The organism is Evansella sp. AB-rgal1, assembly GCF_041820985.1.
In the GTDB taxonomy this organism is placed as follows: domain Bacteria; phylum Bacillota; class Bacilli; order Bacillales; family Salisediminibacteriaceae; genus Evansella.
The window spans coordinates 1-57,671 of sequence record NZ_JBGUAU010000022.1; the positions used below are offsets into that span (position 1 = coordinate 1).

At 35.7% G+C, this 57,671-nt stretch carries 51 protein-coding genes, 2 other RNA genes, 1 pseudogene and 2 riboswitches (1 of these 56 running past the window's edge); of the genes and pseudogenes, 39 read left to right on the forward strand and 15 right to left on the reverse strand.

What is annotated here, in order from left to right; all coding sequences use genetic code 11:
• Positions 1 to 448 precede the first annotated feature (448 nt).
• Complete coding sequence (locus ACERII_RS17555) at positions 449 to 946, forward strand: P-loop nucleotide/nucleoside kinase family protein (RefSeq protein ID WP_373644060.1); 498 nt, start codon at positions 449 to 451, stop codon at positions 944 to 946.
• A 357-nt stretch (positions 947 to 1,303) separates the two neighbouring features.
• Here the strand turns inward: ACERII_RS17555 and ACERII_RS17560 are convergent, their stop codons facing one another.
• From ACERII_RS17560 to ACERII_RS17580, 5 genes and pseudogenes are all read right to left on the reverse strand, one after another.
• Positions 1,304 to 3,505 carry a DNA topoisomerase III gene (locus tag ACERII_RS17560; protein ID WP_373644061.1) on the reverse strand — a complete coding sequence of 734 codons (2,202 nt, stop codon included), beginning with the start codon at positions 3,503 to 3,505 and terminating at the stop codon, positions 1,304 to 1,306.
• 117 nt (positions 3,506 to 3,622) lie between these two features.
• Positions 3,623 to 4,201, reverse strand: a pseudogene (locus ACERII_RS17565) (peptide-methionine (S)-S-oxide reductase); the annotation flags it as partial.
• A 71-nt stretch (positions 4,202 to 4,272) separates the two neighbouring features.
• Positions 4,273 to 5,244 (reverse strand): peptide-methionine (R)-S-oxide reductase MsrB, encoded by a 972-nt coding sequence (msrB, locus tag ACERII_RS17570; RefSeq protein ID WP_373644062.1) that lies wholly within the window; start codon positions 5,242 to 5,244, stop codon positions 4,273 to 4,275.
• Between the two features lie 369 nt (positions 5,245 to 5,613).
• The gene (gene chrA, locus ACERII_RS17575) at positions 5,614 to 6,819 is read right to left on the reverse strand and encodes a chromate efflux transporter (protein ID WP_373644063.1); all 1,206 of its coding nucleotides are present in this window, start codon (positions 6,817 to 6,819) and stop codon (positions 5,614 to 5,616) included.
• 296 nt (positions 6,820 to 7,115) lie between these two features.
• A complete protein-coding gene (locus ACERII_RS17580; RefSeq protein WP_373644064.1) occupies positions 7,116 to 8,015 on the reverse strand; it encodes a LysR family transcriptional regulator in 900 nt (299 codons plus the stop codon).
• A 152-nt stretch (positions 8,016 to 8,167) separates the two neighbouring features.
• Here ACERII_RS17580 and ACERII_RS17585 point away from each other — a divergent pair, with 152 nt between their 5' ends.
• From ACERII_RS17585 to ffs, 4 genes are all read left to right on the forward strand, one after another.
• Positions 8,168 to 8,761 (forward strand): class I SAM-dependent methyltransferase, encoded by a 594-nt coding sequence (locus ACERII_RS17585; RefSeq protein ID WP_373644066.1) that lies wholly within the window; start codon positions 8,168 to 8,170, stop codon positions 8,759 to 8,761.
• Between the two features lie 127 nt (positions 8,762 to 8,888).
• Positions 8,889 to 9,554, forward strand: coding sequence for a ribonuclease H family protein (locus tag ACERII_RS17590; protein WP_373644068.1), 666 nt, complete (start codon positions 8,889 to 8,891; stop codon positions 9,552 to 9,554).
• A gap of 232 nt (positions 9,555 to 9,786) precedes the next feature.
• Positions 9,787 to 9,964: non-coding RNA, 6S RNA (ssrS, locus tag ACERII_RS17595), on the forward strand.
• Between the two features lie 10 nt (positions 9,965 to 9,974).
• Positions 9,975 to 10,240, forward strand: an RNA gene (gene ffs, locus ACERII_RS17600) — signal recognition particle sRNA large type.
• Between the two features lie 46 nt (positions 10,241 to 10,286).
• Here the strand turns inward: ffs and ACERII_RS17605 are convergent.
• The gene (locus ACERII_RS17605) at positions 10,287 to 11,033 is read right to left on the reverse strand and encodes a DUF421 domain-containing protein (RefSeq protein WP_373644070.1); all 747 of its coding nucleotides are present in this window, start codon (positions 11,031 to 11,033) and stop codon (positions 10,287 to 10,289) included.
• A gap of 318 nt (positions 11,034 to 11,351) precedes the next feature.
• On the opposite strand from ACERII_RS17605, the gene ACERII_RS17610 reads away from it, so the two are divergent.
• The 6 genes from ACERII_RS17610 (at position 11,352) to ACERII_RS17635 (ending at position 19,446) form a co-directional block, all read left to right on the forward strand.
• Positions 11,352 to 12,653 carry a protoglobin domain-containing protein gene (locus ACERII_RS17610; RefSeq protein WP_373644071.1) on the forward strand — a complete coding sequence of 434 codons (1,302 nt, stop codon included), beginning with the start codon at positions 11,352 to 11,354 and terminating at the stop codon, positions 12,651 to 12,653.
• Between the two features lie 167 nt (positions 12,654 to 12,820).
• Positions 12,821 to 12,988: riboswitch (M-box (ykoK) riboswitch) on the forward strand.
• A 312-nt stretch (positions 12,989 to 13,300) separates the two neighbouring features.
• Positions 13,301 to 14,671, forward strand: coding sequence for a magnesium transporter (gene mgtE / locus ACERII_RS17615; protein ID WP_373644072.1), 1,371 nt, complete (start codon positions 13,301 to 13,303; stop codon positions 14,669 to 14,671).
• 196 nt (positions 14,672 to 14,867) lie between these two features.
• Positions 14,868 to 15,542 (forward strand): magnesium transporter MgtE N-terminal domain-containing protein, encoded by a 675-nt coding sequence (locus tag ACERII_RS17620; protein WP_373644073.1) that lies wholly within the window; start codon positions 14,868 to 14,870, stop codon positions 15,540 to 15,542.
• Positions 15,543 to 15,831: 289 nt separating this feature from the next.
• Entirely contained in the window at positions 15,832 to 16,743 is a 912-nt protein-coding gene (locus ACERII_RS17625) for a metal ABC transporter substrate-binding protein (RefSeq protein WP_373644074.1), read from the forward strand.
• 769 nt (positions 16,744 to 17,512) lie between these two features.
• Positions 17,513 to 17,836, forward strand: coding sequence for an MATE family efflux transporter (locus ACERII_RS17630; RefSeq protein ID WP_373644076.1), 324 nt, complete (start codon positions 17,513 to 17,515; stop codon positions 17,834 to 17,836).
• Positions 17,837 to 18,567: 731 nt separating this feature from the next.
• Positions 18,568 to 19,446 carry an SMP-30/gluconolactonase/LRE family protein gene (locus tag ACERII_RS17635; RefSeq protein ID WP_373644077.1) on the forward strand — a complete coding sequence of 293 codons (879 nt, stop codon included), beginning with the start codon at positions 18,568 to 18,570 and terminating at the stop codon, positions 19,444 to 19,446.
• 63 nt (positions 19,447 to 19,509) lie between these two features.
• Here ACERII_RS17635 and ACERII_RS17640 read toward each other — a convergent pair whose 3' ends face one another.
• Positions 19,510 to 19,665, reverse strand: coding sequence for a hypothetical protein (locus ACERII_RS17640; protein WP_373644078.1), 156 nt, complete (start codon positions 19,663 to 19,665; stop codon positions 19,510 to 19,512).
• Between the two features lie 286 nt (positions 19,666 to 19,951).
• Complete coding sequence (locus tag ACERII_RS17645) at positions 19,952 to 21,502, reverse strand: glycine betaine uptake BCCT transporter (RefSeq protein WP_373644079.1); 1,551 nt, start codon at positions 21,500 to 21,502, stop codon at positions 19,952 to 19,954.
• Between the two features lie 287 nt (positions 21,503 to 21,789).
• Between ACERII_RS17645 and ACERII_RS17650 the strand changes: the two genes are divergently transcribed.
• A complete protein-coding gene (locus ACERII_RS17650; RefSeq protein WP_373644080.1) occupies positions 21,790 to 22,977 on the forward strand; it encodes a PcsB-like coiled-coil domain-containing protein in 1,188 nt (395 codons plus the stop codon).
• A gap of 102 nt (positions 22,978 to 23,079) precedes the next feature.
• On the opposite strand, the gene ACERII_RS17655 is transcribed toward ACERII_RS17650, so the two are convergent.
• Positions 23,080 to 23,628: a GNAT family N-acetyltransferase gene (locus tag ACERII_RS17655; RefSeq protein ID WP_373644082.1), complete on the reverse strand. Its 549-nt coding sequence runs from the start codon at positions 23,626 to 23,628 to the stop codon at positions 23,080 to 23,082.
• Positions 23,629 to 23,796: 168 nt separating this feature from the next.
• Here ACERII_RS17655 and ACERII_RS17660 point away from each other — a divergent pair, with 168 nt between their 5' ends.
• On the forward strand, positions 23,797 to 23,946 hold the full coding sequence (locus tag ACERII_RS17660; protein WP_373644083.1) for a hypothetical protein: 150 nt from the start codon (positions 23,797 to 23,799) through the stop codon (positions 23,944 to 23,946).
• 168 nt (positions 23,947 to 24,114) lie between these two features.
• Positions 24,115 to 24,750: an FMN-dependent NADH-azoreductase gene (locus tag ACERII_RS17665; RefSeq protein ID WP_373644084.1), complete on the forward strand. Its 636-nt coding sequence runs from the start codon at positions 24,115 to 24,117 to the stop codon at positions 24,748 to 24,750.
• Positions 24,751 to 25,232: 482 nt separating this feature from the next.
• On the opposite strand, the gene ACERII_RS17670 is transcribed toward ACERII_RS17665, so the two are convergent.
• Together ACERII_RS17670 and ACERII_RS17675 are read right to left on the reverse strand one after the other, a co-directional pair.
• Positions 25,233 to 25,505, reverse strand: a complete 273-nt coding sequence (locus ACERII_RS17670; RefSeq protein ID WP_373644085.1) for a DUF1292 domain-containing protein — start codon at positions 25,503 to 25,505, stop codon at positions 25,233 to 25,235.
• A gap of 1,175 nt (positions 25,506 to 26,680) precedes the next feature.
• Positions 26,681 to 27,895, reverse strand: coding sequence for an EAL domain-containing protein (locus tag ACERII_RS17675; protein WP_373644086.1), 1,215 nt, complete (start codon positions 27,893 to 27,895; stop codon positions 26,681 to 26,683).
• Between the two features lie 238 nt (positions 27,896 to 28,133).
• Here ACERII_RS17675 and ACERII_RS17680 point away from each other — a divergent pair, with 238 nt between their 5' ends.
• Positions 28,134 to 28,952 (forward strand): ion transporter, encoded by an 819-nt coding sequence (locus ACERII_RS17680; RefSeq protein WP_373644087.1) that lies wholly within the window; start codon positions 28,134 to 28,136, stop codon positions 28,950 to 28,952.
• Positions 28,953 to 29,285: 333 nt separating this feature from the next.
• Here ACERII_RS17680 and ACERII_RS17685 read toward each other — a convergent pair whose 3' ends face one another.
• The gene (locus ACERII_RS17685; RefSeq protein ID WP_373644088.1) at positions 29,286 to 29,429 is read right to left on the reverse strand and encodes a hypothetical protein; all 144 of its coding nucleotides are present in this window, start codon (positions 29,427 to 29,429) and stop codon (positions 29,286 to 29,288) included.
• Positions 29,430 to 29,637: 208 nt separating this feature from the next.
• On the opposite strand from ACERII_RS17685, the gene ACERII_RS17690 reads away from it, so the two are divergent.
• A complete protein-coding gene (locus ACERII_RS17690; RefSeq protein WP_373644089.1) occupies positions 29,638 to 30,621 on the forward strand; it encodes a Gfo/Idh/MocA family protein in 984 nt (327 codons plus the stop codon).
• Between the two features lie 95 nt (positions 30,622 to 30,716).
• On the opposite strand, the gene hprK is transcribed toward ACERII_RS17690, so the two are convergent.
• Complete coding sequence (gene hprK, locus ACERII_RS17695; protein WP_373644090.1) at positions 30,717 to 31,658, reverse strand: HPr(Ser) kinase/phosphatase; 942 nt, start codon at positions 31,656 to 31,658, stop codon at positions 30,717 to 30,719.
• Positions 31,659 to 31,974: 316 nt separating this feature from the next.
• On the opposite strand from hprK, the gene ACERII_RS17700 reads away from it, so the two are divergent.
• A complete protein-coding gene (locus tag ACERII_RS17700; RefSeq protein ID WP_373644091.1) occupies positions 31,975 to 32,205 on the forward strand; it encodes a hypothetical protein in 231 nt (76 codons plus the stop codon).
• 110 nt (positions 32,206 to 32,315) lie between these two features.
• Positions 32,316 to 32,879 carry a DUF4334 domain-containing protein gene (locus ACERII_RS17705; protein WP_373644092.1) on the forward strand — a complete coding sequence of 188 codons (564 nt, stop codon included), beginning with the start codon at positions 32,316 to 32,318 and terminating at the stop codon, positions 32,877 to 32,879.
• An 81-nt stretch (positions 32,880 to 32,960) separates the two neighbouring features.
• Here the strand turns inward: ACERII_RS17705 and ACERII_RS17710 are convergent, their stop codons facing one another.
• On the reverse strand, positions 32,961 to 33,161 hold the full coding sequence (locus ACERII_RS17710) for a hypothetical protein (protein ID WP_373644093.1): 201 nt from the start codon (positions 33,159 to 33,161) through the stop codon (positions 32,961 to 32,963).
• A 175-nt stretch (positions 33,162 to 33,336) separates the two neighbouring features.
• Here ACERII_RS17710 and ACERII_RS17715 point away from each other — a divergent pair, with 175 nt between their 5' ends.
• The 10 genes from ACERII_RS17715 (at position 33,337) to ACERII_RS17760 (ending at position 45,752) form a co-directional block, all read left to right on the forward strand.
• A complete protein-coding gene (locus ACERII_RS17715; RefSeq protein WP_373644094.1) occupies positions 33,337 to 34,095 on the forward strand; it encodes an exodeoxyribonuclease III in 759 nt (252 codons plus the stop codon).
• A 17-nt stretch (positions 34,096 to 34,112) separates the two neighbouring features.
• The gene (gene queC, locus ACERII_RS17720; protein ID WP_373644095.1) at positions 34,113 to 34,763 is read left to right on the forward strand and encodes a 7-cyano-7-deazaguanine synthase QueC; all 651 of its coding nucleotides are present in this window, start codon (positions 34,113 to 34,115) and stop codon (positions 34,761 to 34,763) included.
• Positions 34,764 to 35,474: 711 nt separating this feature from the next.
• Positions 35,475 to 36,674 (forward strand): Gmad2 immunoglobulin-like domain-containing protein, encoded by a 1,200-nt coding sequence (locus ACERII_RS17725; protein ID WP_373644097.1) that lies wholly within the window; start codon positions 35,475 to 35,477, stop codon positions 36,672 to 36,674.
• A 282-nt stretch (positions 36,675 to 36,956) separates the two neighbouring features.
• Complete coding sequence (gene yjcZ / locus ACERII_RS17730; RefSeq protein WP_373644098.1) at positions 36,957 to 37,082, forward strand: sporulation protein YjcZ; 126 nt, start codon at positions 36,957 to 36,959, stop codon at positions 37,080 to 37,082.
• A 28-nt stretch (positions 37,083 to 37,110) separates the two neighbouring features.
• Entirely contained in the window at positions 37,111 to 37,248 is a 138-nt protein-coding gene (locus tag ACERII_RS17735; RefSeq protein WP_373644099.1) for a hypothetical protein, read from the forward strand.
• A gap of 173 nt (positions 37,249 to 37,421) precedes the next feature.
• On the forward strand, positions 37,422 to 37,580 hold the full coding sequence (locus ACERII_RS17740; RefSeq protein ID WP_373644100.1) for a hypothetical protein: 159 nt from the start codon (positions 37,422 to 37,424) through the stop codon (positions 37,578 to 37,580).
• A 58-nt stretch (positions 37,581 to 37,638) separates the two neighbouring features.
• Positions 37,639 to 37,752 carry a DUF6254 family protein gene (locus ACERII_RS17745; RefSeq protein WP_373644101.1) on the forward strand — a complete coding sequence of 38 codons (114 nt, stop codon included), beginning with the start codon at positions 37,639 to 37,641 and terminating at the stop codon, positions 37,750 to 37,752.
• 1,269 nt (positions 37,753 to 39,021) lie between these two features.
• Positions 39,022 to 39,570, forward strand: coding sequence for a DJ-1/PfpI family protein (locus ACERII_RS17750; protein ID WP_373644102.1), 549 nt, complete (start codon positions 39,022 to 39,024; stop codon positions 39,568 to 39,570).
• A 792-nt stretch (positions 39,571 to 40,362) separates the two neighbouring features.
• Entirely contained in the window at positions 40,363 to 42,978 is a 2,616-nt protein-coding gene (locus ACERII_RS17755; RefSeq protein ID WP_373644103.1) for a hypothetical protein, read from the forward strand.
• A 146-nt stretch (positions 42,979 to 43,124) separates the two neighbouring features.
• Positions 43,125 to 45,752: a fibronectin type III domain-containing protein gene (locus ACERII_RS17760; protein ID WP_373644104.1), complete on the forward strand. Its 2,628-nt coding sequence runs from the start codon at positions 43,125 to 43,127 to the stop codon at positions 45,750 to 45,752.
• Between the two features lie 623 nt (positions 45,753 to 46,375).
• On the opposite strand, the gene ACERII_RS17765 is transcribed toward ACERII_RS17760, so the two are convergent.
• Complete coding sequence (locus ACERII_RS17765) at positions 46,376 to 46,753, reverse strand: DUF1761 domain-containing protein (RefSeq protein WP_373644105.1); 378 nt, start codon at positions 46,751 to 46,753, stop codon at positions 46,376 to 46,378.
• Between the two features lie 235 nt (positions 46,754 to 46,988).
• Positions 46,989 to 47,137: riboswitch (cyclic di-AMP (ydaO/yuaA leader) on the forward strand.
• A 229-nt stretch (positions 47,138 to 47,366) separates the two neighbouring features.
• Between ACERII_RS17765 and ACERII_RS17770 the strand changes: the two genes are divergently transcribed.
• From ACERII_RS17770 to ACERII_RS17820, 11 genes are all read left to right on the forward strand, one after another.
• Positions 47,367 to 48,608: a dicarboxylate/amino acid:cation symporter gene (locus tag ACERII_RS17770; RefSeq protein WP_373644106.1), complete on the forward strand. Its 1,242-nt coding sequence runs from the start codon at positions 47,367 to 47,369 to the stop codon at positions 48,606 to 48,608.
• Between the two features lie 265 nt (positions 48,609 to 48,873).
• Positions 48,874 to 49,365, forward strand: a complete 492-nt coding sequence (locus ACERII_RS17775; protein ID WP_373644108.1) for a flavodoxin domain-containing protein — start codon at positions 48,874 to 48,876, stop codon at positions 49,363 to 49,365.
• 729 nt (positions 49,366 to 50,094) lie between these two features.
• Positions 50,095 to 50,241, forward strand: coding sequence for a hypothetical protein (locus ACERII_RS17780; RefSeq protein ID WP_373644109.1), 147 nt, complete (start codon positions 50,095 to 50,097; stop codon positions 50,239 to 50,241).
• A gap of 185 nt (positions 50,242 to 50,426) precedes the next feature.
• The gene (locus ACERII_RS17785; RefSeq protein WP_373644110.1) at positions 50,427 to 51,146 is read left to right on the forward strand and encodes a GNAT family N-acetyltransferase; all 720 of its coding nucleotides are present in this window, start codon (positions 50,427 to 50,429) and stop codon (positions 51,144 to 51,146) included.
• Positions 51,147 to 51,223: 77 nt separating this feature from the next.
• Positions 51,224 to 52,402, forward strand: a complete 1,179-nt coding sequence (locus ACERII_RS17790; RefSeq protein WP_373644111.1) for an RNA-guided endonuclease TnpB family protein — start codon at positions 51,224 to 51,226, stop codon at positions 52,400 to 52,402.
• 180 nt (positions 52,403 to 52,582) lie between these two features.
• Positions 52,583 to 53,401 carry a glycine betaine ABC transporter substrate-binding protein gene (locus ACERII_RS17795; protein WP_373644112.1) on the forward strand — a complete coding sequence of 273 codons (819 nt, stop codon included), beginning with the start codon at positions 52,583 to 52,585 and terminating at the stop codon, positions 53,399 to 53,401.
• Positions 53,402 to 53,664: 263 nt separating this feature from the next.
• The gene (locus ACERII_RS17800) at positions 53,665 to 54,843 is read left to right on the forward strand and encodes a DUF4317 domain-containing protein (RefSeq protein WP_373644113.1); all 1,179 of its coding nucleotides are present in this window, start codon (positions 53,665 to 53,667) and stop codon (positions 54,841 to 54,843) included.
• A gap of 303 nt (positions 54,844 to 55,146) precedes the next feature.
• The gene (locus ACERII_RS17805; RefSeq protein WP_373644114.1) at positions 55,147 to 55,359 is read left to right on the forward strand and encodes a helix-turn-helix transcriptional regulator; all 213 of its coding nucleotides are present in this window, start codon (positions 55,147 to 55,149) and stop codon (positions 55,357 to 55,359) included.
• Positions 55,352 to 56,098 carry a hypothetical protein gene (locus ACERII_RS17810; RefSeq protein ID WP_373644115.1) on the forward strand — a complete coding sequence of 249 codons (747 nt, stop codon included), beginning with the start codon at positions 55,352 to 55,354 and terminating at the stop codon, positions 56,096 to 56,098. Before ACERII_RS17805 ends, ACERII_RS17810 begins: the two co-directional genes overlap by 8 nt.
• A gap of 88 nt (positions 56,099 to 56,186) precedes the next feature.
• Positions 56,187 to 56,630: a GNAT family N-acetyltransferase gene (locus ACERII_RS17815; RefSeq protein WP_373644116.1), complete on the forward strand. Its 444-nt coding sequence runs from the start codon at positions 56,187 to 56,189 to the stop codon at positions 56,628 to 56,630.
• Positions 56,631 to 57,366: 736 nt separating this feature from the next.
• On the forward strand, positions 57,367 to 57,671 hold the beginning of the coding sequence (locus ACERII_RS17820; RefSeq protein WP_373644117.1) for an ABC transporter permease. Its footprint extends 928 nt past the window's final position; only the first 305 of its 1,233 coding nucleotides appear in the window; the start codon lies at positions 57,367 to 57,369; its stop codon lies off the right edge, out of view.

Genomic DNA, 57,671 nt, shown 5'->3' on the forward strand with positions numbered 1-57,671 from the left:
GCTCAAGGCTAAGAAATCCGAATGGAAAAATTATACATAATAGTAACGAAAAGTAATCTCAATATCCTCTTGTGGATACTTTTGCAATACTAGTGGTTCAGTTGCCTATGAAACTTAATATGACTAGCAAATTGTAACCGATTTGTTAGTCTTTTTTTGTTGTCATATAAAGGTTTTATAGAATTTTTGATTCTAATTTGTATGGTTATTTGCTGAAAAAATGTTCGTTTACAATTGCAATTGTTAGTATGTAAAATCAGTTACATAGTTGAATGCAGATAAATGTAAAAAAAAGGAATTCTGATTAGGTATTTATGTTAGAATTAACATATAAAAATAAGGACTTTGTGAAGGGAAGTATTTTAAAAAAACGGGAAACCTTTGTTAAAGAAGGAATAGAAATCAAATTGGTAGAGTAAGTAAAAATTAGTGCGAGGGGTTAAAAAATATGAAACAATTGGGAACGCTATACTTTTTCTGTGGAAAAATGGGTGCTGGGAAATCGACTAAATCAAAACAATTGGCGATTGATAAGCATGCTGTACTGTTGTCTGAAGATGAATGGCTTTCATCTCTTTATCCTAATCAGATTACATCATTTGAGGACTATTTAAAATTTTCAGCGCAGCTCAAGCCGTTGGTAGAAAAGCATGTCCAAAACATATTAGGTGTCGGTACAGATGTAGTGATGGATTATCCAGCAAACACTAAACAACTGCGAAAGTGGTTTTTGGACATGGCGTCAGAGGTCAATGCAAGCCATCACCTAATTTTCCTTAATCTAACTAACGAGCAATGCTTACGTCATATTGCACGAAGGCGTAAAGAACAACCCGAGAGAGCAGCTTTTGACACGGAAGAGGTGTTTATTCATGTTACTAAATTTTTTGAAGCACCAGAGGCATCCGAAGGTTTAAATATTTTAGAACTTAGCGGAAAAGAATAACAAGGAGTTCAATGATTCGTGTGTAAAGAGTATCTTAAGTTCTTGGAGGTGCTCTATAAAATATAACATGAAATGTGAGTAAAAAAAGTTTCAATGTATATGTTAAAAGTAATGTAACTTTGTGAAGTGGTAAACTTAAATTAGTACGTTAGTTATATAAGAAAAATTACCTACTTAATTAAAAGGCTCGGTTAACAGATGTGAAAACCAAGCCTTTTCATATTTAATTGCCACAAATAAAGCTATAAATAGAGGTGCATATTAGCATACATTTTCAATTGTAATTTACAATTTTGCGATAGGATACGGAACTCTTTAGTGTCTGAAACCAATTTATGGAACTCGACACAACTTTTTTTACTTTAATTTCAGTTTTGCCAATGCATCAGCTAATGCTGGGTTAAATGGTTCATCATCTTGTTTGCTTTGTTTCTTCATAAATTGATTTACTTCGCGTTTCGATAGCTTTGTGTTTTTCTCTTTACTCTTACGTTCATTGAATGTTGAGAGCTTTTCCTTATGTCCACATTTACATACGAAAACCTGTCCTTCCCCTTGACCTCGGAGTTCTAATTTCTTTTTACATTTAGGACAGCGAGCATTTGTCACTTTGGAAATATTCTTACGGTGTCCGCAATCACGATCCTGACAAACATACATTTTGCCCTTCTTGTTATTTACTTCAAGCATGAGTTTTCCACAATCAGGACACTTTGTTCCAGTCATATTGTTATGCTTATATGTCTTAGTGCTATTTTTGATTTCATGAACAACTGTTTTTGCATAGCTCTTCATATCATTGATAAATACATTTTTATTTAATTTTCCTTTAGCAATGGCTTCAAGCTTTTGCTCCCAATCTGCAGTTAAAGCAGGAGATCTTAAGTCTTCTGGAACTAAATCGAGTAGTTGCTTTCCTTTAGATGTTAGAAAAATATCTTTCCCTTTCTTTTCAATAAGAAACGAATTAAATAATTTTTCTATAATATCGGCACGAGTTGCAACTGTACCTAGTCCACCTGTTTTTTCTAACATTTTTGCTAAATCCTTCGTTTCTCCTGTCATGTATTTAGCTGGGTTTTCCATAGCAGATAACAACGATCCTTCATTAAAGCGAGCAGGTGGTTTCGTCTCTCCCTGTGTTTGCTTTACTGATGTTATGGTAAGCGTGGCTCCTTTTGTCAAGCTAGGTAAAACCTGTTCTTTCATCTCATCGTTGTTTTCACTATCCTCGGATACATTTCCATAGACTTCTTTCCAGCCTAAGGAAAGAACCATCTTTCCTCGAGCAACAAACGTTTCATTTCCCAACTCCACTTTTACTGTGGTTTGTTCATACTCGAAAGGAGGATATAGGGCAGCTAAAAATCGTTTCACAACTAAGTCATAAATTTTTCGTTCTTTATCTGTAAAGTTCGCAATGATAGGAGTTTCTTCTGTTGGAATAATTGCATGGTGATCGGAAACTTTGGAATCATCCACAAAGGATTTGTTTGTTTTTATTGGCTGTTGTAAAACTTTATGTGATAACTTTGTATAGGAATTGGATCCTTTTCCACATGCTTTCACTCGGTCTTTCAACGTATCAACAATATCGCTAGAGATATATCTTGAATCAGTACGTGGATATGTTAACACTTTGTGCTGTTCATAGAGCTTTTGCATGATCGACAGTGTTTCTTTGGCTGAAAAGTTAAATGCTTTGTTTGCATCTCGCTGTAGCTCTGTTAAGTCATAAAGCTGTGGAGCAAAGCTTTTCTTATGTTTTTTGTCTATTTCCATTATTTTTGCTTGCTTTTGATTTGTCTTTGATACTAGTTCATCTGCTTTTTCCTTGGAAAAAGTTCGGAAGTCGTTTGTTTTCTTATCTTGCCAAGTGAAAGTTACATTGTTATCGGATTTCGCTTGAATTCCGTAGAATGTTTTAGGTTGAAAAGTTCGTATCTCGTCTTCACGCTTAGCGATAATAGCAACCGTAGGTGTTTGGACTCGACCGCACGATAATTGAGCATTAAATTTACATGTTAATGCTCTCGTAGCATTTAAACCGATGTACCAATCTGCTTCAGAACGAGCTACTGCAGAGTGATACAAATTTTCATATTCTTTCCCGTTTTTTAACTTTTGAAAGCCTTCCTTAATTGCTTTGTCTGTTACGGAAGAAATCCATAGTCGTTTGATAGGTTTGTTGATCTTAGCTTTTTCTATAATCCACCTAGCAACTAATTCACCTTCTCGTGCTGCGTCTGTGGCAATGATTATTTCCCCCACGTCGGATCGGTGTAACTGACTTTTTACCGCATGATACTGTTTGCTCGTTTGTTTAATTACAACAAGCTTCAGATCCTTTGGAATCATAGGTAAATCTTCTATCTTCCACTCTTTATATTTATCGTCATATGTCTCAGGGTCAGCGAGAGTTACTAAATGACCTAACGCCCACGTGACAACATACTTATCTCCTTCAAGGAAGCCATTACCTTTTTTCTTACAGTTTAATACTCGTGCAATATCACGAGCAACGGAAGGCTTTTCCGCAATTACTACGCTTTTTTTCATGTATATACATCCCTTCAAATATAAAACAAGTAAGTTAACTATACCATAAATGCCTGTTTCTCATGAAGCGAGAGGGAAGACAAAAACTTCTGCCCGACGATTAGGCAGAAGCTTCTTTTACCATTTTAGGTTGTCCAATACCTCGATTAATTCTTTGGATTGATTCTCTTCAATACCCCATCTTGTAATATCTTTTTTGATAGAGTTAAGAGATCCATGCCCTTTCACAAATCCGTTTAAACGTGCGGCGAAAGTAGAGTTTGTAAGTGCTTCCTGTGTACGGAAAAAATCGAGTAAGGTCTTCGTAGCATTTTTATATCTCTTTAAATAGTATTTCTGATGATACTCTTCTGCAGGATAAAAAACATGGTAGGGAGAAATCTCTGTTGAAATCGTGCCATCTAATGTTTCTTCCCAAATACCTTTTGTATCCTCCGCGAGTTTTTTCTGTTCAGCGCTCTGATAGAGTAGAAGAGAAATGTATTGCCGTCCTTTGTAATTGATAGTACGAAGTGGATTGTGATTTTTCCAAAAAACCTGTAATAACTCCTCGTACGTAATGATGCTTGGATTGTATTCAATTTGAAGAGTCTCCGTATGATCTCCCATTTGTCGGTACGTTGGATCAGTAGTAGTTCCTCCTGAATACCCAACGGTTGTCTTCATTACTCCAGGTAGATGTCCAAACTGGGCATCAGGACCCCAGAATCAACCCATGCCAAAAATCGCTTTTTCTACCGTATCAGCTTGGAGATTATATTCTTTCCTCACTTTGCATCACCCTCGAACAACACTTTATATTCGCTATAGCCTTCTTTTTCTAAGTCTCTAACAGGAATGAAGCGCAGCGCTGCAGAGTTTATGCAGTATCGCAACCCACCTTGATCTCTAGGACCATCATTAAATACATGACCTAAGTGGGAATCTCCATATTTACTCCGAACTTCGGTTCGAATCATCCCATGGCTTTGATCTAGTTTATCCACAACATGATAATGACTTATGGGGCGAGTAAAACTAGGCCAACCACAACCAGCATCATATTGGTCCTTAGAGCTGAATAGGGGCTCACCTGACACGATATCCACGTAAATTCCTTGTTCCACGTTTGTATAATATTCACCTGTGTAAGGGCGCTCTGTACCGTTATTTTGTGTTACTTCATATTGAATCGGTGTTAATGTTTCCTTGAGCGTTGTTGGGTCTTTCTCTATTTTCCATTTGCTTTCTGTAAAAGCTTTCCGACCAGAACCTTCAAAATAACGGTTATAGTGGAATGGGTTTTTCTTGTAATAGTCTTGATGGCCTTCATCGGCAGGATAAAATTCGGTTGCTGGAAGAATGTCAGTTGCAATAGCTTTATCGAATTTTTGGCTTTCTTCTAGTTTTTGCTTAGATTCTTTTGCAAGCTGTTTTTGTTTATCATTATGGTAATATATTGCTGTTTTGTAATGTTCTCCACGGTCAAAAAATTGTCCACCCTCATCAGTTGGGTCAATATTTCTCCAAAAGATGTCTAATAGTTTTTCGTATGGAAATATGGCAGGATCAAAGGTGATTTGTACTACTTCACGATGATCTGATTGTCCTGAAGCAACCTCTTCATACGTTGGATTTTCTTTCGTACCACCTGCAAAACCGGAAATTACTTTATAGATACCAGGGAACTCATCAAACGGCTTTACCATACACCAAAAACATCCCCCTGCAAATGTTGCTTTTTCTACATTATTTGCCATGCTAATCACCCCTATGGATAGTGAACGGTTTACATGTTATTCATATCAATTAACACTAACCGTGTATTGTTTATGTGTTTATTGTATTACATATTTATCATATGTAAAAATCTGTTGCTTATTTTTGTGTAGGAAGGTTTGATTCGGAAGTTAAGTGATGGTTGCTAGATGCACTGGTCTGAGGAATTGACTGTCGGCATCACATTACATGTGTTCAAAAGAAAGAGATGTCACTGTGTAACCTACACACGACATCTCCATTGTTGTATCTAAAAACATTATCCTTCTGGGAAAATCTTTTTTAATTCGTCTTTCAAAACGGAGTGTACTTTCACTTGCGGTCGGATTTCGTGAATATATTGTTCCGCTTCAGATCAACCCTATTAGCGTTCCACCAATTGCTCCAGCTAACACCACAGCCCAAGGTGGTAGTTTCCAGAACACAAGCATCCCAAACAAAATCGCAGCTAATGAAAAATCAAGAGGACTTAAAATGGAACTCGTCCAAATCGGGTGGTACAAAGCAGCAATTAAAATACCAACAACAGCTGCATTTACTCCAAAAAGAGCTCCTTGTATTTTTGGATTACTTCGGAAAGCTCCCCAAAACGGAAGAGTACCTAAGATTAGTAAGAAAGCTGGTAAAAAGATTGCTACAGTTGCTAATAATGCACCACTCCAGCCATTCATGATTGCACCTAAATACGCTGCAAAAGTAAACAATGGACCTGGAACTGCTTGTGTAGCACCATAACCCGCAAGGAACGCTTCTTCCGTTATCCAACCTACTGGTACAAGCTCTCTTTCAATTAGTGGTAATACTACATGGCCACCACCAAATACGAGGGAGCCAGCTCGATAAAAACTATCAAACACAGCGATCCAATGGATTTGAGTAAGCTCTCTTAAGAATGGTAGCAAAAAGAGTAGACCGAAAAATAACGTTAGACATCCTATGGCAAACTTTTTACTAATAGGAACATGAATATGGGATATTTCTGGTGCTTTTTGTTCCCGATACATCCAAAAACCAATGAATGCCGCGATGACGATAATAACAACTTGGGTGATAACTGTTTGCCATAGCAATGTAACAACAACTGCAAATAATGCAATGCTTCTTCTTTTTGCATCCGGTGTAAGCTTGGAAGCCATCCCTAAAATTGCATGTGCAACAACTGCAACAGCCACAATTTTCAAGCCTTGAATCCAACCGGCATTTCCAACATCGAAACCTTGGACAAAAAGTGCAAATAAAATAAGTGCTATGACAGATGGGAGAGTAAATCCAAGAAACGCTACAATTCCCCCAAATAATCCACTACGCATAACTCCAATACCAATACCGACCTGACTACTTGCAGGTCCAGGTAAAAACTGACAGAGTGCTACTAAGTCCGCATAACTTCGTTCATCAAGCCATTTTCTTCTTCGCACATATTCATTGTGGAAATAACCTAAATGGGCAATAGGCCCTCCAAATGAAGTTAAACCTAATCTCAGGGAAACAATAAATACCTCTAGCAGCGAGGCTACGCCTTTTTTTGGTTGCTGATTTGTGTCCTTATCGCTCAATTTCATCACTCCAAATCCTCAGAAAATACTATTTTATCTCTTTAAACCACTCATAAGCCTTCTCTCTTGCTTATTGTAGCACTTCAATTGCCCTGATCATCCATCCCTAATCCCATTCATTTTACTAGGACTTTGTATATATTGAAACTATTTCAATGTAAATATAATGTTAATTCGATAAACTTGGATTTGATGTAAATGGAGATATTCCTTAAAGAAAGCTTCTAACCTCTTAGAACGAAAATAATCACAGTTAAAGATACGCAACCAACATCTTTCATAACAATAAAATAGGTTTATCCCATCCTACTATAGTTATGGATACAATCTTTCAAGAAAGAAGTAAAGGTGAATATGATAGGTGAAGTATATCTACCTTTATGATAAATGGCAGAGAACTGTCTCTTACATCTTTCATTTATCTGAATAGGGTAGAGTAACTGATGGTCTATTTCTAATTGAGTCGTAAATTTAGATAGAAATCCGATACCATGACCTCTTAAAATAGAGTGCTTGATTGCTTCGTTAGTTCCTAATTCAATGACCTTCTTAGGCTTAAAGTTATGTTTGTCCATTAATAAATCAATGTTCTCCCTAGTATTTGATCCTTGTTCTCTTAGCAAAAAAACCTCATTTGACAAGTCTGAAATTGTGGTTGCCCTAATTATGTTTTTGAAGTAGTCAGCTGATGCTAGCGGAAGTATTTCGTCTTCAAAAATAGGTTCAACCATTAAATCAGAATGTGGTTCTGACTTAGCGATGACTACAATATCTATGGATCCATTTTTTATTTTCTCTTCAATTGTAGAAGTATTAGCGATGATCAGCTTTGTTTGTATTTTTGGATATAGTTTTTCAAATTCTAAAATTAAAGGAGAAAGAACATAATTTCCCACTGTTGTTCCAGCCCCAATTGTAAGTTCCCCTTCATTTACATTTTTTAGAGACAGCATTGATTTTTCTGTTTGCTCCGATAATTGCAATATTTGTTCTGCGTAATAGAGAAGTCTCCTTCCAGCGTCCGTTAATTCAATACGTTTTCCTATACGATAGAATAAATCTAATCCAAAATGCCTCTCAAGTGAGTCGATTTGTCTTGAAACTGCTGGTTGACTTAAAGAAACGATCTCAGCCGCTCTTGAAAAATTTAAGTTAGTTGCAACATAATAAAATGATTTAAGTTGATGCAATTCCATACTACACCTCTTTTCATAATTGTTTTAGAAAGCACTCCTATTCTAGTATGCAAAAATGTTATTGATATCATCATTATTATGCATTTCCTTTATTGTAAAAATATAAATACAATTAATCTAGGAAAACTTTTAACAATAAAGGGATGAGTTTTGTGAAGTTTCGAGAATCAGGTATGCCAACAATGAAGGTATGGAATAGTTTTTTTTATCCAGATGAAGTGATAAAAAAAATGGGTGTTAATCAACATATAAATACATTTATTGATATAGGGTGTGGGTATGGGACCTTCCTAGTTCCTGCTTCTGAAATAATTAGAGGAAAAGCTGTAGGGATAGACATTGACGACAAAGTACTCAATGAATGTAGGGAAGCGATACCGAAGAGTAAAAAAGAAGATATTGACCTAATAATAGGAGACGTTACGGAGAAGAAAACAATAGAGGAGCTTGAAAAATACAGTGGTACAATAGATTACATTTCTTTATTTAACATGGTTCATTGTGAGGAACCGTTAAAATTGTTAACAGCGGCTTATTATCTACTTAGCGATAATGGTATACTAGGAATCACTCATTGGATTCAGGATGATACTCCGAGAGGACCATCCATGAAGATTAGACCAACTCCAAACCAAATTAAGGAGTGGGGGAAGGTTGTAAACTTTGAATTCATAAAAGAAGTAAAGCTCCCACCATATCATTTTGGGATAGTTTTTGAAAAAAAGAAACATGGATCTTTTGAGTGACGAAGGTATTAGGTTAAATACCTTATGAACAACCCTATTTTAGTATATGCAAGGACTATTTGCTTACATTTTGATAATACTAATTATGTAAACTGTTATATGAGTAGTTAACAAAAGGTGGTTTATTATGAATGTTAGAATAGAAATAACATACAAAACGAAAAAAGGAACAGAAACTTCATTTATATCTGAAGAGATGAATGTGGATAAAGCAATTTTGATTGCAGAGGATTTACAAAATACCGGAAGAGTAAAAAACCTAACGTTTATCGATAATTTAGATAGTGCTTGGTCGTTAAAGGAGATAAAGAAGTACATAGCAGAAATAGAAACGGAACCACACAATATTACTGTTTATTTTGACGGGGGCTTTGATATACAAACAAAGATGTCAGGTTTAGGTTGTGTCATTTATTACGAACAAAATGGGAAGACGTGGCGTTTACGTAAAAATGTATTAGTGGACTCCTTAGATACGAACAACGAGGCAGAATACGCTGCATTACATTTTGCTTTACAGCAATTAGGGGAGCTGGGGGCACATCATATCCCTGTTACATTTATTGGTGACTCTCAAGTTGTTATTAACCAGTTATCTGGAGAATGGGCTGTAATGGAAGAGGTATTAAATAAGTGGGCAGACCGAGTAGAGGAGAAACAAAATAAATTAGGGATCCGTGCTGAGTATTCTCTAGTTTCAAGAAAACAGAACCAAGAAGCAGACCAACTTGCTTCGCAAGCATTAAAAGAGATTGAAATATCCAGTATCCTACAGTTAGAAAACGGAAATTAAAGCTCTAAATCTATGTTAAAGGTGTGCTATTGGTAGACATTAGTCAATGTAGGAAGAAACCCCCTATTGAGAAATAGGGGGGATTTCTTTATGATAGTGTTAATATTAAAAATAAGGCCTTAGTGTGATAAGATATCTATTCAAACGAAATTAAATAACTTTTGAACGAGAAAAAGTTGCGCAGAATACAATTGTGTGTTATAGTAATATATGTAATCACAAACAAACACAACATATCCTACGGTGTGCGTAATCCCTTTTTTGTTTTAAACCGTATTGTTTTATTGGGATTCTTATATTTGTTAACTGATGCCATGCCTTTTATAAGGACTGCAGAGGTTATCATGCGGAAACCCACCTGCGAGAGCGGGTTATAAAACTACTAGGGAGACGGCATTTGTGGGAGTCATTTTATACATACCGTACTAGATGGGGAGTTGGCGGTGCCCTGTAACCCACAATCCGCCTTAGTGGGGTTGAATTCCTAGTAGCGGTGTGGTTATGTATGGATTGCCTTACGGTTAGCGGGTGTTGACCATCAGGGCCTACGCAATGAAAACCTATGAATCTGGTCAGATCCGGAAGGAAGCAGCCATAAGTAGATCATTTTATGTGCCGTAGGGTTTCCTGATATAGCTTGCTCCGTAAGTAACATATATATAATCATATCAATTCTAGGTGTACGGTGTAAAAAAACCAGCAGAACTCTGCTGGTTTTTTTGTTTATAACTTTTATTGTAAATGCTCTGGTGTTGAGATATTGTGGCTTTCATCTTTTATTTCCCTGAATAAATCTTGATCCCCTTTTTTAGAGCTAGATCTGGAATCCACATTTACTTTCAATTCATTTATTTGATTCGATAATGTATGAATTAAAGTTAATAATTGTCTATTGTCCATCATTTGAGTTTGTTGAATTGGAAGGTCGGTTTGTTGTTGTTGGTTGTGAGTTAGGTTATTAATGTAATCTCTTATTTGTCTTATCTCTTTTTTTACTTCGTCTATGTCCTTCTTAGTGGCAGTCTTTTTTTCATCCTTTAATACAAAAGCTACTTGTCCATTTGGTTCTATAGTAGCCCATTTTACATCACTCATCTTTGAAATGCTATTTAACCTTAATTGCGTTTCTAACTGGTCAACTGTCAGTCTTGTGCTTCTTAAATTTTGAACATTTATATTCCCATTTTCAATTAAAACTTTTGAATTACCTGTGACGAGCTGTTCAATGAAATCAAACTTCAGTTGTCCGTATTCTACTATGAGTAATGTTATAACTAACAAAGCACCAACGAATAATGTGGACCATATATTTTCTCCCGCCAAAGGTTGGATAAGTAAAGAGCCAATTCCAATCATTATAACAGTTTGTGCAAGGGTCATTTGGGATATGGATTTTCTCCCTGCAACTCTTAATAAAATGATTCCCCCAATAACAATAAGTGCTGATTTCCAAATCCATTCCACGCCTACGAAATCCATGTGTTAACCTCCAAAGAAACTAGGATAGGTACCTTTATAGTTCTCCCTATTGATCGGACCTATTCATATAAGTGGATTTATTAAATTAAAGTAATTATTCATTCTACTTAGTGGAAAAAAACCGTTTTTTGTCATTTTTCTAGTCTGTTTTGATTTAGTTTTTATTATATTACTATATAAACAATGTTTAAGTGATTTAATGGTTTACTTAGTAGAAAAACATGTTATATATTGGAAACGAAGTAAATTAATTGTTGAAAGTAATTTAACAATACAACGGATAGTTATAAGGAATGAAACTTTTAGGGGGAAGTTATCATGTCACTATTTTTGAAACGAAAAAAAGAAAATGCACAACAGCTAAATTTTGAAAAACTTGGATCTGGTACCTTGCATATTTCAAAGGGAAGCGTTATTGAAAGACAGCTTAAAATGATTGAATTTACAGAACAAGACTTAATGATTATCCATACATTGCAACCTTTTGTTGAAGAAAATATTGAAACGATTGTTGATAGGTTTTATATAAATCTAGAAAATGAACCTACTCTTATCCAAACGATTAACGACAACAGTTCGATTGAAAGATTAAAGAAGACTCTCAAGAACCATATTATTGAAATGTTTAATGGAGTTATAGATGATACATATTTTTCGAAACGAGTGAAAATCGCACAGATCCATGTAAAGATAGGACTGCAGACAAAATGGTATATTAGTGCATTTCAAGATCTACTTGTATCTCTTATTAATATTGTTGAAGAAAAGGTATCAACGAAAAAAGATTGTCTTATGGCGGTTAGAGCATTAACAAAGATTCTAAGTTTGGAGCAACAACTTGTTCTAGAAGCTTATGATTGTGAGTCTGAAAGAGTAAAAGGGAAAATAGAAGAACAAAAGAAATTATTACGAAATAACGTTGCGAGTGCTGCGGAGAATTTAGCAGCTATTTCGGAACAAACAAATGCTAGTTTCCAACAACTTGTTCTACAATCAAATGAAATCGTCACTTTGGCTAACCATGGTGCAGAACTATCAACATTAGCAACAAGTAGAACAGAAGAGGGGAAAGATCAAATAAATTCCCAAACTAAAAATATGATGAATATTTATCACTCTTTAGATACCATATCGAAGGATGTTAATGAGTTGTTGGCTATTTCTAAGCAAATGCAAGATATTGTTGATATCGTAACAGGAATAGCGGAGCAAACGAATTTATTGTCATTAAATGCATCGATTGAAGCCGCTAGAGCAGGAGAAGTAGGAAGAGGATTTGCTGTTGTAGCAGGAGAGATCCGCATATTATCTGAACAAACGAAGAATTCTGTAACGAATGTATCAAGTTTAATATTGAATACAAATTCACAGGTGGAAGAAGTAACAAAGTCTCTAGATAATATTAGAGAAGTGGTGAAAACAGGAAATATGTATATGGACCAAACAGAAAGTCATTTTACACAAATATTATCAACCATGGAGGATACAAAGAATCAAAATAGTAAAATCGATGAGGAAATATCTTCCTTTGTATTAGTAGTAAACGAACTAGGAAGCGCTTTTGATGAAGTAGCGCATTCTGCAGATAAACTTACAGCTATTGCATTAGAAATGAAGTGAAGAATGTATAGAAAAATAATATTGCTGGTCAGGTTCGTTATCTTTAGTTGAATAATGGAAAATTAGAGATAGTAAGCACTTAAATCCTCAATATCATTTTTGAATTCTAAAAAGTTATTGACAGTTTTTTATCCCTACTGTAAGGTGTTCATTGTGATAATAATTTAATAATTCCTCGTTAGGTGAGGCTCCTGTGCTGGAGATATGCTGCTGCCCAAAAATGTCCAAAGACGCCAATGGGTCAACAGAAACCATCGACATAAGGTGGTTTTTAACGTAGCTGGATTTTAATCCTATGCCGCACAGTGCTAAAGCTCTACGAATGGAGGGAAACGTTTGTGTATCTCTATGCCTAGTTTAGGTTTATTTAGGTACGGAAATTTACTGTGTATACAACCACCTTCGTTCGTAGAAGGTGGTTTTTTATTTTGTTTTGGAGGTGGTATGAATAATGGATAGTGACCCCTATATGTATATGTTTGTAGTAGTAGCGTCAACAAAAAATGTTAGTTATGATTCCTTGACCATACCACTTGGTTTTGAGAATTAGGACTAACTCAAACCAAAAACAGAAGAAGACGACTTTATATTACGAGAGTATTTATGATTAATCCTCCATGTAATAAAGTCCGAGGAGGTAAACGGAAATGAACAGATTAAATGAAGAAGCTCGAGTGGAATATTTTAATACAATTTTTAAGGCTTTAAAAAATAGAGATAAAAAGACTTTCCTTGAGTATTTTTTAGAATTGCATCCTACAGATCAGGTAGAGTTGTTTGAAGCTTTATATAAAGACAAACGACCTATGTTTTATGAATATCTTTCTGCAACAGAATTTGCGGATATTTTCCAGGGATTAGATATTGAATCTCAGAAGGAAGTCATTTTTGAATTAGACAAAAATTATGTTGCAGAAATGTTTAATTATATGCAGTCTGATGACATTGCAGACTTCTTAGGAGAAATAAATGAACCACATGCAAAAACAATACTAAATGCTATGGACAAAGAAGAGGCCGATGAAGTCATTGAATTAATGTCCTATCCTCCTGAATCAGCTGGTTCATTAATGACGAAAGAATTTATTGCAATAAATGCGTCTGAGACAGTTTCAGATGTAATGGACCTTCTACGTAAGAAAGGACCTGATGCAGAAACTATTTATTACCTTTATGTAGCCGACAGCAAAGACAAACTTGTTGGAGTAGTTTCTTTACGCGACCTAATTGTTGCGCCACTAACAGAGATCATCGAGAATCTCATGAGCACACAGGTGGTTTCAGTGGAGGCAAACCAAGATCAAGAAGAGGTTGCTAAATTAATTAAGGACTATGATTTGTTAGCAGCACCAGTAACCACTAGTACAAATGAGCTTATTGGAATCGTCACGGTTGATGACGTTATGGATGTATTAGAAGAAGAGGCAACAGAAGATTTTGATGATTTCACAGCTTCCAAAGGGGCGACTGATGTTAATATTACATCTTTTTCCGCAGCGAAGAAACGTTCTCCTTGGATTATTACGCTAATGTTCTTCGGGTTAATTACAGCAGGTGTTATTGGTCAATTTGAAGAAACATTGGAAGAAATAGTGATATTAGCAGTATTTATACCACTTATTATGGATTCAGCTGGTAATACTGGTACACAGTCTCTTGCTGTAATGGTACGTTCTTTAGCAACTGGTTCATTTGAGAGAAAAGGATTACTCCATACGGTCAAAAGGGAGTTTGGAACTGGTCTTATGCTTGGATTAATATGTGCTGTGGTATTAATGATCGTTATCCCTTTCTTATATGAAGGTGGTATTGTATTAGCAGCTATTGTCGGAGTATCTTTGTTCTTAACCCTTAGTGTTGCTACAATTATCGGTGCTGTAGTACCAGTAGCCATCAATAAACTAAAACTAGACCCAGCCATTGCGTCAGGTCCATTTATCACGACAGTGAATGACATCTTAGGTTTATTAATTTATTTTTCCATTGCTACGGCATTAATAGATTACTTGCCAAAATAAGTTAGAAGATGTGATAAATACGTTAAGGCACCATCTACATAGAGGGTGCCTTTGTTACTAAGTTAACTACAGCTTCTTATAATTCATGTGTAATTCAGGACTCATTTTCCTTGGATTTTGACTACAAATGTTTGTCGTTTATGTTTTGACTGTTGATGTAGAGCACTTGTAATTACTTATACGAGAAGGCGTTAGTATGAGGAAGAAAAAAGGTTTTGTAAACCGGGAGGAACTCACATACTACCTCTTTTTATATTTGAAAAACAAAGATAAAGATAATTTCCGGAAAGATTTTTTGGAATTACACCCAACAGATCAGGCTGAAATTTATAATCAATTTAGTGAAGAAAAAAGAAAGCAAGTATATACTTATTTAGCTCCAACAGAGTTTGCAGAGATTTTCCAAGGTCTTGAACTGAAAGAGCAAAAAACGGTGTTCGCTGAGTTAGACGACTTTGCCATAGGGATATTAAATGATCTTCCAGCAGATGAAGCAACTGATTTTTTCGGACAAATTCCAGACCACATCGCAGCGTATTTATTAAATAAAATGGACAAAACAGAAGCTGATAATATAAAGCTATTATTATCTTACAAGGAAAACACAGCTGGTTCACTAATGACTACTGAATTTATAACACTTAAATCGAATGAAACTGTATCTGATGTAATGGAACGTTTGCGAATAGCGGGAACGGATGCGGAAACAATTTATTATCTATACGTAATTAATGATGAAGATAAGCTCATTGGTGTTGTATCATTACGACGAACGGCTTCGTTACCACCCTTATTATTTCTGTATCAAATTCCAACCTATCTGGAACATAAGACAAGGATTCTTCGTATGAATAGTAAGAAATTATCTTGAAGATCTAATTTCAAAATGAAAAAAGGTATTGACACGTTTTAAATATATTATTTATAATGTATAATAAAGTTGCCCTAAGTAAACAAATATACCTTCGGACAAAAAAATACACCTTATACAAAAAAAGTTGGTTTTTTTTAGGTGGAAAGTTTCCTCAAGGCAAAAAGTTTAGGGGTGGACAAAAGGACTACTTACTGTAATAAATATAACTTATTCAAAGTTACTATCCTTAATCAAACTAAAACAAACTAAATATAAATAAAAAAGATACTTAGGAGGATGGAAGAGAATGGTCAAAAGTAAGTTATTTTTAAGTGTTTTTCTTATGCTAGGTTTCCTTTTAGCTGCTTGTAATACAGAGAATAATGAAAATGATAAAGAGGCTGCTGATGGATTGACAATTACAACGAGTTTCTCTGTTTTAGGGGATGTTATCTCACAAATTATTGGAGATCATGGTACTGTAGAATATATCGTTCCTATAGGGGAAGAACCTCATGAATATGAGCCAGTTCCTAGTGACTTCCAAAAAGTTAGTGATGCTGATGTATTTTACATCAACGGTCTTGATTTAGAAGAGTGGTTAGAAAGAATTGTATCGAATGTAACAGCAACTGACATTGTAGAGGTATCTGAAGGGGTAACACCAATTTCATTAATTGGTAATGATCAAGAAGATGATCCTCATGCATGGTTAAGTGCTAAAAATGTAATTAAGTATGTAAATAATATTGTAGAGGATTTAATTGAGAGAGACCCAGAGGGAGAGCCGATCTACCGTGAAAATGCAGATGCATATATTGCGAAGTTACAGGAACTTGATACTTGGATTGAAGAACAAGTCCAGTTAATTCCAAAAGAATATCGAGTAATTATAGTAAGTGAGAATGCATTTAAATACTTCGGTGCTGATTATGGGTTTGAGACAGAAGGTGTTTGGGACATTAACTCTCATGAAGAAGGTACACCACAACAAATTAACCGCATCATTGATATTGTTAGAGACCGTGATTTACCTGCAGTGTTTGTTGAAAGTACTGTTGATAAGCGTTATATGGAGACAGTATCTGTAAATTCAGGAGTACCAATTGGTGGAGAGGTATTCACCGATGCCGTTGGTGAAGAAGGAAGCGGAGCAGCATCTTATATTGAAATGATGAGGTCTAATGTAGAAGTTTTTGTAAATGGGTTAACACAATAAAGAAAAAAGGCACGAATGACTAACCATTATCGTTAGCATTCGTGCTTTTTTAAAAGATAAGCAGAAAGTATAACATTTTTGGACTTAGAAAGTTGTCTAGCTCCAGGCGCCATGACCTCGTGTCAAATAACCTGGCCGATTAAAAAGTAAAAAGCACTTTTATGTCTAGCTACATCCGCTATCTGCTGTGAAAAATAACCTTCCAGTTAGAAAAGTAGAAAGCACTTTTCAACTGAAAGAACATTTTTCTTCGCAGATATGCAAGCGGATTAAGCTTTTCGTTCGTCCAGAACATTTGCATTTCGGTCATGAAAGGGCCCCTTGTGAGTTTCTTATGGAGATATATTTACTTCACAAATTTTTCATTGATAAAACTTTTCACTTTTACTGTAGAAATAGTCACAATAATGATAATAATTACTGCTAATGTTTGGCTCATTATCGCCCCTCCCCAAAAGGTTTTCGTTAATCGAATAAATTTGCACAAGGGAAACTTTTGTTAATGTATTATATACAATGGAAGAGGTTTTGGTACATATATATATTCTATTTTAATGAAACTAGAGGTTGGAGCGGCAATGTTGTGAGATATAATTCTAAGAATACGTTAAACAAAAACTCAAATTAAAATAGTTGTTTTCATCTTTATATAAATGAGGCAAGATACAAAACGGAATGATTACGATCGTAATCATTCCGTTTTACTTTATATGCATTATACAACAACAAAATGTATTTTCTTAGTTATTTACATAAGGAGTGAACAGAAATGTGTAACAAAAGAATATTTATTTTAATTCTTACCGTATTTTTAGCAATGATTGCTTTAGCTGTCATGCAACCAACTGCTGGTGTTGCGGAACAAGTTATCTATTATTTTGACATACGTATTTGGGGCGCACCATTTACATTAATAAACTATGTTATTCTTGGCTGGCCTATTGGCTCTTCAAAAATAAAAGTATCATTAATACTACAAGCAGGCATGAACGTTACAAACATTGTTCTTAATGTACTCTTTGTTCATTCTTTTTCTATGGGTGTACAAGGAGTTAGCTTTCCCAGTTATCTTAGCAATGTTTACTTCTATTGAAGAAGTCCAGACAACGGTTTTTATGTATATGGTTTGGGTACTTGTTTATCCAGTGCTTGGAGTTTGGGGTTTGCAGTTAAACGGTATATTTTCTGGGGCTACAGAAGTAAAACAGGTTAGAAACTCATTAATAGTGGCGATGATTGTATTTCTATTAATAATTTATTTTTTCGTTCCAAGTTTTCAAAACCACGGACTCTGGCTTGCGTTCAGTATGTTTACCCTAATGAGAACACTAGTGTTATGGTACTATCTTCCCGTATTAAACAAAAAATTATTTGATTAATAAGATGTGGGAAAGTGTAAAAATGATTAGTCAGAATTGAACAAGGTATATCTTTATATAGATCAATTGTTCTACTTTTTAATGGTTTGAAACCCCCTCAGTGGGCCTTTTAGGGCGAGGCCGATAAGAGAGGCTTTCAGCCGCAGAGAAAACCACCAGTTCACACTGGTGGTTTGGATCATTATCATTTCTACTACCCACTGGAGTTCGCGGAACGACGCTCATTTCATATACAGTTAAATGTAAATATACTTCATAACGTTTGAGTACAGACCACTTTTTTGGTGAAAAACAGCAAAATATTCGATCAGTGTCATTTAGCTAATTGAAATGATGGTGTGCATTCTTTTCATGTTATTATAAAAACAGACTATTTTTGGAGATAAGTTGGCCTGTATTTCACTACTAGGTGGCATGAGGAAAAACAATAAATGGAGGGGATTGTATGCAATACGAAGTAGAATTAGTCGTAGATGCAAAAGCTACGTTAGGAGAAGGACCTTGTTGGGATGAGGAGAATCAACTACTGTATTGGGTAGATATTGAAGGGAAAAATATCCATGAATATAATCCCACAACAAATGAAAATAGATCAATAATAGTTGAAAAAATGGTGGGCGCGATTGTCTTACGGAAGCAAGGAGGAGCTATTGTTGCTACAGAAAATGGATTTCATTTTTTAAATCTCAAAACAGGGGAGACGGAAGAAATCCACGATCCCGAAAATCACTTACCAAATAATCGATTTAATGATGGTAAATGTGATCCCTATGGACGATTTTGGGCAGGAACAATGGACAGGTATGCTACGAAAGGAAAAGGTGCCTTATATTGTATAGATAATAATTTGATTGTAAGTCAAAAATTAGACAATGTGGGTATTTCAAATGGGTTAGCGTGGTCACCAGATCATAGTTTTATGTATTACATAGACACATTAACAAAGAGTGTTGTTCGTTTTGATTATGATTGGAAAACAGGAGAGATAGGTAACCAAAAGGAAGTAATTCGTATACCAGATGGAGATGGTCTACCTGATGGACTTACAATTGATTCAGAGGGGAATCTTTGGGTAGCACATTGGGGGGGAGCGAAAATAACGAACTGGAATCCTGTAACTGGTGAGCTTTTAGAAACAATTTCAATACCTGCATTGAACGTAACATCCTGTACATTTGGAGGAAAGGACTTGGACGAATTATACGTAACGACGGCTAGAACAGGAACGGATGAAAAGACACTAGAGGATTTTCCACATGCAGGAGGAGTATTTAAAGTGAAAACTGTAAAAAAAGGGATTAAAACTTATAGATTTCATGGATAGAATCCTATTTGTGAAGATATATAATGTTAGTTAACTATTTATAAAAAGAAGTTACTTTGATATTTATTTTCCAAATGCTTCAATTATCTGTTCCATATCGGTTAATGGGGTAAATAGTTCTGAGGATAAAATGCCTTTTAAGTACAAAGAACCGATTATAGTAATGAGAATAACCATTGAAATTGTTAGTGCCGTGTTGATGATACCAGATGATGGCATGTAAGTCTTCCCTCCTTCAAAAATAAGTAGTCTCTTTTTCCTAGTTGTTTAAATAATAACGATATCAAAATAGGTATTAATACTTAGATCCTTAGAATCATAATACATTAATTCTGTAAAGAATATAAGTGGTTTGACACAAAAATAGTCCATTAGATACAAATTACCTATAAATAGATTCGGTCTTAACAACTATAGGAATTCTCTAGCAGTAATCGTTTGAAATTCGGTTAAAATAGAAGGAGGTTGTCTCATGCAAGCGATTGAGACAACCTCCTTTGATGTTTTACAATGGATTCATCTGATCTTCTGGATTTTCTCTTCTTCTTCTTAAAATGACTTTTTCTTCTACAGCTACTCCTTTTGATTTTATTTCGCTCTTAAACGCCTTTAGCATGGAAAAGGTTGTCATAAAAAGAACAATTGTTAATGGGAAAGCACTTACGATTATTGCTGTTTGCAGGGCCTCTAATCCACCTGAAGCCATTAATACAACAGCAGATGCTGCTAAAATAAGACCCCATGCGTACTTTATAATATTAGGAGGTTCCGTGCTACCATTTGTTGTCTGCATACCTAGAACAAAGGTTGCGGAATCGGCAGAAGTGATAAAAAAGGTACTAATTAGAAATATAGTAATTGCTGCAAGAACTCCACTAAATGGTAACTGCTCATAAACAAAGAATAAAGCAGTTTCAAGCGTTTGTCCTGCTATATCTAGGCCCATTGTGTGCTGATAAAAGATCCCAGTACCACCAAATACACAGAACCATAATGTACATACAAAGGTTGGAGCAACTAACACTGCAAGCACAAATTCTCTTACTGTCCTTCCTTTGGAAACGCGAGCAATAAAGGTGCCAACGAATGGAGCCCAAGCAATCCACCAAGCCCAATAAAAAATAGTCCATCCTTGTAACCAAGCTGCATTCCCAGAATCAAAAGGAGATAATCGTAGCCCCATTGCAGGTAAGTTTTGAATATAACTCCCTAAAGTGGTTGTAAAAAGATCTAATAAAAAAATAGTTGGGCCTAATACAAGCATTGCAACGAATAGGATCACAGCTAAAGCCATATTAGTATTACTTAAATATTTAATTCCTTTTTTAATCCCTGTTCCTGCACTTATCAAAAATAGGATAGTTACAATAGAAATAATGAGTAACTGGATGGTAAAGTTATTAGGAATTCCTGTTAAGTAGCTTAGTCCACCATTTATTTGAGCCGCACCTAAGCCTAGGGATGCACATACCCCAAAAATGGTAGCAAAGACTGCTACTATATCAATGATATTTCCAGTTTTTCCTTTTGCTTTTTCACCTAGTAATGGAGTCAATGTTGCGCTCATTAGTCCAGGATACCCTTTTCTAAATTTAAAATAAGCAATGGCAAGTGCAATGGTTGCATAAATAGCCCATGCGTGGAAGCCCCAATGAAGGTAGGTATATCTTAAGCTCAGAATAGCTGCTTCTCCTGTATTCCCTTCTATAAACGGAGGATTTGCATAATGAGATATAGGTTCTGATACTCCAAAAAATAATAATCCTATTCCCATTCCAGCACTAAAAAGCATAGCAAACCATGTTGGACGACTAAACTCAGGTTTGTCATCATCTTTCCCAAGCTTAATTCTTCCATATTTACTGAAAATCAGAAAAATTGCAAAGACGAGAAAAAAAGTAGCTGCAATCTGATAGAACCATCCAAAATTTCGAAGGAAAAAACCAAGAGCAACGTTCATAACACTTCCTAAATGTTCTGGTGAAATAACTCCCCAGAGAACGAAAGTAACTGACATTGCGATAGAGATCCAAAAAACGGAACCGACTTTATTCATCGCTGATGCCTCCTTTTTTTGTAGTCTTTGATAAGTGGCTTGTTTTATTCTCTAGAACTAAATTGTTGTTATGGTTAGAAAGTCATTTGACTAATTAAGTAGTCTAGATCCAGCCTTTTTTTATACAAATAAAAACAAAACTATTCTTTATAGCTGATGTTTTGTCACACTACTGCAATATTCTTATTACCAAATTGTTACGTTTGTCTGGTATTGTTAGTTAGGACAAGCAATAGAATGGAAGTCTACAAAGGTGGACACTAAATAACTCTTAGGAGGAAGACGGTGTGCTTAAGAAGTTCATGATATTTATCATACTCATCGGTCTTACTTCATTATTTGTTGCCGGTGAAGTATTAGCCACAGAAGCACTTGAGGAAGACCAGGAAAGGCTTCAACAGGAGCGTGAGGCTGTTCAGTCTGAGCTATCTGATGCAAAGGATTCACTTGTTGAATTGGCCCAAAAGCTTGAACAATTAAATAGTCAGCTCTCTGATCTCCAGAATGAGATTGAGTTAAATGAAAATCACATAATGGAAACAGAAGAGAATATTGCAGTAAACGGATTAGCGATAGAAAAGCTACAAGCAGATATCGAGCTGTTACAAAGTGATTTGGATAAACGTGTGGAATTATTGAAAGGACGAGCAAGCTCTTATCAAAAAAATGGGATTGATAGTGCTTCCTATATACGAGTAATATTAGGAGCAGATAGTTTTAGTGATTTTGTAAGTCGTGTATTCACAATTTCAAAAATAGCACAAGCTGATAATTACTTTATTACTCAACTAGAAAACAGTCAACAAGAACTGGCAGAAGCACAAGGAAAATACGAAGAAATTATGTACGAATTAGTAAATCAAGTTGTTGAACTTGAAAATGTTCGTGCAAATATAGGAGAGAAACAAGCAAAGACAAAGATGTTAAGAGATGAAATGAAGGAAAATGAAAAAAAGCAAGAAGTACTTATTTCTCAACTAACTGACAAAGAAAAAGATATCGCTTCTCAACAGGAAGAAATTCGTAAGGAGATTGCTGAACAAGTTCGCCTACAAGAGGAAGCTCGTGCGAAAGCTGAAAGAGAAGCAAGAGCTAGAGCACAACAAGAAGCTGCGAAACAATCAGTTAGTAGATCAAGCTCATCTGGTGGACAGAGTAATTCTACAACCAGCTCGCAACAAGCTGGTAGCTGGAGGACTTTTACCGCAACGGCTTATACAGCGTATTGTACTGGCTGTTCAGGAGTTACGAGTACAGGAATTAATTTACGATCAAATCCTAATGCCAAGGTCATTGCTGTGGATCCTAATGTAATCCCACTAGGCTCAAGGGTGGAAGTGCAAGGATATGGAACATTCTTGGCAGCAGACACTGGCGGAGCAATCAATGGTAACATTATTGACATCTTTATGCCGAATAGAAATGATGCATTAGCATTCGGACGGAGAACTGTGCAAATTCGAGTGTTGCACTAAATAGGAAAATTAATAAACACATGTAGCTACTCTTTATGAGAACTACATGTGTTTTTTTTCTTTGAAGTAATCTAATTATTTTCAGTTGTGGAAGGTATGTGTTTAGTTTAGGTTATCTCTATGTTGAGATAAAGTCGCAATATTGTCCCAACCAAATGCAATTTCTTCTAGATCTTTCCCACCAATGGTTGTATTTTTCTTGTATACTTCCTTTCCATTCAAATGATGAAAAAAGGAGCAAGAATCATGGTGTTGAAATGTCCATAAGGCCATGGATGAGTGGTGGAGAGAAACTAAATGATGTGCAACACTTTCAAATAGCTTTAGTCCTAAACTTTGCCCTTGTGCGTGTGGGTGCACATACAATCCATAAAGCTCCCCGGTATAACCAATACGTAGTCGAGCATCTCTCATTGTTCCTCCTAAGGAAAAACCAACAATCTTTTCTTGTTTGTTTACGGCAACAAAATTCATCGTTCCTCCTTGGATGGTTTTCGGGAGGTCATTTTGCCATCTTCTTTCTCTATCACTATATGTAATTTTTTCAATGGTTTCTGAAGGAAATACGTTGCGATACGCTGAACGCATACAATCCACATGTACATGAGCAATTTCCTTCCAATCATGAATAGTAGCTTTTCTAATTTGCATGGGTACATTCCTCGCTTTTCTCTGTCCTATTAATAATCTTAACAGGTTGTAATCATAAATACACTGAAAATCAATCTATTGCGACGCAAAAAATAAAAAATACAAACTACTAAAAAGGAATGAAAATATATAGATAATGTATACACTACAGAAGTGGAGGTGATACATATGAATGATAAACCAACTCATTATGACGGCAGTTTTCATCATAATGAAGCTACAAGTGATAACTCAGCTGGAAGTGATACGTTTCAAATTAAGGATGAAATGAGAGCAAACATAAGTGGAAATCCTTTTGTAGAAGAAATAACCGAATGAAAATGTAATTCTATTAAGTACTAAGTAATAACCTCGTAGGCTGTGGTATGAACGTGGATGTTTCGAAGGTAACGATCTTTTGAAACATCTTTTTTATTTTTGAACACATTATATCAGGGTATTAACACAAAATAAGTGTAGTTTCATTACGAAAGGAAGGTTTTTTACATGACGAAGGTTTTATATATCACAGCACATCCCCATGATGATACTCAATCCTATAGTATGGCAGTAGGGAAGGCATTCCTTGATACATATAAGGAAGTAAATCATGAACATGAAATTGAAATACTTGATTTATACAAAGAACATATACCAGAAATTGATGTTGATGTGTTTAGTGGCTGGGGAAAACTAAGATCTGGAACAGATTTTGAAGAGTTGTCTTTTGATGAGAAAAAGAAAGTGGGAAGACTCTCCGAAATAAGTGATCAATTTGTATCGGCAGATAAATATGTTTTTGTATCTCCTTTATGGAATTTCTCCTTTCCACCTGTTTTAAAAGCGTATATTGATGCTGTATCTGTTGCAGGAAAGACCTTTCAATATACCGAGCAAGGACCAGTGGGGCTATTAACAGATAAAAAAGCGTTACATATTCAGGCGAGAGGTGGGATTTATTCGGAGGGGCCAGCAGCGGCTATGGAAATGGGGCACAGATACCTTGATATTATCATGCAATTTTACGGGGTTCCTTCCTTTGAAGGCTTATTTGTAGAAGGACACAATGCTATGCCAGATAAGGCAGAGCAAATAAAAGAAGATGCCATTGCACGAGCAAAGGACTTTGCTCACACATTCTAAACGTTAAAGGTAACGTGAACCCCTTAACACATACGTTAAGGGGTTCACTCTGCTATATGGGTAATCGAATAATATTTAAGGAAAGTAAGTTTTGAGGGGATTCAATAGTGGGAAGATAATTATTTTTTTGTTTCATCAAGTTTTTTCATCATGCTACCGTAGTAAAATGCTACTTCTTTTCTAAGTTCTGCTTGTTCCGCGAAAATCTTCTCTTGTCCTTCAGAAAGAGATTTTACCTCTTCAGAAAGAGATTTCTGTCCTTCAGAAACAGATTTTACCTTCTCAGAAAGAGAATTCTGTTTTCAGAAACAGATTTCACCTCCACAGAAAGCGATTTTTGCTCTTCGGAAAGAGAATCTAATTTCTGTAGAATTTGTGAAAGTATTTCTTCCATTTCTTTCACCTCCTTTTCTCTATTATATGACAAAAGTTGGACAATCAATAGAAAAAAGAGAGTAGATTTTCCACTCTCTTTTCATGCGTTATTCGCTTTCTTCATCCATCATAGTATCAAAAGCAGATGTTACTGTATTAAATTCATCATCATCTTCAATAGGGGAAAAGGTTCCATCATCTTCTACTTTCATAAAGAATACATCAATATCTTCGTCACTTTCTTCTTGTATGTCTTCTACGAAACCAACAGCAACATATTCTTTGTTTTCTAGTGAGATAGTGGCTAACACTTCCACTTCATGATCTTCGTTATCATCATCGCTTATCGTAAAAACTTCTCCAATTTCTAACTTGTCCATCATACCAGCTCCTATAGAAAAATGGTTATCATTCTAATGTTTTCCTTTATGGAAGAATTTAAACAACAAAACTATAGTAGAACAAAAAATAATTTAGCTTACTAGGTTGAGCCATTTCTTTTTATAGGGGCTACCCTGAAAATACGTGTTATCAATTAGTGGTTAACTTATCTAGTATTGCTAACTTTGTTGTTTTATATTCCATTCGCTACAGTCTACTCCTTTCCTGTGGGGAGCTGGCAAGCCTCCTCGATCGCAAGCGATCTGCGGGGTCTCGCCTCTGCTCTACTTTCCCACTGGAATCCGTAGACTTACGCTCATTCCATATATAGTTGATGTTACTAAAACTTCTAATAACGCATTTTCGTTCACCATGGTGCAAATTTTCACTTGCATGGAAGTCTACCCTGAAAATACGTGTTATTAAGAGTGCAAAAACTAACTAGTTTTAACAACTTTGTTGGAATGTATTCCATTCGCTGCTGCCCACTCCCTTTCCTGTGGGGAGCTGGCTAGCCGTCCTCGAGCTAAAGCTCTGCGGGGTCTCGCCCCTGCTCTGCCTCCCACTGGAGTTCCGTGGGCATTCGCTCATTCCATCGGAAGTTAATGTTACTAAAACTTCTAATAATGTATTTTCATTCGTCATGGTGCAAATTTCTCACTTGCATGGAAGTCTGAAAATACGTGTATCAGAATATCAAGTGATACTAACTTTGTTGGATTGTATTCCATTCGCTACAGTCTGCTCCTTTCCTGTGGGGAGTTGCCGAGCCACCTCCTCGACTTCGTCGCTACGGTGTCTCGCCCCTACTCTGCTTCCCACTGGAGTTCGCAGACTTCCGCTCATTGCATATATAGTTCAATGTACTAATAACATTAAACAAGCGTATTTTCATGCCCATGGTGCGATTTTTTTTATTGGCATCGGTGTCTACCCAGAAAAAACACGTTATTAGCGGACTCAAACTATCAAGTTTTAACAACAACTTTGTAGGATAGTATTCCATTCGCTTTCCTAGGGTAGCTTGTCTGGAACGCTTTTCCCACAAGACTTTGAATAAGCTTCCCTAAAAGGCACCGCACGCAGTTAAATTCAATCGAATTTTTCAAGGAGTCTCGCACCTTATGTAAAAATCAACAATGACAAATATCAACATTGTTCTTTAGCATAGCCTTTATAGCAAACCATCTTGTTCATATAAAAAAGAATATGGAACATCGATAAATAGAAACAAACCGCTCTCTAGTGGATAAGAGTATGTGCGAATCATTTCATCCTTTTCGATATCTGTGTATAAGTCAGACAAAATTCCGCGTTTGTCAAAATTCATCCTCACTATATTCTCAATGAAGTATGGACGCCAACTCCAATTTTTTTGACGACTTTCTTTTTCCAACTTCCAATTTCCTTCCGGAGTTTTAATTGCATTTGATGATTGTTGAAATCCATCATGGTCGCAAATATATACCCTAAAAGTAAATGGAGATAACGATTTGGCTATTTGTAGTACAATTTCATCATAATCTTTTGCTAGATTCATTGTTTTAACTGTACTTTTTAATACGGTACTGAGCTTTTCCGTCAATGATATCTGCGCTTCAATTTTTTTTCGTTCATGTTCGATAAATCGGTGAAATTCTTTTTTTATCATATGTTTAGAAAAATCAGGCTGTACAAACGATGCGTTTGGTCTCCCAAGATAGAATCCTTGATAATATCGAGCTCCGTTTCTCCATGCGAAGTTTAGTTTAGAATAGTTGTCAATACCTTCAAATAATAGGGTGGAACCAAGTTTTCTAGTTAACAGTGATAACGAATAAAGAACATCACGGTATAGTTCAGGCAAAGTATCTCCTTCTAAAAAACCAACATTAACTTTAACAATATTAGGGTTTAGGTTAGCTAATCTCTCTAAATTGGTTGAACTAATCCCTACATCACCAATAGCAACATTGACACCAGTGCTTTGTACATATGTAATAAAGTGTTTTATATCTGTAAAGTTTGTAGCATAATCTTTTTCTTTCACCTCTAATATGACTTTGTTTAAGGAAAGACCTTTGTTCTCGTAGGAAATGAGTTTTTCCATAAAACTGTCACCTTCATCCCTTAATAGCGAGTGGATATTTATATTTAGAACCAGGTATAAATCTGGGTGTTCTAAAAATGTATCTAGAGCAATCGTATGAACATGAGTGTCTATTTCATCACGATATTCTTCAGGGATCGAATCATCATTAAAAAAAGATCCAAGACTTTGTGGACCGTTTTTCGTATTCATTCTAGCGAATACTTCATATCCAACAACAATTTGTTTGTCTGCACTAATAATTGGCTGATAATATGGTACAATTTGGTCTTTATTTATGAGAATATCCAATGGATCCATTAAGTGACACCTCCAACATCTTAAACAAGAGATACCCTTTATTATATCATAGCAAGGAAAAAAAGTTGACTTTCGGTCAACCTACCGCGTTTTTTTTACTATAACGATCATAGTAATAGAAAAAATGATTTTATGTTTAATTAAGGTTTTGCAGTTTTCTCTATAATATAGTAATTTAAATAAATGATATAATAATATAAAAAGTATATTAATAGAAGAGGAAAGTGACTTTAGAATTATGGAAAATAATAATAGCATCGATTCAAACAATAAAAGCTCTTTAAAAGAAAGAATTAGAAAAATAGTAGAACACCCAAATTTCCAACCCATTATTATAGGCATCATTCTATTGAATGGACTTATTATTGTTGCTGAAACTTATTTTGCGGGTAATTCTTTATTGTTAACCCTAGATAAAATAATAGTTTGGATATTTGTAATTGAATTACTTCTCAAAGTGATAGGGCTAGGTTATAAAGGATATTTTTCGGACAAATGGAATATATTCGATTTTAGTATTGTTTTAGCAAGTTTTGTGTTCTATGCCACACCTTTTGTAAGTGTCCTAAGATTAGTGAGAGTGCTACGTTTAATCAGGATGATTCCTGCAATCCCTGCACTTAGAAAAATAATCGACTCACTTATGAAATCTGTTCCAGCTTTAACGGGAATTTTAGGTTTGTCCATCTTGTTATTTTCCATTTATGCCATCATAGGAACAACATTTTTTAGTGAAGTACTTCCTTATGAGTTTTTTGGTAGTTTTCACACTTCGCTCTTCACATTAATGCAGGTAGTAACGTTCGAATCTTGGGCAAGTCAGGTGGCAAGACCAGTTATTCACGAGATACCTTGGGCTTGGGCTTACTTTGTATCCTTTATTATTATAGGAGCATTAGTTATATTAAACCTTGTAGTAGCGGTGATTTTAAGTTACTTAGGCCAAGATGATGAAGTTATTCGTCAAGAGCAGATGGATCGTTTATATAAGGAGAATGAAGATTTAAAGAAAGATATTCAAGAAATTAAACAAATACTACTTGATGGAAAAAAATAAGAAACTACGTTAAAAAAACGCTAGAATATACTTCTAGTCGAAAGTAACCCTAAAGTACCTAATGATGTAACAATAAAGAAGAGGCTGGGCCAAAAGTGTTTTCATCAAAGAGAAATCCAAACGAAATGATTCTTGGTATACTATTCGCTGCAGAAATATACTTCGCTTTCCGCGGGCGGCTGGTGAGCCGCCGAGCGCTTAAGCACTCTTGGGGTCTCACCCTTGCCTTTTGATCCCGCCGGAGTCTTCGTATATTTCCTCCGCTACGGTTCCCTATCGTTCGTTTTTTCAATGTTACAATTCGTTATGTCCCAGCCTCCATACTCCAACATGTTAGTTATATTGACGATTACGATTTCGGTTATCTCTGCCTCTCATAAGAGCGGCTGCTGCAGTTGTTCCTACGCCAAACCCTATGACGGACATCATGACACGATTTCTATCGCCATTTACGTTGTTTCGACCAGACTTAAACATTGTAACATCCCCTTAGGTTGTATTGTCTATTGGACGAAGCAAAAAAATCACATGTACTGTGGAGTACGCTGTTGAAAATAATTCAACATTTATTAATATGGAATCAAACATCTAGGAATAAACATGTTTTATTTTCCAATGTCACCTTACTGTAGAATGGGTGGAAATCTTTATCGATTACGATTATGTAGAAAAAGGAGAAATGTTAATGTCTAAATTACATATTGGAATTATTGGTTTAGGCGCTGTTGGTGAGCGTCTTATAAAAGCTTTTGAACAACGAGATGACATTGTTTTAGCTGCATTTTGTGATACATCAAAAGAGCGCTTGACGGAAATGGCTTCTATATATGATGTAGATCAAATGTATACCAATTATGAAGATCTTCTTAAGAATAATATGATTGATGCTGTTTATATAGCTGTTCCACCGAAATTTCATGAACAAATTGTTTTAGATACCATTAAAGCAAATAAACATATTCTATGTGAGAAACCACTTGCAAATTCAGTAGAAGAAGCGAGAAATATGCTTGCTGCTGTAAGAAAGTCGTCTAATCTTATTCATGCTATGCACTTCCCATTAAATTATCAAGCTAGCTTAATACACTTTGAGAAATTAATCAAGGAAGGTTTTATTGGTGATTTAAGAAGAATAAATGTAAAGCTTCATTTTCCTCATTGGCCACGTTTGTGGCAGCAAAACGAATGGGTTGCTAGCCGGGAACAAGGGGGATTTATCTTAGAGGTTGGAGTTCATTGGATACAAGTGATTCAACGTGTGTTTGGGAAAGTTGTAGCAGTTAGATCAAGACTACAATTTCCAGAAGATCCAGAAGCTTGTGAAACAAGTATCGTTGCTGAGATGAAGCTAGAGGATGGAACGGTAATTCTTGTTGATGGGATTAGTAATATATCAGGTGAGGAACATTTAGAATTTGCCGCATACGGCACAAATTCAACATTAAAGCTTATCAACTGGAGAGATCTAGTGGGTGGGGAAAATGGAAAATCACTAACTAGTTTGGATGATTTGAATATTGTTCCCAAATCACTTATTGATGAATTTGTTAATTCCATTCAAGGGTATGATGCAGAATTGTACGGTTTTAATGTAGGGTATGAAGCACAAATTGTTCTTGAAGCACTAAGATACCCGGAGCATGACGGATGGCAGGAACTAAAATATTAATAGAAAAAAGTGCCTAACCCTTTAGGGTTGGCACTTTTAGATTGTTGAAAGCAAGCCGTGTACAGTTCTTAGTCCGATTGAGGCAACTGTCACTTTCATTTATCAGAGTCAGAGGCCTCGATTTCAAGCTCTATTCTCCGCATAAATTCTTCAGCAGCGCTATAACCTTGCTGTTTTAAAATCCAATTATGAACAGCAGCTTCAATGAGTCCTGCTACGTCGCGTCCAGGCTGAACTTGGATTTCAATAGAAGGAATACTAACTCCCATGTACTCTGAAAATTGAAGTTCATGATCTAACTCATTATTTAAATCATCTTTTTCCCACTTGCTTAGAGTGATATCAAGGGAGATTCTCGTTTCTTCTTGGAATGCTTTTTGCCCATATAATCGAACCACATTAAGTAAGCCGATACTACGCAGTGCCAGAAATTCTTTCGTTTTTTCATCGTGAGTTCCTAGTAATGTGTTTGGGCTAATTTTTTTCAAGACAACAATATCGTCAGCTACTAGTCGATGTCCACGCCCAATTAGTGTATGAGCAGTTTCACTCTTACCCACGCCAGATTTACCTCGAAGTAATATGCCGATCCCAGAAACATTCACACAGACGCCGTGGATAGAAATTTCGGGTGCTAATACATTCGATAAGTAGGATTCTATTTTGGCAATATATTCAGTAGTGCTATTTTCAGGATTTTGCGTTATCAATAATGGTATTTCTTCTTCTAAGCAATGATGCTTTAAGTATGTAAGTCCTTCTTCTTCTGCCGTTACAATAAAACAAGGGGGATGATAGTGTACAATATTTCCAATTCTCATTTTCCGTTCTTCATGACTCAGTTTATGTAAATAAGTAACTTCTTTTCTTCCTAAGATTTGTATTCTTTGTGTTGGAAAGAATTCAAAATAACCAACAAATTCTAGTCCAGGTCGATGAACTCGAGTTCTTGTAATGTTTTTGTGTAAATGTTTTTCTCCCGCCAGTACTTTTAACGAAAACCTTTTAGCTAAATCTGCCACTGTAATTTTCTTCATTTTATCTCCCCATCTCCATTACAATCTATAATTTTTATCTGATGTGTTTCCTTTTCAATAATAAATCGAAAATAAGCGTTATCTCTATTACTAATAAGATACCACAAAAATAACAACGTAATTATTTAGATTTATAGAATTTACAAATAAAGAGACATATAATAAAAAAAGTATTCGGAAAAATTCATAAAATATTACTAATTAGGGGCTTGAAACGGGTAAATATAAGTGGATTGTTTAAGTCTATTGGTATATTTACATGAAGATAGCTAAATCTATATACGTAAATAATATTAGGTAAAAGGAGTTTTCAACTTTGAAACAATACAACATATATAACATGATAATAGATAATGAAGTGGAAGGGATTGAAGAAGAAGTAAGTGCTTATTTTAATCATAAAAAGAAAGACTATTGTATTACTTTTAACAAAGCTGATCTTGAAATTATTAATTGCTGGGTATTTGATAATACCCATTCGCTTCCAGCAACTATATCTGAGGACATCATTGAATCAATTAGAGAAGATGTGAAGAATAGAATCTAAGTTTGATAAATAGGAAAGTAGCTGTGTTGAGTACGTAAATCATGAAGTAATTCACTATTGTGTCAATGATTCTGAGGTGAAAGACTTGATTGTTTGGGGGAGAAGGACTAGTGGACCATCGACATACATTATATGAGATGAGAAAGAAAGGGAATATTTCACAAACAGCAGCTTTTGATTTTTTTGATCAACTAGATAGTGTAGATATAGACTTTATGATAGGTTTATGGAGAGGGAGAGAATTTAAATCAAACCACCCGATGGATGGACTATTAGAATCAGTTAATTGGTATGGAAAGGAATTTATTGATGCTGAGACCGTTCACCCACTTGTTTTTCAAAAAGAAGACGGGGAACTTTATAAAATAAATCCAGGTCCACTACCATTACACTTTCCTTTTGAGAAAATACCTAAATCGCTTTTAAAGTCATTGTTTACTTTTGCTGCCCCGTTAATAAGAACCAATAAAGGAAAAGCAAGACTTCGAATGCTAGAATATAGAGGAGTTGTAAGTGCAACGATGATTTACGATCAGCATAGCGTTTATGATACCTTTAGAAGAGTAGATCAAAATACGGTGTTAGGAGTGATGGACTTGAAAGGAAAAACAGATCAAGGGTACTTTTTTATACTAGAAAGAACAAAGTCAAATCAAATAAAATATAGCACATAAAAAAGTAAACTACATATGTTAAAAATTCCGACTCCACTTTCTTTGTAGAGAAAAGTGGAGTCGAATAATATTGTCTTAATTTCATTTTTTAAGAGTAGAAGATTTGTTTTTGGTTTTGGTTTTTTCTCTTTCCTCACGTTCTTCTAGTCTTACATCTTCCAATGGAATGGGGTCCACATGAACTTGACTATCAAACTTATCAAAAATACTCTCCTCTTCTGTGGGGAATTGCTCCGGATGGTCAGTTTTGGACTTCTTTCTAACTCTTTTTTCGTTAGACATAAGATCACCTCTTATAATGCTTGTACCCGAATGTAATACGTTAAAACATTCGACTTTTATAATGAATAAAGGAGTAAATTCTGGAAACAGTTATCTAGGTTTGTTTTCTTGTAATTTATGAAAAATGTTCGATATACTTAAAATCATCTTGTGAAACGAAGGGAACTAGTAGATTATGAAACTTATTTCATGGAATGTGAATGGAATTCGCGCCTGTGTAAAAAAAGGCTTTACTGATTATTTTAAACAAGAAGATGCTGATATCTTTGCCATACAAGAATCGAAGTTACAAGAAGGTCAGATAGAACTGGAACTAGAAGGCTATGAACAATTTTGGAATTATGCAGAGAGAAAAGGGTATTCAGGCACTGCCGTTTTTACAAAGATAAAACCTCTTTCCGTTAAATATGGTATTGGAAAAGAAGAACATGATACAGAAGGTCGAGTGATTACGCTAGAGTTCGAATCCTTCTACTTTGTTACTGTTTATACTCCAAATTCGAAACGAGATCTTACAAGATTAGAATACAGATTAACTTGGGAAGATGATATTCTTGCGTACATAAGAATATTGGATGAGAAAAAGCCAGTAATTTTATGTGGAGATTTAAACGTAGCACACCAGGAAATTGATTTGAAAAATCCTGTATCCAACAAAAATAATTCTGGTTTCACAGAACAAGAAAGAGGAAAAATGACGGATTTTCTAAGTTGTGGCTTTGTTGATTCTTTTAGACATTTGAAGCCAGCTGAAGAAGGAGCTTATACTTGGTGGTCATACATGAATAAGGTGAGAGAACGAAATATTGGATGGAGAATTGACTATTTTATCACGTCTGATAGATTAAAAGAGTCCATTATTTCCTCGGAAATTCATGCGAATGTACTTGGTAGTGATCATTGTCCTGTTGCATTGGAGATTTCAATTTCATAAAGTTGGAGGTGATATTGATGAAAAATGAAAAAGCGGTGGTTGTATTTAGTGGTGGACAAGACAGTACGACTTGCCTGTTCTGGGCATTGGAGAATTTCAAGGAAGTGGAGACTGTAACTTTTAACTATAATCAGCGCCATAAGCTAGAAATTGAGGTTGCGGAATCAATTGCAAAGAAACTCAATGTTAAACATACGATACTAGATATGTCGTTACTCAATCAGCTGGCACCAAGTGCATTAACTCGTAGTGATATTGATATTGAACAAAAAGAAGGGGAGCTTCCTTCTACATTTGTAGAAGGACGAAACCTACTGTTCCTTTCCTTTGCTACGATATTGGCTCGACAGGTTGGGGCAAAGCATATTGTCACAGGTGTATGCGAAACAGATTTTAGTGGATATCCTGACTGTAGAGATGTGTTTATAAAATCATTGAATGTCACATTAAATTTATCAATGGATGATCAATTTGTGATTCATACTCCGCTTATGTGGTTAGATAAGTCGGAAACATGGGAATTGGCTGATAAACTAGGTGCGTTTGATTTTGTTCGAAACGAAACTCTTACTTGCTATAATGGAATTATTGCAGATGGTTGTGGTGAGTGTCCAGCTTGTGTTCTGAGAAAAAGAGGATTAGAACAATTCCTAAGTAGGAAACAGTAGAAAGAGGATGGAGAGACTAAAAAGGAAAGGGAGAGTTGCATGAAGTAACCATTTCCTTTCCTTTTATTGAGGGGGAGAAAAGTTCTGTGTCTAGAATCGGGAGGAGGACAACAAGGATCATTTTTGGCAGCTGCAGGGGCAGACCTTTAGAAAACTTATGAGTGGTTGCATTACTACAAAGGCGTTAAAACTATAGTTATTTTTGCTATATGGAGGAAGGTGTCGTACTCTTATTACATTTCGCTGTAGCTAAGGGACAGGCACCTTTTTACACTTTTTCTATATGTAAATAAGCGAAAGCATCAAGAAAGTATATATTAAAACAGCCACTTAAAAAAGTTTGCGATGATTCTAGGGAAGAAAAACAGAATATCAATAAGGAAATCAAACCAAAGCCAAGTAGAATCGTTCCTTTTACTTTTTTTCATCTCGATACCTCCTTCTAGTCCTCGATTTTTTATACGAATAAAATGCTATTTGGTTTCAAGTATTTTTTATAGATTTAAAATTAGGCGTGACCTTTTTTTATATACAACGTCTTACTAGATGTAGGAGGAACATTCACATATCTACAAAAGCGGCTTCTTACATGTCGTTTACTAATCATAAGTAAAGAAGTTAATCGAGCCCTATACCTAACACTCTATAAAAAATTGATTGTGAATAAAACTGTTTTTCCTGTGTTTTATAAAAGAATAGGGAGGTTTTATGATGGAAATGTTTAAGAAGGTAAGTCTTCTGTTTGTTGTTTGTACATCTCTTCTCATTGCTTGTAATCAGAATACAACAGAAGATTCTCTTCAAAATAACGAATCGGGAGAACAAGAAGAGCCATTAAATGAAAATGAGGATCATGAGAACGAAAGAACAGGTGAGGGATCGTTAGATGATCAAGATATCGGTTCAGATGATCGAGAAATAGTGCTTGAAAACGATGCTTTTAAAATCTTTCATCCGGATCCAAACTCAGAAGTGGATAATTTAGTTACTGTTCAAGGTCTAGCAAGAGTTTATGAAGGTACTGTACAATATGAATTAGAAGATGGACACTTTATTTATGCTAGTGGACATACGACCGCAAATAGTGGGGCCCCAAACTGGGGAGAATTTGAAGTTACTATTGATTTAAGTGACGTACCAAATGGCTCAGCAACTCTTTTCCTTTTTGAAGAAAGTGCAGATGATGGTTCAAGACAGAATGAGCTGAACATTCCATTGAATGTGAAAAAGGATCAAGATTCCAATAATGATACAGATATAGTTCTAGAAAATGATGCAATTAAAATTTTCTCGCCAGCTCCTCATGCTGAGGTAGAAAATCAAGTGATCGTGAAAGGCGTTGCAAGAGTGTTCGAAGGAACATTACAGTATGAATTAGAAGATGGGCATTACATTCTAGCTAGTGGATTTACGACTACATCTGCAGGTGCTCCCGAATGGGGGGAGTTTGAAATCGTCATTGATATCGATTTTGTGTCCAATCAATCTGCCACCATTATTTTATTTGAGGAGAGTGCAAAAGACGGCTCTCGAATAAATGAGTTGTACATCCCGCTAACTGTCGGGAAGGATCAATACGATCAGGAAGAAGTTGTAGTTGAGAATACAGCATTTAAAATATATACTCCTGCACCATACTCAGAGGTCACTAATCAAGTACTTGTACGAGGTGCAGCGAGAGTATTTGAAGCAACATTTCAATACGAGATTGAAGACGGTCACAATGTTTTAGCAAGTGGATATTCTATTGCTACTGATGGTGCCCCAGAATGGGGAGAATTTGAGATTGTCATTGATTTTGATGAAAAAGAAGTAACAAATGATTCGTTAACGCTTATATTATTTGAGGGAAGTCCAAAAGATGGCTCAAGAATCAATGAGTTAATTGTTCCTCTTAAAGTAAATAAATAATATATCATAGCGGTAGTTTAGTTTGAAGGGAATCTTTACAGCTCTCTCAATCATGTAATGTGTGGGTTTTTACTTCAGTTTTAAGGAGAACGCGCTGAATTTATTTCGTTTTTTCAGTGCGTTTTCTTTGTTTTAAATATGGAATAGTACTTTTCTGTTACCATCAACATACTTGAACTTCCGTTATTCATCTGTTTTTAAAAAGTAGGACAATTCCCTTTCATATATAGATTATAGAATGGAAAAAAGATGCACTCCAATAATGAATGAGGAGGTTTTATAATGATTCAAGCAACAAAAGGTTTTGGCGGGTTCGCATTTGTTGTGGTTATCTTCGTCCTTCTGATTATTGTAGGAGTGAAACATGCACCCATTCCTTTTCTTTCACATATAGTAACCTCGGTGTGAGAATAACAAAAGGAAGGAAGTATAAACAATGAAGAAAAATCAAGGAATTACATTAACAAAAAAAGATTTACAAACAGTAGGAAACGGATATAAAGTCATTAAATCAGAAGTGACCATATCAACTGAAAACCTATATGCTGTTTGCACTCCTATCAGAAATAAATAAGAGAGTTATATTAGAAAAGGACCGTCTTTTATACTACATAGGAAAGATGGTCTTTTTTGATTATAAAAAGTTATGTTCCTTTCATTTTTATAAGATCCCATATTTCTTCCATGCATATTCATTCTCATTTAAGAAAAAACTGATGATGAATGATTTAAAAGGAGGGAAATAGTATGGCAAGAGGTAAGAGTTTAAATCATAAGAAAAAAAGCCACCCTGGAGCATTTCCAAAAGGAAGTGAAGAAAAAGAAGCAAAAGAAAGAACATCTGAGATAGAGGAATATTTAGGAACGCATGAAGCATTTAAAAATCGTATCAACACGGAAGAATAGTCAATGAAACAGAGTTAGTTTAGCTATGAAAGTTAACAGGAAAGGGAGTAGAAGGTAGATGAGTCAATCTAAATCACAGGAAGATCGTCAATTTAGAGCTCGTAAAGAAGCACAAAATCCCCATGGCAAGGTAAAATCATATAAAACACTCGCCAAAGAGGCAAAAAAATGAAAAATAGATGTTGAAGTTTTTCAAAACATAAGCAGCTATTCCTATGAATGGCTGTTTTATTAAGGGAAGTAATTGCGAAGAGTAAGTATTAAAACGTTCAATAAATGTTCAAATTAATGATTCCTCTCATGGGTTATAATATAAATAGAAAGAGATAAAGTAGTTAACGCCATAGGTGACTCAACCATCTATGTTGGTTCCGTTAAGAAATATGAAAAACGTAAACCAATGAAAGCTAATTTGTTAATAGAAAATCTTTAACACAAATTAGTACGGGCAAGAAGTCCATGGATGAATGAGTAACCAAGCAAATACCAAAATAATTGAAAGTGCTTTATATTTGAGGCGCTTCATTGTATCGTGATGTATGGTAAATGTAATTTCGTGTAGGTGATAGAAGAAACGAAAGGAATTTCATTTAAATTACGGAACGAACAAGCATCACGAAGTAGTAGAGTTTTAATTATCCGCTATTAGGTACGTATTATTGAAAATAGTGGTAGTGATGATAAGTATGGTTGAGTCTCCTAAGGTGTTAACCAAGAAAATCTAGCTTTTATTAGCTAGGTTTTTTTTTTTGAAAGATAAGTATAAATTTTTTGGACTGTGAAATTTGTCTAGCTCCAGGCGCCATGACCTCGTGTCAAATAACCTGGACGATGAAAATTAATAACACTTTTTATGTCTAGCTACATCCGCTATCTGCTGTGAAAAATAACCTTCCAGTTAGAAAAGTAGAAAGCACTTTTCAACTGAAAGAACATTTTTCTTCGCAGATATGCAAGCGGATTAAGCTTTTCGTTCGTCCAGAACATTTGCATTTCGGTCCTGAGAGGGCGCCTTGCGCTTTTTCTTATCTAAACGACCGAAGGATCAGAATCATTACAAATACGTAGTAACACATAGAAGAGGCTGGGACATAACGAAAGTGTAACATTGAAAAAACGAACGATAGGTAACCTTAGTGGAGGAAATATACGAAGACTCCGGCGGGATCAAAAGGCAAGGGTGAGACCCCAAGAGTGCTTAAGCACTCGGCGGCCCACCAGCCGCCCGCGGAAAGCGAAGTATATTTCTGTAGCGAATAGTATACCAAGAATCATTTCGTTCGGATTTCTCTTTGGTGGAAACACTTTTGTCCCAGCCTCTTTGTTTGTTTTTTAGAGAAAGTATGTAACTTAAAGTTACTGCACATAACCAAACGAAAGTAGAAGTATGGTCGGATTATCGATAGAATAGAGAGTAACTATTTTAATAAGAGGTGAGTTTATGAAAAAAATCGGTTTTATCGTTTATGATGGGTTTGCAATTTGGCAAGTTGGGCTACTGCAAATGTTTTTAAAGCAGGATGGATATGAGATAGAGACAATTTCAATAAATGGTGGCTTAATTTCTACTGATGGAGGACTGCAAGTTAACTCTGATCCATTAGCAGAGAAAGATCCAAAAAGCTATGATTTGCTATTAATGGCTGGAGGAGAGATTAATGAAAAGTTATTAGAAAATAACATGATAACTAATTTTCTCCAAAGCTATGAGGGGCTTATTGCAGCAAGTTGTGCATCTTCCTTATTAGTAGGAGCTGCAGGTCTATTAGATTGTGAATACACAGCAATGCCACATCTAAATGCTATTTATACAGAGTTTTATGCAGATGGTGATTATGTGGATAAAGATATCTGTGTAGCAGACAGGGTTATAACTAGTAGAGGACATGCCCACTATGATTTCATGATAGCTGTTTTAGAAAAGCTAGGAATCACAAAGAATGACCCTAAGCTGTATAAGTTAGCGTTAAAGCTTTCGAAAAATCAATAAAATCATCCTAGTAAAAAAGTTACAAATTTCATATAAAATGAAGTTGCCTACCTCATGATATTAGGAGGGGGCATTTTTGTTTTACCACATATAGTTAAAAGTTATACCAAAATATGGTTATAGATTAGTGGTTCGAAAGTATGATAACGCTTTCAATCGTAAGTAAATAGTACCGTTTTACACCAATAACCTTCGTGGGAGTTTCGAACCGTTTTTCAGGTATTGTTGTTTTTTGATATATTTTTAACATTTTTATATTAAAAAAAGTTACATGTCCAAATATAATGGGGGTATCCAAAAGATCGGTTCAATGTTCTAAATGTTGAATGTTACTGATCGAAAATAATAAAAGTTTTTTCTTCGATATTTTTATTTTTATACTCCATGAAAGCTATCACATCTTTGTATACTAGATTAAGCTTCCATTCATTATTCCCAAATAATTATTTAAATAGTTTTGTATGCAAACAGTAAATAGAAGAATTCTTTTTACATTCTATTTACTGGTTCTTGTATAAATACCTTGAGTATATGGAGGTGGTTATTAATTAATTTAATTAAGTAAGAGAGAAGCTTTGTTACTTTGAAAAACTTTTTTTTCGACCTACGAATGAGATAAGAAAGTTTCATGACTCTCATTTAAGATTTTTTGTAAGCGTTATCGTGGTTGTTGTGAGTTTAGTAATTTGAGTAGCTACTACATAAGGCGATAGACATCATAATGTTACTCAAAAATCAGTAGAGCACTATGTATTTCATTATCCAAGAATAAAAATCATTGGAGGAGATTTCATGGTACGGAAAAAACTATCAATCTTTATGGTTTTAGTAATGATATTTTCATTGTTTTCCACAAGCGGTATATCAGCAAATAGTGGAACATCGGAGGAAGAACGCCCACATTTACGGTTTGACTTTGGAACAGAAACAAGTTCTGTACAAGGAGGACATACGAAGGTATCTGATTTAACTGGATATACAAGTGAGAGAGGATATGGGTTTGCTGAAGTAAGAGAAGGTTACTCCGATGATCAGATTGATGATTTACGAAGAGATTTCATTCTATCTTTTCAACATACTTTTTACGTAGATTTACCAAATGGGGATTATGATCTTGTTATTGTTACAGGATCGAATTGGGATTTTGATACGACAACTTACTTCCTGCAAGGTGCAAGAGGTGATGAAAACCAACGTGGGGGATACCCAACCCAGGCAGGGAACTTTAATGCTTATGAGGATTCTGTAACGATAACAGATGGACAACTTGATATTTACTTTGAAGGTGCATGGGCACGAGTAAATGGTATTGAGATTTATGAAGCGGGATCAGATGAAGCTCTTCATAAATTTGACTTTGGAACACCTGATAGTCCAGCAGCAGAAGGGTATACAAAAGTTCCTCATACCATGGTTTACGATAGTGAGAGAGGATTTGGATTAGACGCACCAGCTGGTTCTAGAGACCAGGCAAACAACTTAACAAGAGATTTTGTCATCGCTGGAGACAATAGTTTCCTAGCAGATGTGCCGAATGGACATTATCGAGTTGCAATTACTACTGGTGCAGAACGAGATGAAAATGTCACAAGCTACTCTATTCAAGGTGGAGATGTAAAAGGTGGAGATGTTACAGGTCCACGTCAATATAGAACATACGAGGAGATAGTCGAAGTTACAGATGGACGATTAGTTATTGATTTCTTTGATGATTCTCGAATTAATGCCGTAGAAATTGTACCAGTTTTAATGATTACTAGTTTAGAAATATCAGATGTAACACTAGGCTTGGATTCTTCTGTTAGCTTAAGCTGGGATAGCATGGATGCAGCTATATCTTATAATGTGTACCGAATTGCGGAAGGAGAAGACCGTTTTACTCAAATTGGTAATACGTCTGAAACAAGCTATACAGACGAAGTTCCTGAAATAGGCTATACGTACACATATGCAGTGACCCCGGTACCTAGTTTTAATATTGAAACAGTGAGAAGTAATGAAGTAGTAGTATCGATGATTGATGAATCTGTAAAAGCTCCACGCAATCCTGTTAGAGTAAAACTTGATAATGTAGTAGTAGAAGAGGAAGTAACTTTCTCATGGAACAAAGTAAATCAGGCTGATCTTTACTATGTATATCGAACTCGCTTCCATGAAGGCCAAATTCCTAATGTGGAAGAATCTTTTGAGAAAATAGGTGTAACGGATGAATTAACATTCACAGATGATAATATATATTCATCCAACCCTTACTATTATGCTGTAAGAGCTGTAAATGCAGGGGGAATGTCGAAGGCTTCTAAGATGATTGGAGCGCAAGAAAGAGAAGAATCAAAAGAAAAAACATATGGTGTTGGGCCTTTTGATGCACAAGTAATTCAAACTGGTAATGGATGGAGAGCTATTAACCGTGGAGTTGTTTACTCGGGAGATGACATGTTAGAAGCGATGCAAGCGGCTGTAGATAGCCTAACTCCAGGTCGGACTACCCAAGAAAAGGTAATTGTTCGTGGTTCTGGAACAATCCCAGGAGATAAGTCTCTTGATATACCAAGTCATACATCTTTTGAGATTGATGGAACGATTCATGTAGAAGGAACTGGAGAAGGATTTAGCTATGGAAATCAAACTGCTGCAGTGCGTATTATGCATGCAGAGAATGTATCCATTCCAAAATTAAATGTGACGGGAACACCAAACTTCGGTATTTTTGTACGTACATCTGAAGATCTTCACTTTGGTCAAATCGATCTTCGCTTAGATGGAGGCCTTGGTTTCCGTATTGATAGTCGAGATGATGACACAGTTTATGGAGTTAAAAACGTTCGTATTGATAATGTGTACGTTTCTGGAACAAGTGACCATGGTGTGGAAACATATGGAGTGGACGGTATTACCATCGGGAAAGTTACAGCGGTAGATACTGGATACGCTGGTATTTTGCTAAATGATACGATTAATGCGGAAGTTGACAGAGTGTATGGATTTGGAGCGGGAACTGGTACTGGTTATGCCGCATTCCGTATGGCAAATCGAAATGGTAACATCGACGATGAATACTCTCACAATATTTTTGTAGGTGAAGTAATTGCTCGTGGTGGCGGTAGAGGAATCTTCAGTGTATCTCGAAGTGGTGGTGCAGTTATTGATCGTGTCGACATTAAGAACACTGGAAACAATGCCATGTTAATAGAGAACAGTTTCAACATTCAATTTAATGGTGGTGTAGTTGAGGGGCCAAGTGGAATTCGTCTTGCAGCGCGTGCTGATATGCCACAAACAAGAGATATTTTTATGAAAGACTTAACGTTGATTGATTCTTCGATTCTTGAAAACCCTTGTGGACCAAACAATGTGTTTGAAAATATTACGTTAGTTAATAGTACGATAAATGTTTGTAATCAGTAAAAATTTGTAAAAAGGAAAATTACTTGTATCATACTGAGGGAAAGAAGAAGCTGGCTTTTCAATTAGGGTTCCAGCCTTCTCTTCCCTAAGTTATGTTCTAATTACATTAGTTATCTTGATGAAAATAAAATAGTGGAGGTTTTTTCATGGTTCGTAAAAAGCTAGCAATTTTTATGGTTTTAGTAATGATATTTTCTTTGTTTTCAACTAGTGGTCTAGCAGCGAATACAAGTTTTTCAGATAACGAAGATGAAATGCTTCACTTAAAGTTTGACCTTGGTACAGATTCAAGCCCAGTAGCAGAGGGATATACAAAAGTATCTCAATCAACCTTGTATTCTAGTGATAGAGGGTATGGGTTTGAAAATGTAGCTGATAGTCGAGACCAAGGAGGTCCAACAGATTTACTGAGAGACTTTGTTATTGCTAGTGGAAACACTTTTATGGTTGATTTACCAGTTGGTGAGTATGAGATTGAAATTGTTACAGGATCTCAAAATGATGTGAACCGCACAAATTATACCCTTCAAGGTGGGGACATCAAAGGTGGAGATCGAACTGGTGGAGGGGAGTTTATCACTTACGAGGATACTTTCACTGTATTTGATGGACAATTAGAAGCTAGTTTTTCTAATGAATGGGCTCGTATTAATGCCATTGAAATCGTTCAAATTTCTGGTGAAGCTCCAGAACCAACAGAACCAGAAGAATCTCCTTTCCTATTGTTTGACTTTGGTAACGGTCCAACAGCAGAAGGGTATTTACAGGTTTCAAACAATCTGATTTATAATGAAGATAGAGGTTATGGAATTAATAAATCTGTTGCAGAAAGAGATCGTGGAGCACCAGACGATATAAGAAGAGACTTTCTTATTGATGGAAATTTTGAATTTATGGTAGACCTACCTGACGGTGAGTATTTTATCCGAATTATTGCTGGTGATAATATTGCTTTTAATCGTTCTAGTTTTGTTGTGGAAGGAGAGCACCTTGGGAGCTTTACTTCTAACTCGGGGCAATTTGCTGAGGTGACACATACTACGACGGTTTCTGATGGGCAGTTAAATATTCAAATGGGTGATAATGGTCGAATTAATGGCTTAGAAATTATGCCTGTTGCACAGATTGATAGTTTGGAAGTGTCAGAACTATCTTTTTCTCCAGAAACATATGTGGGCTTAAGTTGGGAACCACATGATTCTGCGGAAAGCTATAATGTACACCGAAAAGAAGAGGGGCAAGGGAATTTCACCCGTATAGGAAATACTTCTGAAACTAACTTTATTGATAATACAGTGGAATTAGGAAATACGTACACCTATGTAGTGACATTTCTAACGGATCTTGGAGTAGAATCTGCTTTTAGTAATGAAGTAGAAGTTTCTGTTAGCGATGACTCTGTTCCTGCTCCTTTTAGTCCTAGTGAGTTAAGCATTGATGAGTTAGTAGTGGAAGAGGAAGTAACATTCTCATGGAATGAAAACGATGATGCTTTACTTTATTACGTCTATCGTACACGCTATAATCCAGAACATTTTCCTAACGGGGAAGTTTTCGAGAGAGTAGGCGTTACAAATGAAGCGACGTTTACAGATCAAGACATTTTCTCTCCTAATCCCTACTATTATGTTGTAAGGGCAGTGAATGAAGGTGGGATTTCTAATGATTCAGAGGTTTTAGCAGTCCAACCGAGAGAGAAGTCAGAGACATTCTATGGGAAAGGCCCATTTCATGCACAAGTCCTACAGACTGGTGACAAGTGGAGAGTAATTAACCGTGGAGTTGTGTATGTTGGTGACGATATGCTTGACGCGATGCAAGCGGCGGTAGACAGCTTAACTCCTGGTCGTACGAAGCAAGAGAAAGTAATAGTTCGTGGTTCTGGAACAATTCCAGCGAATCGTTCACTTGAATTACCGAGCCATACTTCTTTTGAAATTGATGGAACAATACATGTTGAGGGTATTGACGAAGATTTTGATTATGGAAATCATAATGCAGCTGTACGTATTAGACATGCGGAGAATGTGTCCATTCCGAAATTAAATGTAACAGGTAGCCCGAACTTCGGAATTTTCGTACGTACATCCGAAGATATTCACCTAGGTCAAATCGATCTTCGCTTGGATGCGGGTCTTGGCATTCGTATTGATAGCCGTGACAATGATAACGTTTATGGAGTTCGTAATGTTCGCATTGATGATGTGTACGTTTCTGGAACAAGTGCACATGGAGTAGAAACATACGGAGTGGATGGTATTACTATTGGCACAGTAACAGCGGTTGATACTGGATACTCTGGTGTTTTGTTGAATGATACGATTAATGCTGAAGTAGGCATCGTCTATGGATATGGAGCTGGAACAGGAACTGGTTACGCTGCCTTCCGTATGGCGAATCGAAATGGTCATATCGATGATGACTACACTCACAATATTTTTGTAGGAGAAGTGGTTGCTCGTGGCGGTGGCCGAGGAATTTTCAGTGTCTCTCGTAGTGGCGGAGCTGTCATTGATCGTGTGGACTTAGCGAGAACTGGTGGTAATGCAATGCTTATCGAGAACAGCTACAACATTGCAATGAACGGTGGTGTAGTTGTAGGTCCAAGCGGAATCCGTATTGCAGCACGTAATGATATGCCAAACACAAGAGATATTTTAATGCAAAATCTAACTCTCCGTAATTCAGAAATTGTTGAGTCACCATGCGGAGATAACATGGAGTTCCGAAACATTACGTTAGAGAATAGTACAATGAACGTTTGTGGTCAGTAAGTAAAGTTAGTCTTGAATGATAAGAGAAGCTGGTGATCTCATGAGATCACCAGCTTCTTTTTTGATGTAAGTGAAAATGTAAACCATCGCGGAAGAAAATACGTTATAAAGTAGTTTTAGTACTGTGGGTCATTATATGGAATGAACGTAAGCCCCGAGACTCCAGTGGGAAGTAGAGCAAGGGCGAGACCTCGCAGAGCTGGAGCCAGGATGGCGACATTGCGCCGTTGCCCACAGGACGTGGGCTGCTCTTAGGCCAATTGGAGGAGGCTCGCCAGCTCCCCACAGGAACGCGAGCAGGTTGGAGCGAATGGAATACAAACCAACAAAGTTATAATACTTGATAGCACGTATTTTCAGGGATAGACCTCCTTGCAAGGGAAAATTTGCACCATGGAGATGAAAATACGTTATTAGGGTTTTAGTAACATCAACTATATATGGAATGAGCGCAGGTCCACGAACTCCGGTGGGAAGCAGAGTAGAGGCGAGACACCGCAGCGACGGAGTCGTGAGGAGGCTCGGCAACTCCCCACTGGAAAGGAGTGGACTGAAGCGAATGGAATAACTACCAACAAAGTTAGTATCACTCGATATTCTGATACACGTATTTTCAGTGTAGCCTATATAAAAAACATCATAACAATACCAATAATTGTTAAGGCGATGATATGGTAACCCACAGCAATAAAGTAGACCACCACTTGCTTTTTGCTACTAGATCCTAATCCGAAAATAAAGTCCTTCGCATAAGCAAGGGAGACGATGAACCCTACTCCTGCTCCCAATAAAGCGCCATCAAGTAACGTTTCCGCTTGTGAAAGTTGAAGTATAATGAAAAAAACAAAGGTGGTAAGAACAGTAACCAATGTTAACAATCCATAGTTTGGTTGTTCAGGTTTAATATTTAATTCCTCCACCCACCTATTTCCCAGGATGGAATAGTATATCATCCCACTCGCCATATAAATGATAACTCCTAAAATAACTGCAAAGATCATAAATCTCCCTACTTTCGTATCAAATTACTATTGCATTTTTAAAAATATATCTGATTAAATAACAACAGTACAAGTATAGACTATTTATCTTACTGATAGTATTTTTTACAACAAAATTATTACTGAGTGCTTTTTAAAAAGAAAATAGAGTTATGTTATTATCTCTTAAGTAAATTTTTTAAAAAATAATGTCGATTATTGACGAGGACGTTTGTATATAGTAATATAAATCTAGTTTCATAGACAGCTTAATCCTATGCAGGAGCGGGGGAACCGACTTTCAAGTGTGGCCTATGGCCATAGGGGTGAATCCTTTTTTAGGTAGGGTGATTTCTATACACCCGAATCCGACAGCTAACCTCGTAAGCTATTATAGAACCAGCTAAGTTTATTAAAGCCATGACTGAGTTCTCTCTTTCGTGGTTTTTTTCTGTGGAAAAGTTTAACTCAGTAAAGTGATAAAGCGAGAAGGCGAAGCCCTAGTTTTCAAAGTCTTCGTGTAAAAAAGATATAATTGGTGAACTCGTTGCAATCGTAATGTTCAAAGTGAGAGAAGAACTCCTTACAACACGGACGAAATGCAGCATGACATAAAAAAAGGAGGATTACATTCATGAAACGAAACAACAATCTTACAAAAAAAATTATTATTGCACTGATTCTAGGTATTATCGCTGGTTTTCTATTGAATTTGTTCGCATCTGGTGTGTTTTCTGTTGTGGATCAGTATCTACTATATCCAGTAGGTCAGCTATTTTTAAATCTGATTAAAATGCTAGTGGTACCATTAGTGTTTATCACCATTACACTAGGTGTTGCTGCTCTAGGAGATCCAAAAAAACTTGGAAGAATTGGGCTAAAGACAATAGGATATTTCTTAGTAACCACGACAGTAGCGATCACTATTGCTTTAGGAGTAGCCACTTTAATCCAACCCGGTGCAAATGGAAACTTCGATACGGAAAATGCTCATTATGAGCCAAGGGAAGCACCACCAGTGGTGGATACGATCTTAAATATTATCCCAACAAACCCAATTGACTCTATGTCTAGTGGAAATATGCTACAAATCATTGCATTTGCCGTATTTTTCGGGTTAGGAATCGCTGTGCTTGGGGAGAAAACGAAGCTTGTCTATCAACTTGTGGAACAAACAAATCATATTATGATGTACCTTGTTAACCTCGTGATGGTCTTGGCCCCATATGGTGCGTTTGCGTTAATTGCATCTGCTATTGGAAAACTAGGGTGGGAAGCCTTTGAGGTGATGGGGCTCTACTTTATCGCAGTAATGATCGCGCTCGTTATTCATACAATAGTAACGTATGGTACAGCAGTTTCATTGCTAGGAAAAATGAATCCAATCAAGTTTTTCAAAGGATTTGCACCAGCAATGTCTGTAGCCTTTAGTACATCAAGCAGTAGTGCTACACTTCCAGTCTCCATGGAAACAGCACAGAAAAACTTGAATGTACCGAAATCAATTAGTAGTTTTGTTCAACCACTTGGTGCAACAGTTAACATGGATGGAACGGCAATTATGCAAGGGGTAGCTGTTGTCTTTATCGCGCAAGTGTTTGCAGTAGACTTAACAATGAATCAAATCTTAGTTGTTGTTTTAACCGCAGTTCTTGCAAGTATTGGTACTGCCGGAGTTCCTGGTGTAGGCTTAATAATGCTTGCTATGGTATTAACATCAGTAGGTTTACCTGTAGAAGGAATTGCCCTGATTATTGGTGTGGACCGACTTCTTGATATGACGAGAACAGCTGTTAATATCACAGGAGATGCATCCTGCGCAATTGTAGTTGCAGAATCTGAAAAGAAGCACGGCCTAGATAATATTACTGGATAATTAACAAAAAGGTGTCTCATCTATCTTTTGAATAAGGTAGATGGAGACATCTTTTTTTATAAAGGTTACCCTGAAAATACAAGTATCCTACTATCTGTAATTACTAACTCTGTTGGTTTGTGTTCCAATCGCTTCAGCCGTCTATACTCTAGCAGATATTGTTCATAAAACATACACATTTTTCGTTACTATCATTAAAATTATTTAGAATAATGCTAGTATAATATAATTGGAAAATATTTCTTCGGAAAAGGTGGTGGTCTTTATGAAAACTGCTATAATTTATGCAACTTCGAGAGGAACGACGGAGAAAGCGGCTAATCTATTAATGGATCAGTTACATGGAAAGGGAACTCTTATTAATTTGAAAAAAGCTAGTTCGATTAATCTCTCTGACTACGATTCTGTAATTTTAGGGAGCTCTATTCATGCTGGTATGGTTCAAGGGAAAATGAGAAAATTTATAAAAGCCAATGAGCAGGAATTACTATCAAAAAAACTAGGGTTATTCATATGTTGTATGTTAGATGGAGAAAAAGCTCTGTCACAATTAGAATTGGCCTTTCCTGAACAAATGAGAAAGCAGGCACTTGCGAGCGGAATATTTGGTGGAGAGTTTGATTTTTCTAAAATGAACTTTTTGGAGAAATTTATTGTCAAAAGAGTAGACGGAAATGCAACGGATATGTCTACTTTGAGTGAGGAAGAGATTGAAAAGTTTGCTCGTAAGTTTAACGGTGGTATGTTTGTAGCTTAATAAAATGGCTTTGTTAAACGTTGAATTTGATACTCATCCTCATCCAAAAAGGCTTCACAATGGCATGTAACGGGTTTACTTCAGAGGTGCAAACTTGCCATTCGCAAGCAAAATAACATGCGATTTCACAGTAGAAATCACATGTGATTTTTTGTTGTTATATCGGTGTTTTATCGTTAAATAGAGATGAAATCACAAAGTAATTCACACACCTCTTCAAATAGGGGGAAATGAATCTTTCTTCTTGTGAGTTGGATGTGATTTGCCATGCGAACTCTAATGAGAAAGAGAAGGATTTGGATATTTATGTTAAAATAGAAGGGAGTAATATACGGAATTTGTGAAATGACTTAATCGAACGGAGAGGTTTCGCACAATAAGGTTTTAGATGGTGAATAAATTTGGAAGCTCTATTTAATTTCAGTTTAGGTGTTATTTTCTTATTAGTTGGTATATTTGCATTTATACAAAATCCTCGAAAATACTCATTTATAATAAGATTTATGATTATATTCGTAGGAATAGGATTTATTTTGAACACAATCCTGAAAGTTGTTGGACTAGTATCGTAATCATAAGGGTTTTCATTAAATTAGTTACATAACTAAGGGAGAAGCGTTAGTGGATCAAACAGGCGTTGTCGAACTGGAAAATAATACAAAAATTAAGATAAAGTTTACTGAAGAGTTATTTATTTAACGTCGATAAAAAAAGGGAGTAATAAATATTATGAAAACATTACTTTTAGGTATTTCAATAATATTATTTGGTATATCATTCATACTTGTATCAAGTGGTTCACCAGTTACAGTCGGATTTTTTATTTCAGCTATCGGTCTTATTGTTTCTTTTTGGGGATGGAAATACGGTGCTTAATATGTCACTAACGGGAATCGTTAGTTAAATTGCGAGTTGCAAAGTTGCAGCTCTTTTTTTGTTTCTACAAACTGGAAAATGATGTTAAACTAATGGAGAAGGATGGATCAATAAGTAAATGTGATTTTTTATTGAACGAACGAAGCAGGTTAATACAATAAGAAAGAATAAAGGGAGAACAAATTATGAATGGAATACTGAACCAACTAAAAGAAGTTGGAGTGCATAGTATAATAAGCGACAAACAAATTATCTTGGAAATTTTAGAAGATAACTTGAATCAAGCGAACCAAATCGATGGTTTTATAAATGAACTTCTAACTAAAACGGAAAACAGTATATTTAAAAAAGTGTTGCTAGAGTGTCCTATAATTCACTTAGAACGATTAAATTACACAAGGAATAAGATGAAGATTAAAGGTGAGAGAGTAATATATAAAAGGTCTTTAAGAAAGCCAATAAATATTGGGATATCAACTTACGAATTATGGTCAATTACAGAGAAGGAATCAGTTTCATTTTTATCTGAAGTAATGAATCGGAATATGGATGATACAGAGAAATTTTTAATAAGTATGGAAACTGAACTGCCTTCAGAAGTACAGAGAATGTTCACCGTCTATATAGTTAAAAATGAACCTGTTGGAGTGGTCTTTCCTCACCTTGAACCAGATAAGGATAAAGAAGGAAGAATTTTTTGGATAGGAACTCATCCAAAATTCCGAGGAACAGGTCTGGGCAAGAACCTACATCTAATAGGGCTATATAGGTTGCAAAATGATTTCAAAGCAAAGTCTTATTTGGGTGCTACCCAAATTGATAATAATTCTATGAGAAAAATAATGATATCCAATGGTTGTGTTGAAAACAAAACTACAGTTATTTCATTAGAACATTCTAGTTAGCGATATTGTGAATAGTTTGACTTAAGCTAACGGAGAGCGTTAGTAAAATTTCGAGTTGCAATGTTGCAGCTCTTTTTATGCAACATACGTACAAACAAAATATAGACGCATTCACGAGTCAAAAAATAGCTACAAGATCATTCAAGGCTTTTGAAAAGGTACTATATAAGCAAGCAAAGCGAGTACACTTTAAAAAGTTTGGCGAACTAGAGTCCGTCGAAGGGAAATCCAATTCAACGGGCATTCGATACAGAGGTGGGAATGTTTTTTGGAACGGTCTGGTCTTGCGGACCGTGATAAAGAAAAATGACGAGTATGCGAAGTCTGCATTGAAAAATAAAGTGAAATTTGTGAGAGTGAAACGAGAATGGAGTAAAGACAACTATGTATACTACGTACAACTCATTTTGGAAGGTGTTCCTCCGGAGAAATCCAATCCCAGTGAAACGAAGCAAACAGATTGTATTGGTAAACGAGTTGGTATTGATATAGGAATATCAACGGTGGCGGTTTGTTCTGAAAACAAAGTCATATTAACAGAGTTGGCACCAAATGTTTTGGAGATAAGTAAAAAAATAAGAAATATTCAACGTGCGATGGATCGAAGTAAAAGAGCGATGAATCCTTTGAAATACAAAGAGGACGGCACCATTGACTCAAGTAATAAGGATAGATGGATCTTTTCGAAACGATACCAAAAAAAGAAAAACCAAGCAAAAGAATGGCAGAGACGAAATAAAGCCAAAAGAAAGCAGGATCACGAACTACTTGCCAATGAAATACTATCTCTAAGTGATGTCCTATTTGTGGAGACGATGAGTTTCAAAGCACTTCAAAGAAGGGCGAAAGAAACGGAAATAAATAAAAATGGGAAGTGTAAGAAAAAGAAACGATTCGGGAAAACCATTGGTCATCGTGCACCTTCGTTGTTGCTTCAAATCATCCATCGAAAACTAACATACAAGAACAAAAGACTAAACAAGGTAAATACAACGCGAATAAAAGCAAGTCAATACAACCATATAACGGATACATACGAGAAGAAGAAACTGCATCAACGTTGGAATGATTTTGGTGATTTTCAGATTCAACGTGATCTATACTCTGCCTTTTTGCTGATGAACTGTAAAGAAAACGGAGAAGAAATAGAGAAGAGTTTGTGTGAACAAGGTTTTCCTACATTCAAAATACTGCATGATGTAGAGATACAGAGAGTAAAGAAGATGAAAACACCACCCATTAGTATGGGTGTCTAAAGAGTTCATTCGGTTTAGATACGAGCCGAAACAACCGTTAATAGAAACAGAGGTTTCTTTGGTTGTAGAAGTCTAATTGAACATACATGAGTTCCTTTATGTTGTAACTAGAAGAGTTCTAGTGCTTCCAGAGAGTATGGGAGAAGTGTGTAAGTAAATTAGAACCCCGCTCCTTTAGGTGTGGGAGTATCAGTAAGTGCTTGTAGCACGGATGATTCAAAAGGAACGATTGTATTTGGGGAAACATCTTGGACAAGTACAGAAGCACCTACGAGAATTGCTATGCAAATTCTTGAAGAAGCGGGTTATGAGGTGGAGGTTACGTTACTCGATCAACCAGTAATCTTTCAAGGTTTAGGAGATAAGGAATTGCATTTCTTTATGGATGCTTGGCTTCCATACACAGAGGAAGCACTTTGGGCAGAATATGAAGATACGTTACAATTGGTAGCGACTAGCTATGAAAATGTTCCTTTAGGTTGGGTAGTATCAAGCTATGTGGAGGGAAATAGTATTGCAGAATTAGCTGGAAAAGCTTCTGAATATGACGGAGAAATAGTTACGATCGGTGAAGGTGCAGGAATTGTAGAACTTTCGAAAAATGTGTTAGAAGATCCTAATTACGACTTAGACGGATTTGAACTAGTTCCCACAAGTGAGGCTGCTATGTTAAGTGTGCTAGAAACAAAGATTAACCGAGAAGAACCATTTATTATTACGGGATGGCGTCCACACTCCATGTTCTCTCGACACGACCTAAAGTTTTTAGAGGATCCAAATGGTCACTTTAACTACGATAACGTATATGTACTTTCCTACCAAGGTTTAGAGGAAGAGTATCCAGAGGCGTTTGAAATTATGTCTCGTTGGAGTATAGAAGTGGAAGATTTAGAAGCAATGATGTATGAGTACGAACATAACAATGTTCCATTTGAAGAATCTGCAACACAATGGATCGAGAATAACCGTGAAAAAGTAGATCAAATGCTAGGGAAATAATAGAAGGAAAAAACATAGAGCAGTTAGAATAGGGGGAATCCTTACTCTTTCTGCTCTTTGTACGTATATTTGTTCGTAGTTTATCAATCTAAAGCAAACATTTCCTGAGTTATCATTCCAATACTATGTTAAAATATAAGAATAATTTAGTGAGTGGAGAGTAAATCAATGAGCAGAATGATTTCCTCTCCACTTTCTATGTAGAAGTTAGAATTAATAGGAAACGAAACTACAGTGAGATTTTTATAGGAGTGAAAAAGAGAGTGAACAAAAAAGACATAGCAAATATTCGAAAACAATTTAAAGTAGATAATGATTTACTGAAAATCCACGATATTTTTAACGTATATATAATGAAGGAAACTAGTGAAATTTATCATCATCAAAGCCAACCTTTCGAACTTCTTGAGCAAGACCAAAAAGAGATTTTTATGAATAGCTTTAAAAAATTATTAAGTGGCAATTTGGATGAAAAGTTATTTGAGTTAAGATTTAAGCGTGATGTAGAAGACAGCAGCCAGCTTATTTTGCATCAAGGATTATTAAGTAGCGATGTAGAGGGATGGAAAGAACAAATGCTTCGCATCGTTGATAAAATGCTAAAGGATCGTCAATTCGAAATGGATATCGTTGTTACGTTTATCCGCGGCGAATATCTTAAACCGGTGAAGGCTCGAAATGATGAGACAGAAGAAAGTGATCGAGATGCAGTTTATAATCATTCCTTTATTTTAGGTAGTATTAATAAAACACAAGAGCCGAAAAAAGAACTATTATTTGATTATGTAGAGAGACAGTTTAAGTATAATATTGTTGTGGATCCAATTATTAATCTTACTGTACCGGTGGGGGGATTTCTCTTCCCTTGTTTTACAGATAACTCAGCAGATGTGAACCACGTTCTCTATTCGTCAGGAAAAGCATATGAGCTGGATTATCAGTTCATAGAAGATGTGCTCAATGGTGAGGATACCATGACTGCTCAAGATGACAAGATAGTGTTTGAGGAAATTGTAAAGGATGTAACGGGTGGAAAACTAAATACTGCTACTCTATCGAATGTGTATGAAGAAATTAACCGTGTTATTGAAGAAAATGAAGAGGAAGAGATGCCGAAACTGAACTACAAAGATGTAGAACGTGTGTTAAAGGTAAGTGGGGTAAAAGATGTAGATACGGAAAAAGTAGAAGCGGCTTTCCAGAAAGTTATTGATGACGATAAATATGAGTTTAAAGCTAGCAGTGTTATACCGAAATATAACTCTAAATCTATTAAAATCGATACAAAAGTGGCTAAGATTTCCATTAGTCCACAAGATTTACGATATGTAAAACAGATTAATTTTTATGGAAAACGATACCTTATGATTGAAGTAGAGGAAGATACGGTGATTGAAGGGTTCACGATGATTCCAGAAGCGTTTGATGGAAGTGGGGAGTAGTAAAGAGTGGGGAGATGTAAAGGAAAGGATTAAGGTTAATTCTAAGTATCACTTTAGCCTTGATGTTACCAATTATCATGGGAGGTACTGCTCATAGAAAAGGGTTTTAATAACTTTAAGGGTGCTCTTTCCTATGGAATAATTTAAATAGGCACACTAAAAAGCACCGCATTCATTTGCGGTGCTTTTTTTAGTAATTGATTGGTGTTTAATTAATTATGTTAATAATACTTGACTAAATGTTAACTATACTTTACATTATGTATAGAAAAGTTAACGTGCAGTGTTGGAAAGGAGTTAAAGATGCTTCGAAATCGAGTGAAGGAATTAAGAGCTAGGCATGGTTTTTCTCAAACAGAGCTAGCGAATCGAGTTGGAGTCACAAGGCAAACAATTGGTTTTATTGAGAAAGGCGAATTTTCACCATCAATTACATTATCTTTGCGAATATCGAAAGAACTACAAATAAAAGTTGATGAATTATTCTGGTTGGAAGGGGAGGATTTTAATGAGTAATAAAGACTTTCGTGTACAGGTTCCACTATGGAACATTGCATTGTGGATTGTATTGATGATTTGGACTTATGGGGTTGCTCATGCGGTAGATATGATAATTAGTGATTTTGAAGGGGTATATGTAGTCTCAGATAACGGTCTCCAAATAAATTGGCATGTTCCAGGAATGCTGTCCATTATCATCGGTACATTCTTGTTATTAGTATTCTTTGCTACTTACTTCCTAAAAATAAGACGCTATAACGAGAAAAACCCAAATAATAAGGTAGGCACCTTCACTTTCATAAAGCCAGGGGAATTTTTAGAAGATGACGAAATGCTTCGTCAAGTAACTGAAAGCGCAACTAAAAAGGTATACATTTTATACTCTCAGGCATTACCGTTGCTTATATTCTTCATTGTGATTTTTCCACTTGAACGCTATGTATATGTAGTGATGATAATCTTGTTATTAATTGTTCATAATGCTTTGTATTACCTTGAGATTAGAAGATTCTTATCTGGTGACTATAACCTAAGCACTAAAAGGAAATCCAGAAACAACAGGCTCCAAAAAGTATTCACCGTATTTTTAATACTTGCGTTTATTCTTGCTATTGCTATTCCAATTGGTCGAATCATACAGATTGAAATCAACCACAGTGAAACTTTACAAGAATTCGAGGCTTGTATTAAAGAAGGAAGAACAGCGACAATGGAGTACGAGGAGAATGGTTTTGCATCTGTTGAATGTGAGTGAAAATAATAATTGAGTTAGAGAAGAAAGCTATATAATGTAGAAGGTTAAGGGGTTTTAATAATACATTTAGCGATAAGGAGAATTTACCTTGGAGTTTAAACTATTAGAAAAAAATGATGTAACTAAATGTACGGAAATATTTATTGAAGTATTCAATGATGAGCCTTGGAATGATGAATGGACATTTACAAAGGCTAAAAAATATTTACTGAGTTTTTACCAGACACCTGGATTTTTAGGCGTTTTAGCTGTAGAAAACGACGAAATTCTAGGCTTTATTTTAGGAGTAAATAGAGTATGGTGGAGCGGAGATGAGTTCTTTATTAATGAAATGTGTGTAAAAACACAATATCAAAATAAGGGTATTGGAAGAGCGATGTTAAATCATTTAATAAAAGAGCTTCATAGCAGTAATATAAGTAACATTATACTTCTCACAGATAGAGGTATACCAGCCGAAGAATTTTATAAGAAAAATGGTTTTGAAGAAATAGAAAGAATCATTTTCTTGCATAAGAACATCAAACTATAGTTATAGAGGTAGATTCATTTTTATTAGATAAGAAAAGACAAATGTTAGAATTCATAAAACCAATTATTGATATAAAACTAACTCAAATTGTGAAAGAATGTACTTCAACTAACTGGAAGGGTTAGCACAAGAAGCTGTCGCTGCTCTTATAGAAGAAACGGGGAGCATTCCTGTAATTAAAGAAATTTATATTTTGTAGAGTAATTTGAAACACATTTTTATTTGTTTCGTCTATTCTTTTAAGCGGGAAGAAGTGAATTGAAAACCACGCTTTCTATTGGAGATTATTGGGTGCATTTTATTTCAAAACATAAACACACTTGGGAACTCAGGAGTAAAGTAGAGTAATGAAATATTATTTATTGCTGAACATTATTCGGTACAAAATTGGTTATAAAAAGGGCAAGCTTGTTAAACAAACCGGTGTTGTCGATGTGGTGCGATCGGGGAGCATGCTTCAGTAAGTATATGTGATTATTATCGAACGTAGCAGTTTAATTAAACAAGAAAAGTCTATATTCTTCTTAGTAATTAAATTCTTTTTTGTAATAACCCTTTTAAACAATTATGGTAAATTATGTTAATGATAATAAAGATTGATAGCAATGTACTTCAACTAATGTAAGCAGATTTGTGGAAGAACTTTAAGATAATGATTCACATTAGGAAATGAATACAAAGTAAAGCAATTAATACATTGCACTGAGTAAGGATAGATGAAATAGTTGATGCTTCTATGTTTTTAAAAAAAGTTCATGAAAGTATGGGTATATTTATGGATATAAAAACATTATGGAATTTAAGGGTTCAGGAATTTTATAGAAAAATATTCAGGTACTATTCAATAATTGGTGCGAATGTTGTTTATTTTTTTCTGGTCATTGGTAGTATCTTTATTTATTATTTTAATTTATTTCTTCAGTGGATACCTCCTCAGATATCTGTTGAAGTAATTTTATCCCTATTTATTACTATCTTTTTGATGCAAACGAACGTTCGTACTTTTGTTAAAAGCCCAGATATATTATTTTTGTTGGCATT

Coding starts and splice junctions, on each gene's coding strand:
- ACERII_RS17735 (WP_373644099.1), top strand. CDS start 37,111: ATGAAGAAAAATCAAGGAATTACATTAACAAAAAAAGATTTACAAACA.
- queC (WP_373644095.1), top strand. CDS start 34,113: ATGAAAAATGAAAAAGCGGTGGTTGTATTTAGTGGTGGACAAGACAGT.
- ACERII_RS17630 (WP_373644076.1), top strand. CDS start 17,513: ATGTGTAACAAAAGAATATTTATTTTAATTCTTACCGTATTTTTAGCA.
- ACERII_RS17605 (WP_373644070.1), bottom strand. CDS start 11,033: ATGGATTTCGTAGGCGTGGAATGGATTTGGAAATCAGCACTTATTGTT.
- ACERII_RS17805 (WP_373644114.1), top strand. CDS start 55,147: ATGCTTCGAAATCGAGTGAAGGAATTAAGAGCTAGGCATGGTTTTTCT.
- ACERII_RS17640 (WP_373644078.1), bottom strand. CDS start 19,665: ATGCCATCATCTGGTATCATCAACACGGCACTAACAATTTCAATGGTT.
- ACERII_RS17775 (WP_373644108.1), top strand. CDS start 48,874: ATGAAAACTGCTATAATTTATGCAACTTCGAGAGGAACGACGGAGAAA.
- ACERII_RS17660 (WP_373644083.1), top strand. CDS start 23,797: ATGAATGATAAACCAACTCATTATGACGGCAGTTTTCATCATAATGAA.
- ACERII_RS17750 (WP_373644102.1), top strand. CDS start 39,022: ATGAAAAAAATCGGTTTTATCGTTTATGATGGGTTTGCAATTTGGCAA.
- ACERII_RS17590 (WP_373644068.1), top strand. CDS start 8,889: ATGAATGTTAGAATAGAAATAACATACAAAACGAAAAAAGGAACAGAA.
- yjcZ (WP_373644098.1), top strand. CDS start 36,957: ATGATTCAAGCAACAAAAGGTTTTGGCGGGTTCGCATTTGTTGTGGTT.
- ACERII_RS17645 (WP_373644079.1), bottom strand. CDS start 21,502: ATGAATAAAGTCGGTTCCGTTTTTTGGATCTCTATCGCAATGTCAGTT.
- ACERII_RS17610 (WP_373644071.1), top strand. CDS start 11,352: ATGTCACTATTTTTGAAACGAAAAAAAGAAAATGCACAACAGCTAAAT.
- msrB (WP_373644062.1), bottom strand. CDS start 5,244: ATGGCAAATAATGTAGAAAAAGCAACATTTGCAGGGGGATGTTTTTGG.
- ACERII_RS17740 (WP_373644100.1), top strand. CDS start 37,422: ATGGCAAGAGGTAAGAGTTTAAATCATAAGAAAAAAAGCCACCCTGGA.
- ACERII_RS17765 (WP_373644105.1), bottom strand. CDS start 46,753: ATGATCTTTGCAGTTATTTTAGGAGTTATCATTTATATGGCGAGTGGG.
- ACERII_RS17655 (WP_373644082.1), bottom strand. CDS start 23,628: ATGCAAATTAGAAAAGCTACTATTCATGATTGGAAGGAAATTGCTCAT.
- ACERII_RS17620 (WP_373644073.1), top strand. CDS start 14,868: ATGAGGAAGAAAAAAGGTTTTGTAAACCGGGAGGAACTCACATACTAC.
- ACERII_RS17770 (WP_373644106.1), top strand. CDS start 47,367: ATGAAACGAAACAACAATCTTACAAAAAAAATTATTATTGCACTGATT.
- ACERII_RS17670 (WP_373644085.1), bottom strand. CDS start 25,505: ATGGACAAGTTAGAAATTGGAGAAGTTTTTACGATAAGCGATGATGAT.
- ACERII_RS17780 (WP_373644109.1), top strand. CDS start 50,095: ATGAAAACATTACTTTTAGGTATTTCAATAATATTATTTGGTATATCA.
- ACERII_RS17690 (WP_373644089.1), top strand. CDS start 29,638: ATGTCTAAATTACATATTGGAATTATTGGTTTAGGCGCTGTTGGTGAG.
- ACERII_RS17790 (WP_373644111.1), top strand. CDS start 51,224: ATGCAACATACGTACAAACAAAATATAGACGCATTCACGAGTCAAAAA.
- ACERII_RS17555 (WP_373644060.1), top strand. CDS start 449: ATGAAACAATTGGGAACGCTATACTTTTTCTGTGGAAAAATGGGTGCT.
- ACERII_RS17685 (WP_373644088.1), bottom strand. CDS start 29,429: ATGTTTAAGTCTGGTCGAAACAACGTAAATGGCGATAGAAATCGTGTC.
- ACERII_RS17785 (WP_373644110.1), top strand. CDS start 50,427: ATGAATGGAATACTGAACCAACTAAAAGAAGTTGGAGTGCATAGTATA.
- ACERII_RS17665 (WP_373644084.1), top strand. CDS start 24,115: ATGACGAAGGTTTTATATATCACAGCACATCCCCATGATGATACTCAA.
- ACERII_RS17580 (WP_373644064.1), bottom strand. CDS start 8,015: ATGGAATTGCATCAACTTAAATCATTTTATTATGTTGCAACTAACTTA.
- ACERII_RS17810 (WP_373644115.1), top strand. CDS start 55,352: ATGAGTAATAAAGACTTTCGTGTACAGGTTCCACTATGGAACATTGCA.
- ACERII_RS17715 (WP_373644094.1), top strand. CDS start 33,337: ATGAAACTTATTTCATGGAATGTGAATGGAATTCGCGCCTGTGTAAAA.
- ACERII_RS17710 (WP_373644093.1), bottom strand. CDS start 33,161: ATGTCTAACGAAAAAAGAGTTAGAAAGAAGTCCAAAACTGACCATCCG.
- ACERII_RS17745 (WP_373644101.1), top strand. CDS start 37,639: ATGAGTCAATCTAAATCACAGGAAGATCGTCAATTTAGAGCTCGTAAA.
- ACERII_RS17680 (WP_373644087.1), top strand. CDS start 28,134: ATGGAAAATAATAATAGCATCGATTCAAACAATAAAAGCTCTTTAAAA.
- hprK (WP_373644090.1), bottom strand. CDS start 31,658: ATGAAGAAAATTACAGTGGCAGATTTAGCTAAAAGGTTTTCGTTAAAA.
- mgtE (WP_373644072.1), top strand. CDS start 13,301: ATGAACAGATTAAATGAAGAAGCTCGAGTGGAATATTTTAATACAATT.
- ACERII_RS17755 (WP_373644103.1), top strand. CDS start 40,363: ATGGTACGGAAAAAACTATCAATCTTTATGGTTTTAGTAATGATATTT.
- ACERII_RS17635 (WP_373644077.1), top strand. CDS start 18,568: ATGCAATACGAAGTAGAATTAGTCGTAGATGCAAAAGCTACGTTAGGA.
- ACERII_RS17625 (WP_373644074.1), top strand. CDS start 15,832: ATGGTCAAAAGTAAGTTATTTTTAAGTGTTTTTCTTATGCTAGGTTTC.
- ACERII_RS17760 (WP_373644104.1), top strand. CDS start 43,125: ATGGTTCGTAAAAAGCTAGCAATTTTTATGGTTTTAGTAATGATATTT.
- ACERII_RS17725 (WP_373644097.1), top strand. CDS start 35,475: ATGGAAATGTTTAAGAAGGTAAGTCTTCTGTTTGTTGTTTGTACATCT.
- ACERII_RS17560 (WP_373644061.1), bottom strand. CDS start 3,505: ATGAAAAAAAGCGTAGTAATTGCGGAAAAGCCTTCCGTTGCTCGTGAT.
- ACERII_RS17675 (WP_373644086.1), bottom strand. CDS start 27,895: ATGGATCCATTGGATATTCTCATAAATAAAGACCAAATTGTACCATAT.